The organism is Oliverpabstia intestinalis (assembly GCF_009696065.1).
Taxonomy (GTDB): domain Bacteria; phylum Bacillota; class Clostridia; order Lachnospirales; family Lachnospiraceae; genus Oliverpabstia; species Oliverpabstia intestinalis.
This window is the reverse complement of sequence record NZ_VUMS01000005.1, coordinates 1-57,671: the sequence shown is the minus strand read 5'-3', so window position 1 is coordinate 57,671 and position 57,671 is coordinate 1. Positions and strand designations below refer to the sequence as shown.

At 47.3% G+C, this 57,671-nt stretch carries 50 protein-coding genes, 1 tRNA gene and 1 pseudogene (1 of these 52 running past the window's edge); 5 read left to right on the top strand and 47 right to left on the bottom strand.

Annotation, left to right across the window (positions count from 1 at the left end):
* The 3 genes in view from FYJ57_RS03575 to FYJ57_RS03565 are tightly spaced (at most 28 nt apart) and all read right to left on the bottom strand, a layout consistent with a single transcriptional unit that may run on beyond the window.
* A protein-coding gene (locus tag FYJ57_RS03575) for a serine/threonine-protein kinase (RefSeq protein WP_205839902.1) crosses the window boundary here: on the bottom strand, positions 1–1,711 show its 5' portion. The gene continues 140 nt to the left of window position 1, outside the view; the window shows 1,711 of its 1,851 coding nt (coding positions 1–1,711); its start codon is at positions 1,709–1,711; its stop codon lies beyond the left edge, outside the window.
* 2 nt (positions 1,712–1,713) lie between these two features.
* Entirely contained in the window at positions 1,714–2,493 is a 780-nt protein-coding gene (locus tag FYJ57_RS03570; protein WP_154431557.1) for a PP2C family protein-serine/threonine phosphatase, read from the bottom strand.
* A gap of 28 nt (positions 2,494–2,521) precedes the next feature.
* Positions 2,522–2,731, bottom strand: coding sequence for an FHA domain-containing protein (locus tag FYJ57_RS03565; RefSeq protein WP_154431556.1), 210 nt, complete (start codon positions 2,729–2,731; stop codon positions 2,522–2,524).
* Positions 2,732–2,858: 127 nt separating this feature from the next.
* Here FYJ57_RS03565 and FYJ57_RS16630 point away from each other — a divergent pair.
* A pseudogene (locus FYJ57_RS16630) lies at positions 2,859–4,150 on the top strand (IS30 family transposase).
* Between the two features lie 544 nt (positions 4,151–4,694).
* Here FYJ57_RS16630 and FYJ57_RS03555 read toward each other — a convergent pair.
* The 4 genes from FYJ57_RS03555 to FYJ57_RS03540 all read right to left on the bottom strand — a co-directional run bounded on the left by FYJ57_RS03555 (position 4,695) and on the right by FYJ57_RS03540 (position 9,782).
* Positions 4,695–6,017 carry a sodium-dependent transporter gene (locus tag FYJ57_RS03555; protein ID WP_154431555.1) on the bottom strand — a complete coding sequence of 441 codons (1,323 nt, stop codon included), beginning with the start codon at positions 6,015–6,017 and terminating at the stop codon, positions 4,695–4,697.
* 61 nt (positions 6,018–6,078) lie between these two features.
* A complete protein-coding gene (locus tag FYJ57_RS03550) occupies positions 6,079–7,263 on the bottom strand; it encodes a serine hydrolase domain-containing protein (protein WP_154431554.1) in 1,185 nt (394 codons plus the stop codon).
* A 121-nt stretch (positions 7,264–7,384) separates the two neighbouring features.
* Positions 7,385–8,632, bottom strand: coding sequence for a cytosine permease (codB, locus tag FYJ57_RS03545; protein ID WP_154431553.1), 1,248 nt, complete (start codon positions 8,630–8,632; stop codon positions 7,385–7,387).
* A gap of 58 nt (positions 8,633–8,690) precedes the next feature.
* Positions 8,691–9,782, bottom strand: coding sequence for a hypothetical protein (locus FYJ57_RS03540; RefSeq protein ID WP_022172975.1), 1,092 nt, complete (start codon positions 9,780–9,782; stop codon positions 8,691–8,693).
* Between the two features lie 372 nt (positions 9,783–10,154).
* On the opposite strand from FYJ57_RS03540, the gene FYJ57_RS03535 reads away from it, so the two are divergent.
* Together FYJ57_RS03535 and FYJ57_RS03530 are read left to right on the top strand one after the other, a co-directional pair.
* On the top strand, positions 10,155–10,949 hold the full coding sequence (locus FYJ57_RS03535) for a threonine/serine exporter family protein (protein ID WP_321070703.1): 795 nt from the start codon (positions 10,155–10,157) through the stop codon (positions 10,947–10,949).
* Between the two features lie 137 nt (positions 10,950–11,086).
* Entirely contained in the window at positions 11,087–11,542 is a 456-nt protein-coding gene (locus FYJ57_RS03530) for a threonine/serine exporter family protein (RefSeq protein WP_154431552.1), read from the top strand.
* Positions 11,543–11,732: 190 nt separating this feature from the next.
* On the opposite strand, the gene yicI is transcribed toward FYJ57_RS03530, so the two are convergent.
* Complete coding sequence (gene yicI / locus FYJ57_RS03525; protein WP_154431551.1) at positions 11,733–13,982, bottom strand: alpha-xylosidase; 2,250 nt, start codon at positions 13,980–13,982, stop codon at positions 11,733–11,735.
* Positions 13,983–14,330: 348 nt separating this feature from the next.
* Between yicI and FYJ57_RS03520 the strand changes: the two genes are divergently transcribed.
* Positions 14,331–15,548, top strand: coding sequence for a Gfo/Idh/MocA family protein (locus FYJ57_RS03520; RefSeq protein ID WP_154431550.1), 1,218 nt, complete (start codon positions 14,331–14,333; stop codon positions 15,546–15,548).
* Between the two features lie 113 nt (positions 15,549–15,661).
* On the opposite strand, the gene FYJ57_RS03515 is transcribed toward FYJ57_RS03520, so the two are convergent.
* The 3 genes from FYJ57_RS03515 to FYJ57_RS03505 all read right to left on the bottom strand — a co-directional run bounded on the left by FYJ57_RS03515 (position 15,662) and on the right by FYJ57_RS03505 (position 17,657).
* Complete coding sequence (locus FYJ57_RS03515; RefSeq protein ID WP_154431549.1) at positions 15,662–16,357, bottom strand: N-acetylmannosamine-6-phosphate 2-epimerase; 696 nt, start codon at positions 16,355–16,357, stop codon at positions 15,662–15,664.
* Between the two features lie 93 nt (positions 16,358–16,450).
* Positions 16,451–17,374 (bottom strand): hypothetical protein, encoded by a 924-nt coding sequence (locus FYJ57_RS03510; protein ID WP_154431548.1) that lies wholly within the window; start codon positions 17,372–17,374, stop codon positions 16,451–16,453.
* 10 nt (positions 17,375–17,384) lie between these two features.
* On the bottom strand, positions 17,385–17,657 hold the full coding sequence (locus FYJ57_RS03505) for a hypothetical protein (RefSeq protein ID WP_022172983.1): 273 nt from the start codon (positions 17,655–17,657) through the stop codon (positions 17,385–17,387).
* 293 nt (positions 17,658–17,950) lie between these two features.
* Between FYJ57_RS03505 and FYJ57_RS03500 the strand changes: the two genes are divergently transcribed.
* The gene (locus FYJ57_RS03500) at positions 17,951–18,370 is read left to right on the top strand and encodes a hypothetical protein (RefSeq protein WP_154431547.1); all 420 of its coding nucleotides are present in this window, start codon (positions 17,951–17,953) and stop codon (positions 18,368–18,370) included.
* 159 nt (positions 18,371–18,529) lie between these two features.
* Here the strand turns inward: FYJ57_RS03500 and FYJ57_RS03495 are convergent, their stop codons facing one another.
* The 36 genes from FYJ57_RS03495 to FYJ57_RS03325 form a co-directional block, all read right to left on the bottom strand.
* Positions 18,530–19,885 (bottom strand): MATE family efflux transporter, encoded by a 1,356-nt coding sequence (locus FYJ57_RS03495; RefSeq protein WP_154431546.1) that lies wholly within the window; start codon positions 19,883–19,885, stop codon positions 18,530–18,532.
* Positions 19,886–19,941: 56 nt separating this feature from the next.
* Positions 19,942–21,270, bottom strand: coding sequence for an MATE family efflux transporter (locus FYJ57_RS03490; protein ID WP_154431617.1), 1,329 nt, complete (start codon positions 21,268–21,270; stop codon positions 19,942–19,944).
* 268 nt (positions 21,271–21,538) lie between these two features.
* Positions 21,539–22,213: an ABC-2 transporter permease gene (locus FYJ57_RS03485; RefSeq protein WP_154431545.1), complete on the bottom strand. Its 675-nt coding sequence runs from the start codon at positions 22,211–22,213 to the stop codon at positions 21,539–21,541.
* Positions 22,210–23,058, bottom strand: coding sequence for an ATP-binding cassette domain-containing protein (locus FYJ57_RS03480; protein WP_154431544.1), 849 nt, complete (start codon positions 23,056–23,058; stop codon positions 22,210–22,212). Before FYJ57_RS03480 ends, FYJ57_RS03485 begins: the two co-directional genes overlap by 4 nt.
* Positions 23,059–23,060: 2 nt before the next feature.
* A complete protein-coding gene (locus FYJ57_RS03475) occupies positions 23,061–23,435 on the bottom strand; it encodes a GntR family transcriptional regulator (RefSeq protein ID WP_022173008.1) in 375 nt (124 codons plus the stop codon).
* Between the two features lie 398 nt (positions 23,436–23,833).
* Positions 23,834–24,151: a hypothetical protein gene (locus FYJ57_RS16505; RefSeq protein WP_154431543.1), complete on the bottom strand. Its 318-nt coding sequence runs from the start codon at positions 24,149–24,151 to the stop codon at positions 23,834–23,836.
* A 331-nt stretch (positions 24,152–24,482) separates the two neighbouring features.
* Positions 24,483–24,932: a sigma-70 family RNA polymerase sigma factor gene (locus tag FYJ57_RS03465; RefSeq protein ID WP_328597428.1), complete on the bottom strand. Its 450-nt coding sequence runs from the start codon at positions 24,930–24,932 to the stop codon at positions 24,483–24,485.
* Between the two features lie 189 nt (positions 24,933–25,121).
* A complete protein-coding gene (locus FYJ57_RS03460; RefSeq protein WP_154431541.1) occupies positions 25,122–25,262 on the bottom strand; it encodes a hypothetical protein in 141 nt (46 codons plus the stop codon).
* A 364-nt stretch (positions 25,263–25,626) separates the two neighbouring features.
* Positions 25,627–25,920 (bottom strand): winged helix-turn-helix domain-containing protein, encoded by a 294-nt coding sequence (locus FYJ57_RS03455; protein ID WP_328597427.1) that lies wholly within the window; start codon positions 25,918–25,920, stop codon positions 25,627–25,629.
* Between the two features lie 78 nt (positions 25,921–25,998).
* Entirely contained in the window at positions 25,999–31,023 is a 5,025-nt protein-coding gene (locus tag FYJ57_RS03450) for an MBG domain-containing protein (RefSeq protein ID WP_154431540.1), read from the bottom strand.
* Positions 31,020–31,358: a hypothetical protein gene (locus tag FYJ57_RS03445; protein WP_154431539.1), complete on the bottom strand. Its 339-nt coding sequence runs from the start codon at positions 31,356–31,358 to the stop codon at positions 31,020–31,022. The genes FYJ57_RS03450 and FYJ57_RS03445 overlap by 4 nt, the downstream gene beginning before the upstream one ends.
* A 173-nt stretch (positions 31,359–31,531) precedes the next feature.
* Positions 31,532–32,173, bottom strand: coding sequence for a PrsW family glutamic-type intramembrane protease (locus FYJ57_RS03440; protein WP_072683918.1), 642 nt, complete (start codon positions 32,171–32,173; stop codon positions 31,532–31,534).
* On the bottom strand, positions 32,170–32,781 hold the full coding sequence (locus tag FYJ57_RS03435; RefSeq protein ID WP_154431538.1) for a hypothetical protein: 612 nt from the start codon (positions 32,779–32,781) through the stop codon (positions 32,170–32,172). Before FYJ57_RS03435 ends, FYJ57_RS03440 begins: the two co-directional genes overlap by 4 nt.
* Positions 32,771–33,121, bottom strand: a complete 351-nt coding sequence (locus FYJ57_RS03430; RefSeq protein ID WP_072683920.1) for a hypothetical protein — start codon at positions 33,119–33,121, stop codon at positions 32,771–32,773. Before FYJ57_RS03430 ends, FYJ57_RS03435 begins: the two co-directional genes overlap by 11 nt.
* On the bottom strand, positions 33,108–33,662 hold the full coding sequence (locus FYJ57_RS03425) for an RNA polymerase sigma factor (protein ID WP_154431537.1): 555 nt from the start codon (positions 33,660–33,662) through the stop codon (positions 33,108–33,110). Before FYJ57_RS03425 ends, FYJ57_RS03430 begins: the two co-directional genes overlap by 14 nt.
* Positions 33,663–33,884: 222 nt before the next feature.
* On the bottom strand, positions 33,885–34,838 hold the full coding sequence (locus tag FYJ57_RS03420) for a lysozyme family protein (RefSeq protein ID WP_331466623.1): 954 nt from the start codon (positions 34,836–34,838) through the stop codon (positions 33,885–33,887).
* A 38-nt stretch (positions 34,839–34,876) separates the two neighbouring features.
* Complete coding sequence (locus tag FYJ57_RS16625; RefSeq protein ID WP_331466622.1) at positions 34,877–35,026, bottom strand: hypothetical protein; 150 nt, start codon at positions 35,024–35,026, stop codon at positions 34,877–34,879.
* Between the two features lie 11 nt (positions 35,027–35,037).
* On the bottom strand, positions 35,038–35,307 hold the full coding sequence (locus FYJ57_RS03415; RefSeq protein WP_328597426.1) for an antitoxin VbhA family protein: 270 nt from the start codon (positions 35,305–35,307) through the stop codon (positions 35,038–35,040).
* 347 nt (positions 35,308–35,654) lie between these two features.
* On the bottom strand, positions 35,655–37,694 hold the full coding sequence (lysS, locus tag FYJ57_RS03410) for a lysine--tRNA ligase (RefSeq protein WP_328597425.1): 2,040 nt from the start codon (positions 37,692–37,694) through the stop codon (positions 35,655–35,657).
* A 98-nt stretch (positions 37,695–37,792) separates the two neighbouring features.
* Entirely contained in the window at positions 37,793–38,278 is a 486-nt protein-coding gene (gene greA / locus FYJ57_RS03405; RefSeq protein ID WP_022172015.1) for a transcription elongation factor GreA, read from the bottom strand.
* A 340-nt stretch (positions 38,279–38,618) separates the two neighbouring features.
* A complete protein-coding gene (gene dusB, locus FYJ57_RS03400; protein ID WP_154431536.1) occupies positions 38,619–39,578 on the bottom strand; it encodes a tRNA dihydrouridine synthase DusB in 960 nt (319 codons plus the stop codon).
* Positions 39,575–39,922: a DUF6145 family protein gene (locus tag FYJ57_RS03395; RefSeq protein WP_022172013.1), complete on the bottom strand. Its 348-nt coding sequence runs from the start codon at positions 39,920–39,922 to the stop codon at positions 39,575–39,577. The genes dusB and FYJ57_RS03395 overlap by 4 nt, the downstream gene beginning before the upstream one ends.
* Before the next feature lie 8 nt (positions 39,923–39,930).
* Entirely contained in the window at positions 39,931–40,920 is a 990-nt protein-coding gene (locus FYJ57_RS03390) for a biotin--[acetyl-CoA-carboxylase] ligase (protein WP_022172012.1), read from the bottom strand.
* A 3-nt stretch (positions 40,921–40,923) separates the two neighbouring features.
* Positions 40,924–41,913, bottom strand: a complete 990-nt coding sequence (gene argF / locus FYJ57_RS03385; protein ID WP_154431535.1) for an ornithine carbamoyltransferase — start codon at positions 41,911–41,913, stop codon at positions 40,924–40,926.
* A gap of 66 nt (positions 41,914–41,979) precedes the next feature.
* Complete coding sequence (locus FYJ57_RS03380; protein ID WP_235904371.1) at positions 41,980–43,161, bottom strand: patatin-like phospholipase family protein; 1,182 nt, start codon at positions 43,159–43,161, stop codon at positions 41,980–41,982.
* A 172-nt stretch (positions 43,162–43,333) separates the two neighbouring features.
* On the bottom strand, positions 43,334–44,275 hold the full coding sequence (locus FYJ57_RS03375; RefSeq protein WP_022172009.1) for an SPFH domain-containing protein: 942 nt from the start codon (positions 44,273–44,275) through the stop codon (positions 43,334–43,336).
* Between the two features lie 12 nt (positions 44,276–44,287).
* The gene (locus tag FYJ57_RS03370; RefSeq protein WP_022172008.1) at positions 44,288–44,719 is read right to left on the bottom strand and encodes an NfeD family protein; all 432 of its coding nucleotides are present in this window, start codon (positions 44,717–44,719) and stop codon (positions 44,288–44,290) included.
* 354 nt (positions 44,720–45,073) lie between these two features.
* Positions 45,074–46,060, bottom strand: coding sequence for a cell wall hydrolase (locus tag FYJ57_RS03365; protein WP_154431534.1), 987 nt, complete (start codon positions 46,058–46,060; stop codon positions 45,074–45,076).
* A gap of 1,445 nt (positions 46,061–47,505) precedes the next feature.
* Positions 47,506–48,993 (bottom strand): lipoprotein, encoded by a 1,488-nt coding sequence (locus FYJ57_RS03360; protein WP_022172840.1) that lies wholly within the window; start codon positions 48,991–48,993, stop codon positions 47,506–47,508.
* Between the two features lie 2 nt (positions 48,994–48,995).
* The gene (locus FYJ57_RS03355) at positions 48,996–49,784 is read right to left on the bottom strand and encodes a TrmH family RNA methyltransferase (protein ID WP_117525940.1); all 789 of its coding nucleotides are present in this window, start codon (positions 49,782–49,784) and stop codon (positions 48,996–48,998) included.
* Positions 49,785–49,944: 160 nt separating this feature from the next.
* Positions 49,945–50,931 (bottom strand): 6-phosphofructokinase, encoded by a 987-nt coding sequence (pfkA, locus tag FYJ57_RS03350; RefSeq protein WP_154431533.1) that lies wholly within the window; start codon positions 50,929–50,931, stop codon positions 49,945–49,947.
* 78 nt (positions 50,932–51,009) lie between these two features.
* Positions 51,010–54,492: a DNA polymerase III subunit alpha gene (locus FYJ57_RS03345; RefSeq protein WP_154431532.1), complete on the bottom strand. Its 3,483-nt coding sequence runs from the start codon at positions 54,490–54,492 to the stop codon at positions 51,010–51,012.
* A gap of 77 nt (positions 54,493–54,569) precedes the next feature.
* The gene (locus FYJ57_RS03340) at positions 54,570–55,172 is read right to left on the bottom strand and encodes a class I SAM-dependent DNA methyltransferase (RefSeq protein ID WP_022171691.1); all 603 of its coding nucleotides are present in this window, start codon (positions 55,170–55,172) and stop codon (positions 54,570–54,572) included.
* A gap of 159 nt (positions 55,173–55,331) precedes the next feature.
* On the bottom strand, positions 55,332–56,174 hold the full coding sequence (locus FYJ57_RS03335) for a CvfB family protein (protein ID WP_106492160.1): 843 nt from the start codon (positions 56,172–56,174) through the stop codon (positions 55,332–55,334).
* Positions 56,175–56,423: 249 nt separating this feature from the next.
* On the bottom strand, positions 56,424–57,125 hold the full coding sequence (locus tag FYJ57_RS03330) for an acyl-[acyl-carrier-protein] thioesterase (protein ID WP_154431531.1): 702 nt from the start codon (positions 57,123–57,125) through the stop codon (positions 56,424–56,426).
* A 146-nt stretch (positions 57,126–57,271) separates the two neighbouring features.
* Positions 57,272–57,343, bottom strand: a tRNA-Gln gene (locus FYJ57_RS03325).
* Positions 57,344–57,671 lie beyond the last annotated feature (328 nt).

The following is a 57,671-nucleotide window of genomic DNA, read 5'->3' as shown; positions in this document are numbered from 1 at the left end:
AGACTCTTGTCTCGATGGCTGCCAGGGCGCCCTGGAAGGTCGTCTTGTCCACACCGGCATCTGATACGAACTGTTTTGCATTTTCATACAGCTGATAAGATACATCGTTCAACAGTCGAAGCTGTGTCAGACGTTCCCGGCTTTCTGTACTGATGGTTTCCGGAAGTCCGCCTACCAGACCGTTTAATTCTACCCAGAAATCCGAGTAGGAATATTTGATCTCACCGGTTACGGTATCTTCCTGACCCACTTTTCCGTAATAACTACAGATACTCAAGAAGGTTTCCACCAGATTGGTGTCGATATCGTATTCCTGGATCTTGTCTGCAGACAATTTTTCTGTGGAATCCAGTCCGAATGCTTTCAGCTGGTCATCGGACAACACGGCCTGTGCTACGATGCCGAACCATTTTTTAGCAAGTTCTTTATCTCCTGCCGGTTTTCCGGCGCCGCCCGGGAAGTAGTAAGCCATTCCCAGCTCATAAGCCAGCTCGGTGTAACCGTCCAGATTATCTTCCAGTACTTCTTCGTAGGTCTGTCTTCCTGCCATCTGCTGCAGCAGGGCCTTAAAATCCTGACTGTCCTGACCGGAGAAACCGTCTTCATCGTTTCGCAGGGCATCCAGATAAACCAGATAGGCCTCTTCCTTGCCCGGATCGATGGCAACTGCTTTTTTCGCATAATTGACTTTGGCAGTTCCGTCACTCTTCTCCGCCTGGTCTACATAATAATCATAGCCGCTTTGCTCTGTTTTGTTCTCCATCAGCATACATCCAAGGGAAATACCGCCGCATAAGACAGCTACTGCTGCGCTGACACCAAAGCCAAGCAGCTTCTTTCTTAATTTCTTTCGATATGGAAGGCTCAGTTCTTCGATATGTTCCAGATCGTACAGCATCTCCAGACAGGATTCATATCGATTCTCCGGTTCGTACTGCGTGCAACGATCAATGATCATCTCCAGACCCAGCAACTTATTCATATCCTCTCTCGGGATCTCATCTACCAGACTCGGCCGGCACTGTGTGATCTTCGGAAAGTTAAATGGTGTAGGGGAAGGATTTCTTCCGGTGATCAGATGATGGAGGGTAGCTCCCAAACAGTAAATATCACTTCGAGGTGTGGACTGTCCATTTCCTCCGTACTGTTCCGGTGACGCATATCCGGGTGTTCCCAGACATGTGGTATCCTCTCTGTTCCCCTGCTTAAAGGTACGGGCGGTACCAAAGTCGATCAGGGAGATCTCTCCGTCCGGCTTCAGCATGACGTTGCCCGGTTTCATATCTCGATAAATAATGGGATTCGGTCTGGTATGAAGGTAGTAGAACACTTCACACAGCTGTTTGCCCCAGGCGATCACATCGTCCAGTGCGATGGGAAGCCCTTCTTTTTCCATACTTCCCTTCAGGATCTTATCCAGTGATTTTCCCTGGATATAATCCATAACGATCAGGAAGGAATCCCCGTCATCGATCACATCGATGATACTTGGCAGGTATTTGTGATTCAGTTCTTTCAGGATGTTGGTCTCAGCGATCAGCCCCTGTTTGACTGTGGTAAAATCCTGCTGTCCATCTTTTCGGACCTCTTTGATGGCCCATGTTTTATTTGCTTTTTCATTCAATGCCAGGTAGACGACACTCATACCGCCCTGGCCGATCTTATTTAATACTTTGTATTTTCCGTCTACATAAGAACCTATCTGCAGCATGCTTATCCCTCCCGACATGTCCGGATAACAGCTGCCGATATGTTATCCACTTCTTTTCTGGATTTGTTCAGTTCCACCAGTGAGACGATATTCTGAAGCATGATATCTTCGTTCTCCAGAAGTTCCGGACGAAACTTCTCATAGATCTCATCCGGCGAGATCACATGGCGGAATCCATCGGAGCAGAGAATAAAGGTGGTGTCCGGATTGGCATCTCCCACAAAATAATCCGGGTGGATCTCATCCGATGCTCCTACACACTGGAGCAGTACGTTTCTCTGTGGATGGGTCTGTGCCTGTTCCCAGGTCAGATGTCCCAGATCCATCTCGTACTGCACATAGGTCTGATCCTTCGTCAGCTGATAGATGGCATCGGAAACCATGTAAGCTCTCGAGTCGCCGATGTTCATGATGTAATATTTGTCATCCACAACCAGAAAAGCTACGACTGTTGTACCCATGCGTGTTCCTATTCCGGATGCATACTTTGCCAGTTTCTTGTTCTGCCGCATTACCAGGTCGTCCCACTGTACACGAAGTTCATCCATTGGAAATTCCGGTGTTTCCAGCAGTCCGGGAAGTTTATTGATAAACCACTGATCGAACTCCCGGATCACTGTCGCACTGGCCAACTCACCATCAGCCAGACCGCCCATTCCGTCACACACGACGCACAGACAAACCTTTCCATGGTTTGTCTGCGCGATTTTCACGAGTACTGAGTCCTGATTTGTTTTCTTCACAATACCCACATCGCTGTGAGCTGCTATTTTATAAATCATCCTCATACCTCTCATATATTATTCAGTTTTATGCACGAAACAGAAATTCTTCATCTGCCAGACGAATGGTTTTATTTCCTGTCAGAGCTCTTTCTTTTCCGGCCGGTACTGCAACACCGTTAACGTTTGTTCCGTTTGTTGCATTGTTATCAACGATTGCAAATGCTCCGTTTCGGTATACGATGGTTGCATGTGTACGACTGATATTGGTGAATTGGAAAATTAAATTCCAGTCCATTCACCCAAAAACTGGAACTTAGTATTGCAAAATATATCCTAGAAGTTAGTGTTGCAAACCTCTTGATATCTAGTTATAGTTGTGGCTCAGCAATAGAGTCCGGATGGCGTTATCCAAGGAGAATACCATGGCTAAGAATGCACATCTGGTTCTTGATGAAAGAGCCACAATAGAAGTTCGCTTAAGAGAACGAGCTTCATTTACTGAGATAGGTAGGGAACTTGGCAAGGACCCTTCTACTATCTCAAAAGAAGTCAGACTCCATAGTCAGACTGTACGTAAAGATTCCTTCAATCCCTGCAGCAAGCGAAGTACCTGTGATGAATACGGAACAGCATGTTCAAAGTGCAAACTACAGTATTCAAAAAGCTGCAAGAGATGTCCTCGTGTAAAGTGCTACGAGCATTGCAAGCAGTTTGAGGTATTGGTTTGTAACAAACTGAAGAAACCACCATACGTTTGTAACGGCTGTATCCAACGGCAATCCTGTAAGCTGGAGAAGCATATTTATTCTGCCAAATCAGCTCAGAAGAATTATGAGACTACTCGCTCAGAAAGTCGTCAAGGAATAGCAATTACACCGGAAGAATTAAAGCGTGTAGATGCTATTGTTTCACCGCTTGTTAAGTTAGGCCAGTCTATTCACATGATATGTGTCAATAATACAGATGATATCATGCTTGATGAAAAGACTATTTATACTACATTGATGCAGGGCTTTTATCTGTAGATAACGTTGATCTTCCGAGAAAGGTCCGTTATCGTACCCGCTCACATAAGAAGCCTGTAAGAGTAGACAAGCAGTGTCATGTAGGACGCACTTACGAGGATTTTGAAGCTTATCTTGCTGCGAATTCTGATATTCCGGTAGTGGAAATGGATTCAGTAGAAGGTCGCAAAGGCGGTAAAGTCTTGTTGACCATATACTTTAGAAATAGTAGTTTAATGCTTGCTTTTATCCGTGATAACAATACCGCCAAGTCAGTTACAGAAATATTTGACTGGTTGTATGAACAGTTAAGACATGAAGTATTCACTAGCCTCTTCCAGGTGATTTTGACCGACAGAGGAAGTGAATTTACTAACCCGCTGGCAATTGAATTTAATAAGGGCAATGGTCGCAGAACACATATCTTTTATTGTGATCCACAGCGTTCTGATCAAAAAGGTGGTTGTGAAGTTACACATGAGATGATTTGTCGTGTGCTTCCGAAGAAAACCTCTTTTGATAACCTAACTCAGGATGATATCAATCTTATGATGAGTCATATCAACTCATATAACAGAAAAAAGCTGAATAACCAGTCGGCACACCAGTTGTTCAGCTTCATTAATGGCGGGGATATTCTTGACAAGTTAGGAATAAAATCCATTCCCGCTAACGAGATTAACCTTACACCTCTATTACTGAAAAAATAAGAAAACGTAGCGCCATTCGGAAGAAATACTGAACCGAATGAGGGGTGGAATTTAATCTTGCGAAAAAAGAAATAAAATTCGACCTCCGCTTAACGTGACTCTTTTTTCAGAAGATTAAGATCTCAAAAAAAGAATATCAGCATATGAAGCATAAAACAACTTGTTTCTAATAGTAAATTCCAGTTTTGAAGAATTTTGCAAAACTAACTTCCATAAAAATCATGATATTTTGATTTGCCAGAATTTACTTTTGCAAGCGATTAGCTAAATCAGAACTTAAACTTGCAAACTGGAAGCTCGGATTCCAATTCAGCCTTTTAATATGACATTGGCTGAATTTTTGGATTTTGAAGAATTAAATGATTATATTTTTTCAGATGAGACGGATGAATTGTAAAATATCTTACTGTCTGCAACAAAAGTGTGATGTGTTTTTTTGATTTGTATTTTCCCGACAGTTGTATCATATCATGTTTTTGTCTGCGGAACAAGCGTAACTATGAGAAAAACAGCTGCAGTAACCAGGTTACTGCAGCTGCTTTTTTCATCCGATACCGCCCAGCGCGATTCCAAGAACCAGCACCAGGATACACACCGGCACATAAACATATTTACACATCGGGTAAAACCAGGAGGTAAGGTGACTGCTTCGTCCTTTGTTTACCTGTTTTTCCACATACTCTTTTCCACATACCCAAAACAGCATGATACCAGCCAGTCCGGCTCCCAGCGGGCAGATGTAGATAGAAAGTACATCCATCCAGCCGGATACGATACCCTGGATCAGAATGGAAACAATCACGCCGATCACTGCGATCACCGCACATGCCGGTTTTCTCTCCAGATGGAATTTTTCCTGCACCGTTGCGATCGGTGCTTCGTACAGGTTGATCAGGGAGGTCAGCCCCGCGAATAATACAGCAACAAAGAAAATGATCACAATGATCTTTCCTCCCGGCATATTTTTGATCAGATTTGGCAGGAAAATAAATAACAGTCCGGGACCGCCCTGATCGAGCTTGGCTCCGGTGGTTGCCATCGCCGGGATGATGACCAGGGATGCAAGCAGCGCAGCCAGTGTATCAAAGAATGCCACTCTTCCCGCAGCAGCCGGAATATTTTCTTCATCCGACAGATAGGATCCATAGATCAGTGTTCCGTTTCCCGCCACCGAGAGGGAGAAAAATGCCTGTCCCAGGGCAAAAATCCACGTTTTCGGATCGCCAAGCGCCTTGCCGTCCACACGGAAGATATAGTGATATCCGTCCACGGCCCCCGGCTGAAATGCCACATAGATACCAAGTCCCACAAACAGCAGGAAAAATACCGGCATCAGCACTTTATTGACTTTCTCGATCCCGCCTCCGACACCGAACATCAGGATCCCCATAGCTGCCAGCAGGATCACAACCTGCCAGCCTGTATTGCCGAACGCAGATGCCATCGAACCGAACACAGCACTGAATTCGTCCACATCAGCCGGTGCCAGTGTCGCCCCGGTGAATGCGCCGACCGTATATTTTAAGATCCATCCCATAACGACCGTATAGCCGATCGCCATCGCCAGCGAGCCGACCACCGGGATCAGCCCCAGTGCTTCTCCCGGTTTTCTTTTTCCTTTTCTCTCACAGGCAATTCCGAACGCATCAATCGGACCGGATCTTGTTGCACGTCCGAATGTCATCTCTCCGATCACCCCGGTAAATCCGATCAGAGCCACAAGGATAAAGTACGGAATCAGAAATGCTCCTCCTCCATATAACGATACTCTGGTAGGAAACATCCAGATATTTCCCATGCCCACCGCCGAACCGATGCACGCCAGGATAAATCCCCACCGGGTGTTAAATGATTCTCTTTTTTTCATCACATCTTCTCCATTTGTTTATAGTTTTGTAACTGTTCATTCTTCCACAGAATTATGTTTTTTACATATTATAAATCGTATTTCTCAGCAACCGTGTCATTCGGAAAGTTCCTGAATCTTTTTTCTGTGTCATCATAAGGATCGTCATCTGATCTTGCGGCGCATTGGCAAAATAGCAGCCGAGCCATCCGTCCCAGCCGTACTCTCCCTTGCTTCCCAGCGTTGTGGATCTGCCCGGGTTCACCAGCACACGCATAAAATTACCATAAGAAAATCCTTCCAGCCATGCCATACCTTCCCGTTCAAAGACTTCCTGCTGCTCTGCGCTCAGCACATGACCGGTCATAAAGCGTACCATCGCCGGACTCAGGATCTGTTTTCCCTTATAACTTCCGCCATTTAACAACATCTGTGCAAAATGAGAATAATCATCGATCGTAGACACCAGGCCTGCACCACCGGATTCGAATGCCGGGCGGCGATCCATCGCATTCCGGATACCCAGATGATTACCGGTATAGAGTACCGACGGCTTTCCTTCGTTACACTCATACGTTTTCACCAGCCGGCTCTGCTTCTCTTCCGGTACCCAAAAGCCTGTATCCACCATTTCCAGTGGAGTGAAGATCTCTTTTTCCAGAAAATCTCCGAACCGCATACCGGAAACCACTTCCACAAGGGCACCTGCCACATCAGCGGAAGTTCCATAGCACCAGGAGCGCGCCGGCTGAAAGGCAAGCGGGATCTGGCCGAGACGGTTGGCAATCTCCACCGTACCATAAGCTCCTCCTTCTCCCTCATCAAGTCCCTGAATCACCTCGGCAAATAAGGCTTCCGTCTGTTTTCCGGTCAGATGATTGCCGTCATAGACCAGACCGGAGGTCATATTCACCAGATCCTGGATCGTGACATCTCGCCATGGCTTTTCCACATGGCCGTCTGCTGCTGCCACCATTTGTCCACAAAATCCAGGAAGATATCTACATACCGGATCTGCCAGATCGATCAGTCCCCGCTCCACCAGAATCATCACTGCAGTTGCAGTGATCGGTTTGGACATAGAATAGAGACGGTAAATACTGTCTCTCGACACCGGCTTTTTTGCCTCGATATCCGCATAACCGCTTTCCAGATACACGGTTTCCTTCCCTTCTCTTCTGACCATCAGAATCGCGCCCGGGATCTCTCCCCTTGCCACTGCATCATCAAGGATCCATTGCAATCGATTGATTTTTTCCTGTTCCATATTATGTAACCCTCCATATTATCTTTTCGCAGACTCTACGCTCTATTGTATACCAAAAAAACCGTTATGCCTACGGTTTTTCGCACAACATAACGGTTTTTTGTATTTTTCTCTATATTTTTTATTTATTTTTGGTAATTTCCTGACCAATCAGATAGCATACAGCTGCTACCACCATACCATTAATGGAAGCAATTCCCAATTTTACAACATTTGCCACAACAGCTCCCAGGATCACACCGCCTACAGCGAACCAGTTGACCACTGCAGGTTTCGCGTCCGGATCTTCATACTCTTTCTTATTCATAAAGTATGAAAGTACCAGAATGATACCTACCGGCGGCAGCGTACAGTTCAGGATGTTCAGCCATTTTGTGAAGTTATAATACAGCCATACAGAAAGCACTGTTCCGATGATACCGGATACCAGAACCATCGGTTTTTTCTTCTGATGAAAGATATTTGCCAGACCAAGACCTGCAGTATACAGAGCATTGTCGTTGGTGGTCCAGATGTTCAGACCAAGTACCAGAACTGCCATGTAGAACAGATTCAGACGGATCATAACCTCGAAGATATCATTTCCGCCTACGAAAATATAGGCGATTGCTCCGAAGAAGAACATCAGGGAGTTTCCGATAAAGAATGCCACGACCGTTGCGATCGTTCCTGTCTTCGCGTCTTTGGCAAATCGGGTAAAGTTCGGGGTTGCAGTTCCACCGGATACGAAAGATCCCACAACCAGGCCGGCACCGCCAAAGACTGTGAGAGAACCGCTGGATACGGCGAACTGATCCACGATCGTTCCGTTGCCCTGACGGATCGCCATGACCATAGCCACTGTACCGAGTACTGCTACCAGCGGCACTGCAATATAGCTGATCACCGTCAGAGAATCTATACCAAAGTAAGCGGAAGCTGTCATACACACACCGGCTCCGATAACAAGCGCCCACATGGCAGTTTTACTGTCACCGAATAATTCTCCTGCTACCGGAATCGCAAACATGGCGATACCAACACCGAACCAGCCGATCTGTGTAAAACTGATCATTGCAGAGGAAAGATAGGAACCTTTCTCTCCGAAGGCTTTCTGCGCCAGCAGATCCATGCTCATACCTGTCTTCGCTCCGACATAACCAAGAAGTCCGGTGTACAGACCAAGGATTGCTCCCCCAAACAGCAGAGATTTTAAGAATCCCCAGAAATCCAGTCCTGCTGCCAGCTGCTGACCTGCCCACATACTCGCGGAGAAGAAGGTAAATCCCAGCATGATCATAAACATGGTCACAAATCCCTTCTTTCCTTCCTCCGGTACGACGCGATCCGCGTAATCGATGTCTACTTTCTGTTCTGTCTCTTTTTTCATTTGTTTTCTCCCGTCTCAGTTTGTTTCCATAACCTTATTTGTCTTTCGGCTGATTCCATTACAGAATATATTTACGCAGTGCACCGGTAAATTCATCGATCCGCTGCTGCGCCAGTTCTTCTAATGTAATGTTCTTCATGCTCTCCACATATCCCTGTTCCTGACGATACAGCCATTTTGTATCTGCCGGACGGATCTTTTCATAATGGTTTGCATGGATCCAGTCTTCGTAACTGATCGGAAGTTCATAACCGAGTTTTTCTTCCAGTAAAGTTCCAAAATCAATCTGACCGGCGCGCTCTTTGATCCCGTTCCAGAACTCCAGCACTTCTTCTACATGCTCATGGATCTCGTAACGTCTCGCCCCGCCATCATAGATAATACATTTTTCAAACAGAGGGCTGCACATGGAAAGTGTCTCCCGACGGAATTCCGGAGCCACGATACCACCCTTCCAGTAAAAGTCCACATTCGGAAGATTGATACCGGATACACCCTTATCTTCATACATACCGAAGATTCCTTCATAATATACCGTGATAAATCCTTCAAATTCCGGCCAGAACTCCCGAATATCCCGGGTCAGATCCTCCAGGATCTCGATACCCTTCGTTCCACCAATCGTAAAGATGATAATATTCCGAAGTTTTGCTCCGTGATTCCGGTAAAAATCGGTCACATAACGCAGACAGTGGATCAACGTCTCTCCACTCGCAATGATATCTCCGATCATCAACGTGCTGTCCGGTACCATCGTCAGCTTACTGTATTTGATCTCCAGTCCCGCAATCTCTTCCTCCTGAAATACACGCTCACTGGATAAGAAACTGATATCATGCACACGAATGTGCTCCCGGTAGCAGCTCTCCTCCAGCGGATAATTCAGCGCACCGCGAAGAATCGATAAGATATTCGCTGTTGTCACTTTCTTCTGTTCTTTCAGATAATATAACATCTGAGAAGTCGACGGAATCAGGCAGTTATAAACCTCATACCCGACAATCTCCGGTGTGTTCAGAAGCTTTCTCGTCTCCGCCTCCGAAACCACATAATACTCATTCAGATAATCTCCGCCATCCAGCCGATAGCAGGCAACACCCTGCTCGTCAAACTCCGGCATCAGTGTCACGTTTTCCCAATCTTTCTTCATATACTTATCCTCTTTTTCATAACCGCCATCCCACAGTCAACCCACGATCCGCCGGTTACCTATTTTCTATTTTCCATTTCCCACCCACCAACTTTTCCAACCAGATGGGCATACTTCTTGAATATATTACAGATATTCCTCCCCCCCGTCAAGACCTATTTCAAAACAAGCAAAAAATCCCACCGTTTCCGTCGATTCCTGCTGCTTTTCCTCATCCACATGGTGAAATGTCTCCTGATTTTCTACTGAAAATGTATCGGTTTTTCTTTGTTTTCTTTCGAAAATGTGTTAGAGTCATACCATACGCGAATACATCCCGAAATCTTTCTATTTCTGTATCCGCATCTTTTGTGTACAATGGGGGATTTTATTTTGGAAACTGTAGAAAAAGAACATAACCGTATGGCGTTAAATGTGGCGGCACTTGCCGGGGATATCCTGCTGGCGAGCGGAGCGGAGATTTTCCGTGTAGAGGAAACCATCAACCGGATCGCCCATGCCTACGGCATCGACTCGTGTGATCCGTTTGTCTTAAGCAGTGGTTTCTTTCTCACGGCTGACAGCAACTCGGATCAAAACTTTGCCTGGGTACGCCACATCCCGTTGAGTGCTACCCGGCTTGACCGTGTCACTGCGGTCAACCAGCTCTCCCGTGAGATTGAACACGGATTCTATACACCGGAGGAAGCCTATCAGAAGCTTCAGGATATCCAGCAGATGCCCGCCAAACGGAATCTCTGCCAGATCCTTGCTTCCGGCGTGGGCAGCGGATGCTTCTGTTATCTCTTCGGCGGCGATCCGGTAGACTGTATCGTGGCTTTTATCGCCGGACTGCTGCTGTATGTCTATCTGCTGTGCGTGGTGAAAGGACAGCTTTCCAAAATCGCAACGAATATATCCGGTGGCATGTTTGTGACTTTCATCGCCGTCCTGATCTATCAGTTGGGACTTGGACATCATCTGAGTGAGATTATCATCGGTTCCATCATCCCACTGGTTCCCGGTGTGGCGTTTACGAATGGCATCCGCGATATCGCCGACCAGGACTATATTGCCGGTGCGGTCCGCATGCTGGACGCACTGCTTGTCACGTTCAGTATCGCAATGGGCGTCGGTCTTGTAATGATCGGGTATCACCATTTTGTGGGCGGTGCGATTCTGCCGTGATTCATGGGGTTCTATGAATGCATGGGTTTCTTTCGTCCCGGCGGATTTTATAAAACGAGATAACATACGCTTTGCGAAGCTTACTTATTGCTTGCGTAAATCAAATATATTTATCTATCTCTCAGGAGGTTATCTTTATGTCCGTACATCTGATTTTCGAATTTCTTACCGCTTTTGTCGGTACGATCGCTTTCGCCCTGCTCTTTCAGGTGCCAAAGGAATATTATGTAAACTGTGGTCTGGCCGGTGGCTGTGGCTGGATCTGCTACAAGTTACTGCTGGCTGGCTGCGGGCTCTTCGGTTCCACTTTTTTTGCCACGGTTCTTGTCGTTTTTCTCTCCAGGCTCAGTGCGGTCCGGCGCCACTGTCCGGTGACGATCTTTCTCGTTGCAGGCATCTTCCCGCTGGTTCCGGGAGCAGGGATCTACTGGACTGCCTATTATGTCGTGACGGATCAGCTGGCCAAAGCTTCCGACCGTGGATTCCAGACTTTGAAGATCGCGGTGGCGATCGTGCTTGGCATCCTGTTTGTCTTTGAATTTCCACAAAAATGGTTTCGCTGGGCGGAGCGCGGTACGGCTGTCGGCAACTGATCCGCACACAGCACTTTTTCAACTGCAACCTCCCACGACCGACACAGAATCCAGATACATCCAGCAGTGTTCTACGCATCTTATGTAAGCAAATTGATTCACCAGATCAATTTTTAATATACAATGCATCAAAAAAGCATGCATACAGGATTTTTTCGCTTCTGTATTTCTTCTCTGTCCCCGCAGATTCTTACGCTTCCACAACTACCTTGCAACCCGAAAGGCTCTTCACCGTATAATTTCCGTTTCCGCCTTCCACATGCAGGTGAATCTCATCTCCCACACGTTTCGCAGTCACCGTCATCACCGTCTCTCCTTTCAGATCCGGTATCTCAGTTTTCGCTTCGGCTCCCTCATCAAACGCGGATACCAGAAGGCTAACACTATCCGCATAATCATAATCCGGTTTCTGGTCATTATTGCCCAAAGCAAGCACTGTATTTGGACGGATCATCAGTGGCAGACTGTGATAATCATGCGTCTCTTTCTGCCATTTTCCTCCGCTCACATCTGCCCCGGTGATCAGATTATACCAGGTTCCTTCCGGCAGATAATACTGCACTTCACCGTTCTCTTTAAAGATCGGAGCCACCAGCAGAGAATCGCCGAACATATACTGCCGATCCAGGGTATCACATGCACGATCCTCCGGGAAATCCAGGAACATCGGGCGCAGCACCGGACGGCCTTCTATGTGTGAACGCACAGCCTGCCCGTACAGGTATGGCATCAGACGACATTTCAGATTGACAAACTCCCGCAGAATATCACATGCCTCTTCATCAAACATCCACGGCACACGGTAAGAAGATGAACCGTGCAGCCGGCTGTGAGAACTTAACAGGCCAAACTGGCACCAGCGTTTGTAGATGTCCGCCGGTGCGGTGCTCTCGAATCCACTGATATCATGACTCCAGAAACCAAATCCACCCAGAGACAGAGAAAGTCCTCCACGAAGAGTCTCTGCCATGGAAACATAGCTTGCAGAACAGTCACCGCCCCAGTGTGCCGGGAACTGCTGACCACCGACGGTGGCAGAACGCGCGAACAGTACAGCTTCGCCGGTTCCTCTCTCACGCTCCAGTAATTCGAAAACTGCCTGATTATACAGATAAGTATAGTAATTATGCATTTTCACCGGATCGGAATGGTCAAAATACTCGATTTCTTTCACCGGGATTCTCTCACCAAAATCAGTTTTAAAGCAATCCACGCCCATATCCAGCAGCGTCTTTAACTTTCCCTGATACCATGCCACAGCATCCGGATTCGTAAAATCAACCAGTGCCATACCAGGCTGCCACAGATCCGTCTGCCATACGCTTCCGTCTGTTTTCTTAACCAGATAACCATGATCCTTTCCCTCTTTGAACAGACAGGATTTCTGTCCGATATACGGATTGATCCATACACAGATGTGAAGCCCGCGATCATGATACCGTTTCAGCATGCCTTTCGGATCCGGGAATGTCGCGGGATCCCATTCAAAGTTACACCACTCATAGGCATCCATCCAGTAGCAGTCAAAATGGAACACATGCAGCGGAATCTCCCGGTCTGCCATGCCCTGAATAAAACCGGAAGTGGTCGCCTCATCATAATTCGTAGTAAAAGAAGTCGTCAACCACAATCCGAACGACCATGCCGGCGGCAGTGCCGGTTTTCCGGTCAGTTCTGTGTATTTTTCTACAGTTCCCATCGGCGTTTTTCCACTGATCACATAATAATCCAGACGTTCCCCCTCCACGGAAAACTGGACCCGTTCTACCTTCTCACTGGCGATCTCATACGCCACATCGCCCTCGTTGTCCACCAGGATACCGTAGCCTTTATTTGTCACATAGAACGGGATATTTTTATAGGCAATCTCACTGGCAGTTCCGCCATCCTCGTTCCACATCTCTACCACCTGTCCGTTTTTTACGAACGGCGTGAAACGTTCCCCGAGTCCGTAGACATACTCATCCACATCGAGGAACATCTGCTCCAGCATATAGTTTTTCCCGGTTTTTGTGTTCTGCATGTAGGCAAGATTCCGGAAACTCGACTCTGTGAGGAAAGTGTCTCCCTCATAAAATGCCATCTTGTATCCATTCGGTGCTTTATCGATCACCGCTTTCAGAGAGCCCGTCTGATAGATCAGCTGCTCCTCATTCTCCTCGATCCGCACATGCGCATCGCCGGTATAAATCTTTGCAAAAGGTCCGTTATATACGGCTCCGTCATGATGCACCGCAGACACTTTGATCACACCGTCCATCGGACTGGACAGTGTCACCGTCAGAAGCGGGATATTCAGACAGCTTCCCCGATCCACGATATGGGAACACGGCAGATACATCGTCAGTTCCTGCCCGTATACCCGGTGACTTCCGTACTCTACTGCATAGGCAGCTTTCATCTCATCACGAAGCAGCCAGTAACCATTGGTAAATTTCATAATTTCCTGTCTCCTTTACATTATGTTTGTAGCCCTCAGAAATCTTCTCATTTTTTTCAAACAATTCTTCTTTTATTATAGAAATTTCCCACATGAAACACAAGATTCTCACTCACTTTTCTTTGATTTTTCGTAACTGTTCAGTTCCTTCACAGTGGACAGTGGCTACTGAATAGTTACGATTTTTCATAATATTTAGATTTTACTTTCCTTGTCAAATCCCGGTATCTGTGTATAATAAACCTCAGAATATAATCATTCGGCATATTCGCAGTTACGAGAGTAGAAAACCTCGCAGAACTCTATCTACTAAATGGTTATAAAAAGACACATAAAGGAGAGACTCTAATGGAAAATATTAAAATCGGATATATCGGCCTTGGATGCCGTGGAAAAGATCTGTTGGAAAATATCGTTCTGGCTCAGAAAGAACAGGTTGTCGCTGTCTGCGATGTTTATGAAGATCGCGCCCGGGAAGGAGCGAAAGTAGTGGAAGCTGCCGGACAGCCGACACCTTTTGTATCTACCGATTATAAAGATATTATCGCAAATGAAGAGGTAAATACGATCATCATCGCAACCGCCTGGGAATCTCATGTAGAGATCGCCCTTGCTGCCATGTATGCCGGAAAAGCCGTAGCCATGGAAGTCGGTGGCGCTTACTCTCTGGAAGACTGCTACAAACTGGTCGATGCTTATGAAAAAACTAAAACACCGTTCATGTTCCTGGAGAACTGCTGCTTCGGCCGCCGCGAACTGATGGTGTTAAATATGGTAGAACAGGGTGTTCTCGGCGAGGTAGTTCACTGCGCCGGTGGATATCAGCATGATCTGAGAGACGAAATCGCATTCGGAAAAGAGAACAGACATTACCGCCTTAGAAATTATCTGTCCAGAAACTGCGAAAACTATCCGACTCACGATCTGGGACCGATCGCCAGGATCCTGAATATCAACCACGGAAACCGGATGCTCACCCTTTCTTCCTTCGCCTCCAAGTCCGCAGGACTCCATGAGTTCATCATGCAGAATAAGAGCGATGACGAAAGACTGAAACAGGCACATTTTGCCCAGGGTGATATCATCACCACAATGATCCGCTGTGCCAACGGAGAAACTATCCAGCTGACCCTCGACACCACCCTGCCGAGATACTACAGCCGTAACTTCACTGTCCGCGGAACCAAAGGCATGTACGAAGAAGCCACTGATTCTGTCTTCATCGACCGCAAAGAAGACCGCGATCACGATTTTGACTGGAGAAAAGAGTGCAGCGGAAACGCTGATACCTACGCCGAAACCTACGATCATCCGATCTGGAAAAAATTCCTCGAAGAAGGCGTCCAGGGCAGCCACGGCGGCATGGACTGGCTGGAATTCGAACAGTTCTTCCAGTGCCTGCGCGAAGACAGCCCGATGCCGGTAGATGTCTACGATGCAGCTTCCTGGATGGCGATCACAGCCCTGTCCGAGATGTCTGTAGCCAGAGGCGGTGCTGTCGTTGATATTCCGGATTTTACCAACGGAAAATGGGCGATGGGTCTGGACACAGCCGGTGAACGGTAATCCATATAAACACAGCTTTTGCCGTGTAACTGCAAGCATAAAAAAGCAGTGCCAGTTGGTTTTATGTAAATCAACTGGCACTATTTTTTTATACCAACGTTCTATTTGCTCTCTTATTTTCGGATCGCCGAAACAAATCTTGATGTGATCTCCGCAGGTCTTGTGATTGCCCCTCCGACTACCAGGGCGAATGCTCCCGCTTCCAGAGCCTTTTTTGCCTGTTCCGGATAATGAATATGTCCCTCTGCGATGATCTTTGCCGGACATTTCTCAGAAAGTTCATGGATAAACGCATAATCAATATCATCACATCCCTTTGTCTCCGGTGTATAGCCACGCATCGTAGTCCCCACAAAATCGGCTCCTGCCTGTGCACATGTGATTCCTTCTTCTATCGTTGCGCAATCTGCCATCACCAGCTGCTGCGGGTACTTTTCTTTGACCGCGCGGATGAATTCCGGCGCACTGCTTCCGTCCGGGCGTCTGGAACCGGTTCCCTGCACTGCTACAATCTCCACACCACATGCGACTAAGGCATCCACCTCTTTCATCGTCACCGTAATATACATTGGTGTTCCTTCATAGTCTTTTTTAATAATTCCGATCACCGGAAGATCTACTACTTCTTTAATTTGTGTAATATCCCGCACAGTATTGGCACGGATTCCGACTGCTCCCGACTGCGCTGCTGCTTTCGCCATCAGTGGCATGATGCCTCCTTCTTTTGTATACAATGGCTCATGCTCCAAAGCCTGACAGGAGACAATAAGCCCTCCCCTGATCTGTTCAAATATTTTCTGCTTCTCCATCCTTTAATTCCACCTTTCCTCTCTTGCCCAAACACAAGATTGTCTGCAAAACTGCATTGTGAAAATTTCTTTTCTTTTTCAGACACGCTCTAGTTAATCATCATACTCTTCTTCCCAGTAATCATAGGCATCGTCATATCCGTCATCATAATCATCGTCTCCAAACTCTTCTGCCCACTCTTCCGCAAAATCATCGGGATCATCGTAATCATCCACATCGTAGGGATCTGTTTTTTTCAGGGAACCTGAGCCACCGGAATGTCCCGAGAAACTGTCGGAACCGGATCCTCCGGCATCTCCGTAGAAACTGCCCGAACCGGATCCTCCGGCATCTCCGGAAGCACTTCCGGAATTACCGCTTCCGGATCCATTTTTCTCTTCCTCCGGATAGATTTTTCCCCGGTTCGTATAGAGTTCATACCCGTCTTCTCCCTGCTCGATCCTGTAATACACTCCGTATTCCCGGGAGATTGTCAGTTCGCCCTCCGGGTCTCTTTCATTGATCTTTACAGCATATTTTCTGTCTCCGACAAATATTTTATAGAAGCCATCTCTTTCCACCGGTCGCTGGTCTTTTACTTTGCACTCCTCTTTCAGCAGTTCCACAAAAGGATCATAATTTCCATCTTTTGTAGCCTCTTCGAATATAGAATCTATGGAGTCACAGTAATAACTCAGTTCATAATAAAAATACTGATAGTCGGAATCATCATCCAAGAAATTATAAGTATCGGAGTACGTTCTCTGATTGTATTGTTCATAACATACTCTGAGATCCTCGATTCCGGCGGCCCGCATCTTTTTTTGCAGGCTGATCCGGTAATTTTCCATATATTCCTTTGCCTGCTCATATGCTTTCTCATCTGCTGCTTTTTCATCCAGTTCCTTCTGTTCTTTTGCTTCTTCCTGTTCTCTTCTGCTCGTATTATCCCACTGGATACATTTGTAAAATCCAAAGATAAACAGGAAAATGAGGCAGATGCATCCTATGTTTACTGCTGTTCTTCTTTTGTCCATATTCTGACTGTCACAACCCTTCTCTGTAGATCCGGTTGATTGTTGCCTGTGCATGTTCCAGTTCTTTTTTCTGAATGATCGCATTCCGGTCACTTAAGATAGCCAGCATCTCATCCACTACATCTTCCGGGCGTGGGTTCGATACCCGGTACAGATATCCCAGCATCCGTGTTGCGGTATAATCCGTGTTCATCTGCTTATATGCAATCTCCCGGCAGAAATCATCGGGATAGCCTTTTTCCTTCAACGCGTAATATAATACATCTGTTCTTGCTTTTTCCATATCTGTCCTTTCTGTGTAAACCGCCCTCACAAACATAGGGTTTCACATTTTTTCTCAGTATAACATATTCCACATCGATTCGATACTTAATTTATTTCACACAACCCTTCTATTGCTGCTCACTCCATCCTCGCAACACGCTTCGGCAGATACGACAACAGCTACCGCAAAGCTGATAAGCAGGATCATGTAAGCTGAGAGGGGGATTGTATATAAAAAACAAATCGAGGAAAACAGGACAATTTATAGGTGAGGTACTAATATGTCTTTTATTCCTGTTTGCAGTTGTAGGGTTGTTTTTATGGAGTGTTAACAGAATCGTATCCAGCATAGAATATAAGAAATCAACGGATGTTCGAACGGTCACAGCCCGTGTTATCGATTATGACATAAAGAGTTCGGACGACGAATATGACGATTACGACGAGTATGTGACGAAGCTTTCGTATGAAGCGGATGGAATAAAATATACAGGGAAACGTATCTACTACCGGGAAGTCAGCATAGGCGACGAAAAAAATGTCGAAGTTTATCTGACACCAAGAGGCAAATACAAAATGAAAGGCGACGATGACCCTTTAACGTTCCTTCTGGCCTGTATAGGAATTCCGGCAGGTCTTCTTCTTACATTTATCGGAGGCATGGTTCTTGTACAAATAATTGTCGGCCACTTTAAGAAGCCAACGGGGGCAGACGAGGAAAGAATCGAATAAATCGCAGCTCAGGGATAACATCCTTTCCTGAAACATGCCCCTGGTTCCACAAAATTTTTTAAAACGATACATAAGCAACGGGCTGAATAGCAGAAGATGCCATTCAGCCCGTTTTCATTGTACTGTTCCTTTTATATAATGATTCCAATGTTCCCCTGATCACTCGAAATCTCTGGTAATATTCGTAAGCCATTTTCCTCTGATATAATGAACGAATACCACCGGCATTTTCTCGAATTCATCCAGGGTCATTACAAAGTATACCCAGATCGGCGGCAGCTTGAATACATATGCTGCCAGGTAGGTAAGGGGAACTGCAACAAGCCACATAAATATCGTATCCGTGATCATTCCAAATCTGGTATCACCGCCACCTCTGAAGCAGCCGCATATCAGGCAGGTATTGATGCTTTCCCCCATAAGACGCCAGGTTGTCATAATGATAAAGACACCAAGATAATAGATGGCGGTCTCTGTCAGTTTGTCACGATAGAAATTCAGTATCACTGGTCGAATCGCCAGAATAACACCACATCCGATCAGGCTGACAACAATTGTGATCCTGAGCATGCGTTTTCCGTATTCTCTGGCTGTGTCAACACCGTTTTTGCCCAGCTCCTGACTGACAATGATCGTAGTTGCATTGGAGAAGCCACGACAGGCGATGGCACCAATATTTACCACCATAACAGCAACTGCATTTGCCGCAACCATATCATCGCCGATATGACCAAGGATCGCTGCAAATGCTGAAGTGGCCAGGCTCCAGACAACATCATTGATCACAGCCGGCGTTGCGATCTTCATAAAATCCTGGAACAGAACACCTGCTTTGGCAAAGAAGTATTTTATCCGGAATCTGACATCGGAACTATGTAACGAGTAAACGAGACAGATCACTACCTCTACGATTCTGGCAATCACCGTACCAAGAGCAACTCCGGTAACACCAAGCTTCGGAAGTCCAAACAAACCAAAGATAAAAGTGGCATTACAGATTACATTGACGCAAAGAGAAACTACATACGTAACAGAAGGCAGCATGATTTTCCCGATGCTTCGAAGGGCACTCATAAAAACCTGAGAGAATCCCATAAATACAAACGAAAAGGAAATCACCCTCAGATATTCACCACCAGAAGCAATCGTCTCCGGACTGTTGGTAAAAATCTTCATAATAGTAGTCGGCATGGCAACGGAGACGGCAAAGAATACAGCAGAAACAATCAGTGAGATTCGTTCCGCCAGACCAAGTATCTTTTCTACTGTCTTTTTATCACCTTTTCCCCAGTACTGGGCACATAAAACCGATGTTCCCGCTGCCATACCGTAATATAAACAGAAAAGAATAAATGTAAACTGATTGGCAAGGGAGGATGCCGACATAGCCGTCTGACTCACATATCCAAGCATTACTGTATCTGCCATATTTACCAGTGTTCCGATCAGATTCTGGATCATAATCGGAAAGGCTAATCTTGATGCGTTTTTTAAGAATTCTTTTTTATTTAGCATACGAACATTCTTCCTCAATTCTGAAAATTATAGTACCTGTGATAAAACTATCTGTTTTATCTTTTTTTCTCGAATCCATATACCCACTTTCCACGTAAAAACAGATACAGGAAAATCACCGAGCTGATGCTCCAGGTCAGCGGATATGCCCAGAAAATCACACGAATATCCGGAATGTAGTGCACAGCAACGGTAATATAGCTGACACGGAACAGACACCAGACACAGAGCATGACGATCATAGGAACTGCTGCATGACCGGAGCCGCGAAGGACTGCTGCGATACAGTGAGAAAACGCCAGCAAAAAATAGAACAGCGCAATCGTCCGCGCCTGCATCACACCATAATGTACCACCTCCGGATCTCCATTAAATGCCGCGATCAGCGTCGGAGCCGCCACATAGATCAGAACACCGATCAGTTCCGCGATCACTATGGAGCACAGGATGCCAAACCGCGCACCTTTTTTCGCACGGTCGTACTGCTTCGCACCAAGATTCTGGCTGACAAAGGTTGTCAGCGCCATCGTAAAGCATGTAACCGGAAGAAACGCAAATCCCTCAATCTTTGAATAAGAACCGCAGCCTGCCATCGCCATTTTTCCAAAAGCATTGATATTAGTCTGTACGAAAACATTGGCAATAGAGATCACGGAGTTCTGAAAACCGGACGGCACACCATTCTGAATGATCTGTTTCATCATGAGCCCGTCAAAACCGATCTTGCTGATCTGTAACCGATATTCTTCTTTTGTCCGCATCAGGTGAATCATACAGAAAATTGCACTGGCAAACTGGGAAATCGCCGTTGCCAGCGCCGCTGCCCCGACTCCCATGCCAAGGCCTGCGATAAAAAAAATATCCAGCACCACATTGATACACGAGGACACGATCAGATAGATCAGCGGATGCCGGCTGTCACCGACCGACTGTAAGATACCGACAAAAATATTGTACATGACAAATCCAAGGGAACCCGCAAAATAAGTACGGAAATATTCGATCGACTGCGGAAGCACCTCCGACGGTGTTCCCATCAGCACCAGAATCTTTGGCGCCAGAAACATCCCGATCGCCGTCAATGCAAGACCTGCCGCCAGCCCAAACGCTACTGTCGTGTGGATCGCTTTCTGTAAATATTCCTTATTTTTCGCCCCATAATACCTCGCGATAACAACGCCTGCACCCAGCGCGATTCCGTTGATGAATCCGACCATCAGAAAGATCAGATTTCCCGAGGAACTGACCGCCGCCAGGGCATTACTGTCAAGAAAATTGCCAACGATCAGAGAGTCTGCTGTATTATACAACTGTTGAAACAGATTTCCGATAAACAGCGGAATCGCAAAAAATATAATTTTCCTGGAGATGCTTCCTTCCGTCATTCGTGTTTTGCTCTCTGCATTCAAAAAATCCCCCCGCTTTCCTTTGTTTTTTATTTAATGTCCGCAGATTCTATGCTACCTGTTTTTCTCTCATTTTCTCATTATTTTCCATAGTCCCAGGTAGCCTGACAAAAGCCATTGTAACACGATTTTATATAACTTGCCATGTCATTTGGCAAAACTGCTCCGGATACTCATTTCCAAAGATTCCATCTGTTACAAAAGTATCTTTATGGTTAATGTTTTTTCGTTTTTGCCAATTCCTATCTTAAAACTCTTTCTTTCTCATCACTCTCATACTATACTTATACGAAGCATACCATACAAGCAGACTCAACACAATAAGTGCAATCGCAATTTCAAGATCTCCTGTTCCTCCTATCACATTCAGAATGCTTTCTTTTAATTCCAGGTTAGCCTTCAGAAAAGAACCAATTGTATAACAAATTGCAAAAATAATTAAAATTGCGATCGGCAGCACGATTCGTCCCTTCTCTCCTTCAAACCTTAGTCGGATCGCAATCATAATTCCCGCAACTGCCTGAACCACAAAGAATGTGATCAGCTCCATTGCCAGCATTTCCAGATTTAACACTTCTTCAGGATTTATAAGCGTGGCTATTCCTGCACAGATTGCCCCAATGCACCATCCACATACTGTCATAATAAAAGATAAAATATATTTTTCTCTGACATATATTTTTTTATTTACGGGTAAAGAAAACAAATATGTGTATCCATGACCATTTTCATCGTAGCTAATCGTATTACCTGAATATACTGCCATAACAGATGGAATATACACTGCAATGAAGTCAGCTCCCATTTTTCCCGTGAGTATAAAAAATATTGCTACAACTGCTAATACCAGAAAAAGATTGCCACCTTGCCGAAGAAACAACCGAAAATCCTTTTCCAAAAGCCCTCTGATTCCTTTCATCATCTCTCGCCTCCTGTTAACATAAGAATCACCTGATCGAGTGATCCGCTCTCCACTACGATTTTCGGATAATTTTCCATATAATACTGCTTCTCGTTCGTAAGACAGGCGATTCCAAAAAAATCTTTTCTCTCTTTTAAAAGATACCTTTTATCCATTGCCCGATACTGTTCCTCACTGACTTTCAACACTGCATATTTTTCCAGAATCGTATCCATCTCTTCGTGGAGCACAATCTTTCCTTTGTGGATCACATAAATATCATCACAGAGATGTTCCAGATCCGAAGAAATATGTGAGCTGATCAGGATACTTCTCTCCGGCTTCTCTTCCATATACTCTCTTAAAATATCCAGCATCCCTTCCCTCGCTCCGACATCAAGCCCTGCTGTCGGCTCGTCCAGCATCAGGAATTCTGCCTGATGTGTCAATGCAATGATCAGATTCAGCTTTGCCTTCATTCCTGTTGAGTACTCTTTTATGAATTTATTCAACGGAATCTGATATTCTTCACACATCTGATGGAATTTTTCTGCTTCAAACTTTGGATACAATCTGGCAAGGACTGCTTCAACATCTTTTCCTTTCAAATATCCGGTGAATCCGGCTTCTGCCAGGACGACTCCCAGCTCCTCTTTCTCTTTTTCACTTAACTCTTCCTGTGTTTTTCCCAGAATCTTTATCTCGCCGGCATCATAAGAAATGAGCCCGAGTACCGCCTTAAACAAAGTACTCTTACCGGCTCCGTTCTCTCCAACCAGACCGGTAATTCTTCCTTTTTCGACATTTAACGAACAGTCTAACTGAAATTCTCCGTAGCTTTTCTTTACTCCTTTGATTTCTAACATACTTATTCATCCTCCATGATGAGTTCAAACAATGAACGGATCTCTTCCCCTTTCATTCCGCAGCGCCTTCCCTTCTGAATCGCCGCTTCCAGATCCGCCTCAACTTCTTTCCTGCGCTCTTCTTCCATCAGCTGTATGTTCGAAGCCGCTACATACGTTCCTTTTCCATGAACTGTGACAGTCATTCCCTCTGCTTCCAGATTGTCATATGCTTTCTTCACAGTAAGTGCACTGATCTTCAGCTCCTTTGCCATCGTTCTCACAGATGGCAATATATCATTTTCTTTTAATTGTCCGGAGATAATCTGCGCCTTGATCTGCTCCATGATCTGTTCATAAATTGGTACCATCGATGTGTTATTGATTATAATCTTCATATATTCCCTCCTGTTGTAAACAGTATATAACAGTGTAGTACTGTTGTCAACTGTTGTATACTGTTTATTCTATTTGATTTACTTTTTTACAAAAGCTGACTATCGGGATATATTTGGGGACACGAAAAAGCAGCTACCCTACTTTCATAGACTAACTGCTTGTGTTTTAAAGCCTTGCTCCTAAAGGCTTATCATTGTCCGCAAGATTCAGTGCGAAAATGCCGGATACTTGGACTCCGATTTTCGATTTAAGTAATAAAGAAAAGGTTCAGCAAATAAATGATAATGCTGAACTTGAAATAGATTATATTATCAAGCAAATAAAAACTTTCACCATAGGGAATTTTATGAAAAACAACCTCAAGAAAAAACTTATAAAACTTCAAACAAGCTATACATTACTTCTTGAATTTATATTTCCCTTTTCCGTGACCGGATACCGGTTCAATAATATCTGCCTGCACCAAATTGGAAAGAAGTTTTGAAGCACCTGAACCTTTCAGCCCAAGAAGTTCCATAACTGCACTTCTTCCAAACACCTCATCGAAACCAAACTTTTCAAAAAGTCTATGGATATGAATCGTCGTTTTTACCGAAAAATCACCACCTTTTTCGGAAAGTACACTTTCAATATCCACTTTTTTGTCTTGAATGTCCACTTTTCCATTCTCAATATCCACTTTTGTAACCCAAATGTCCACTTTCTCTTCGTTCAAAAGTTCACTTATATGAAGGTTTCGATTATGAAGCTCATTTTTCTCGTCCAAAAGCAGATTTCTGAGAAACGCTTCCAAATACTCTGTTGTTTCGTGAATACCTTTTTGCAGGTTCGTATAGTTTGCACGGACAAGTGCGTTTCTGAAATACCACGCATTTTCCGCAAAAATATCATTTGGTATATCGTGGCGCAGCAGCTCATGTGGCTTATGCTCATCACAATAGCAATGGGAATGTGCCTGATGAATGGGTATTCAATTTTCAAGGAACATGGAGGCCAGAAAAAAAGCCCCTCACTTTCTTTGCCGTTAAGTGAGGGGCTTGCACACATTATGCCAAAACTTTTTTCAATTTTTTAAGGACACGCATTTTCCGGGTATGTACCGCATTATGATATACGCCCAATTCCTCCGCATATTCCCGTTCCGTCTTGCCGTCGAAGAAGATGGCTTTAATCAGGGCCTTTTCGCTCTGGCTGAGCTGCTCTAACGCCTGGTATAGCTCCTGAATGGAAAGCCTGCGTAAAACAGCTTCCTCCACGCTTTCATGCCGGTCAGCAAACTGTGCCGCCTGATCTTCCGCAAGCCTGTCCAGCGAATCCTCCCGGCTGGGGATCACTTTTACCACACGGCCTTCCTTGTCCAAAACGGTCCGTTCTGTTTTCAGGTCATTCTCAAAATATCGCATTTTCCGGTCGCCCTGCATATAGACGGCGTAGACTTCCTCTGATACCTCAATGAACTGCCCGCTGATCCATAACCTTTTTCTGTCAGCATCCACGCTGAGTACCTCCAATCATTCTGAATTTTTTTGAGAAATCCAGACCGATTGGAGGGCCGCGGCAATGCGGCAGAAGGCTTTTGTCACACTGATAGGGGCGCAGACAGCGCAAACAATTCCATTTTTCGACAAAAGAAAAGCGCACCCACGGTAAAGCAGGTGCGCGAAATTGGTGATTCTTGCCAGATATTAGAAACCGGGACGGGAATAAGCAAAACCCTGTCGAACAAAAAATACCGCAATCCCCTCAAGGACTGCGGTATGTACGAGGCTGTTTCGTTGGTTTTTGTTCGGCGGGTTTGCTCCTGCCGCCATTCCAATCCGTTCCATAAATCCCCCTTACCGGGGAAAGAACGCTAAAACACCTCTTATTTCCCCACATGAATTTGTCAATGGGGAGATTATATTGTACAAAACAGTAGAATAACCTTAGATTAACAGTAGAAACGGCATAATATATCGCAAGTTGCGACAGGAAATAGGGCCAGAAAGTCGCATAAAATCAGACTTGGCCGGAATTTGGACAATCTTATCGGAAAAGCAGCGGCCTGATTTCTCAAGCCGCTGCTCCTTAAACCATACTATTTAGATTCCATGTCAAAACAATATCCGATCTCCCGGACACATCGTATCGTAAAAGGTGTATCCGGCGCTGCTTCATATAGCTTTTCCCGCAGATTGCGGATATGGCACCCTATGTTTCATTGCCGAGTGGTTCCTCGCCCCATATCCTTTGATAAATCTGTTCATAGGTAAGGACACGGCCTTTATTTGCCACCAGCAGACATAGGAGGTCATATTCCTTTGCAGTCAGATTGATTTCCCGGCGGTTCCGGTATATCTTGCGACGATCCGGGTATATTTCCAGTCCCGGAAGGGATAACACATCTTCCTCATTAAAACGCAACTGTTCAAAGGCGGAATGATGTTTCAATACAGTCATCACTTCGTCAAAGACCGACGAATCCTGGTCATTGAACTCTATCACTAAAATGCGTCCGATGGTATCACCCCTTTCAAAGAAAAGGCGGTGGCAGGTTTTGCCCACCACCGCCAGATTGCTGTTTTATTCAGCCTTATCCTTTTTCCTCTTGCCAATGTAAATGGTCGTTATCACGCCGCCGCAGGATATAAACAGCAGCACGAACCATATCCACAGGATGGCAGGATCTCCTGTCTGCGGAGAGGTGCCGGTAGCAGTATTGTCTGGCTTAGTCGGATTTTCTGCCGCTTTCTTCGCATCCTTGTACACAATAGCATAGTCCGAAAACTTGTCAGTCTTAAAGGTCAGGGTATTCGTCTGTGCATCGTAGGTCGCCGGCAGGAACTCCACTTTACCGTCATGGTTCCGAATGATCCAGAAGGTACGGGTCACGGAGTTATCCCTGTTCAGCAGGTTCTCCGGCACCACAAGGGAAATTTCCATCTCCTCATAGGTTCCGGTAAGCCGGATCAGTTCCCCGGCCTGGCCGTTACAGATGGTCTGCTTGAACAGGCTGATGTCGATATACTGACCGATAACATAGCCTTCAGCAGCTTTCTCTATCTGCGCTTTGGATTCCTCCGTAATGGTCGTGGAAGCAACCGTTACTTTCAGCAACACGCGGATGGACGCGCCGTCCCCTACCTGGGAAAGCTCTTCGGCTGTCAGATCGCCGCTGGCTACCAGCATCTCAATGATGGCCGCCTTGCCGGTCCTGATCTCTGCCTCCGGAGCGCCGGTTTCCTGCACCACTTCCACGCTTATGGTTCCCTTGCCTATCACGACATCGCCGCTTTCATTCGTGTCTACCTTGCTGTCAGCGGCAGGCGCGATCACAAAGGTTTTGGTAACTGTTCCGGTAAAGTTGCCGGTGCCGGTGATGGTTATGGTGTAAGCGCCCGGTTCCGTTGCCTGATTGCCGGTCACGGTATAGGTAACTTCCAGTTCTTCGCCCTTTGCGTTCTTTACCGTCACGCGCTGGATATTCTGTTCCTGTGTCTTTCCGTTGGCGATCAGCGCCGCGCCCAGCTCTACCTCAGCGTCCGCAATATCCCTGGCTGCAATCGTCAGCGTACCGGGGACAAAGGTGATCTCATAGTTCGGGTTTGCGCCGTCTGCCTGGGAAGCGGTAATGTCATATTCACCCGCATTTTCGCCATCGGCACGGGTTAAGGTGATTCCGGTCAGGGTATCTTCGCCAACTAAGCCAACTGCCGTATAGGTCAGTTCAGGATCATCCTCATCGTAAATCTTGGTCTGATTGTCGGCTGTCACTGTGATTGCTTTTGGAGCCACAATCACCTCCACCTTTTTGCTCACAGCGTTATAATTGCCGGATTGCTCCATATTCAGCGTGATTGTCGCGCTGCCGGCGCTCACGATATGTACCACACCGTTCTTGTCCACAGTGGCTACTTTTTCGTTGGAGCTGGTAAAGGTCACACTGCTCTCGCCCTCGGAGGCATAGCCGATGATGAAATCGGCGTCCCCGTAGGTCACGCTGTAGGTCAGCTTCTCCACCGTCAGGGTGGCGTTCTTGCGCACCACGGTAATGGTAACAGTGACTTCTCCAGGCAGATATTTGGCAGTTTCGGCTATCCGGATCGTCAGGGTGGCTGTACCCACCTGATGGATGGTTACAGTTCCGTTTTCGTCCACAGTCGCCGTATTCACATTGTCGGAGCTATAAGTCACTTTGCCATCGCTGTCCGCGTGGACATTCAGCTGGAACGCCGGATCACCGTAGGTCTTTTCCGGTACAGCGTCAACGGACAGGCCCGCATTGGCCTTTTGCTCCCACTTTGCGTAAAACTCTTTTTTGCCCGTGTCGGTGGCGCTGATCTCCGTGACAGGGGAACCGGAAAAATTCTCGTCCTCATACCAGCCCTCAAAGGTGTGGCCAGCGCGGGTTATATCATCTGCCGTCGGCAGGGTTGCCCCTGTGCCGTAGGTGTATTCGGTCACATCCTTGCCGTTGGCAATGGTGCCGTCATTGAGGTGAAGCGTGACCGTGTAGGTATCTGTCCATTGTGCCGTCAGAGTGGTAACGCCTGCCGGAACGCTGTCGCCGGGGGCGTAAAGGTTGCCGTCACTGTCCTGCCATTGCGCACTATATCCAACCTGCGGCGCAGTCAGACCGTCGGACGCGGGAGCGGTAAAGGCCGCGCCGTTCTTGACAATGATCTGAATATCATCGGCGCTGCCGCCCAGCTTGCCGCCGTTCAAAGCAAGCGTGACTGCTTTCAGTCCGTCAGAGCCCAGTGTGTCAGTGTTCAGGACTTCAAGGACGGGGCGAAAACCGACAATCACGTACTGATAGGTAGCACTGCTGAAGTCCCAGTTGCGGGCCGAGGAATACCCCCGAAGCGCATGATACGACGAGCCGCTTCTTGCTGTGTCCTGCCCCCACGATAACATGCGGTACCAGTTTTTGATGTAGCTGCTGTTCTTGTCCAGCACCGCATCCCACTCATTGCTTTGGGGCGTACCGTGCGCTGAATCGCCTGAACCGGTATACCAACTTCCCACAGACGGCGCGCGCAGGGTATAGTCCACACTGCCGCCGGTATAGCTCTTGCCGAAAATCAGGCCGGCGTTATTCAGTTCATCCCAGCTTACGGTGTGCGTCACGGCATAATCCGCCACAAACAGGCTGTGGGAGTATGTGTTCTGTTCCGCATATTCCTCCGTAGTCGCCATTGCCGATGTGAGCTTGTAGGCGTCCACCGTCCCGGCGTAGGTAAAGGGAACATAGTGCAGGGTGGTGTCCGGCATGGAAACCGCTCCATAACTGGTTCCGGTGTTTACCGTGCCGGGAATGTTTTCACCGGAGAGGTCAAACCAATACGTCCCGCCGGGGGTGAGGTTGAATTGCTCGGCAGGCGTCCATTGTGCCGTCAGTGTGATGTCACTTGTGATCGTTTGGTTGAACTCGTATTTGGTATCACCGTTGTACCAGCCTACAAAGTCATATCCGGCTTTAAGCGGCGTAGAGACAGGTGCGACCACCTTATTACCGCTTGCCACAACCTCAAGTGCGTAGCGGCTGTCGCCGTTCATAAATGTCACGGTGTTTTCTTTAATACAACTCTCGTTGATACCGGCGTAGAATATACCGCCGTGGATTTCGCCGTAATTGCCGACATAACCTGTAAAGGCTGTCGGGGTATCGCTTGTGCAGAAAATTCCGCCGGCATAACTGGGCAGGGATGTCTGCCCTGTTACAGTACCTCCGTTGGCGTAAAGGTGGCTTACTCTGCCGTTTCCGCGGGTCAGAGTGATATTACCTTTTACCACACCGCCTGCCGGCAGAGAGCTGTCTGCATGAGTTGCGGTTGGATTGCTGTCAATAAGAGTGAGTATTGAATCCGGCAACGCAGAGCTATCAGCTAACTGAATGTTACCTGTGAGAACATAACCGTTGAGGTCAAGAGTAATATTTTTATCAGTCAGGTCAAGTGTGCTTGAAAGATTGATGTCGCCAACCAGCTTGATGGAGGTTTCACCTGCATCAAGGGCTTCTCTTAATTCATCCTCAGTGGATACGCTAGATACGCTATTTACCCACTTGGCTGTCAGCAGGGTAACGCCTGCCGGAACGCTGTCGCCGGGGGCGTAAAGGTTGCCGTTGCTGCCCTTCCAGATGAAGAAGCTACCTGTGTCGCCGTCGGGACGGGTCAGACCGTCGGACGCAGGAGCGGTAAAGGCCGCGCCGTTCTTGACAATAATTTGAATATTATCTGTGCTGCCGCCCAGCTTGCCGCCGTTCAAATCAAGCGTAACTGCTTTCAGTCCGTCAGAGCCCAGTGCGTCAGTGTTCAGGACTTCAAGGACGGGGCGGAAACCGACGCTCGCGTACTGGTACGCAGTACCGCGGAGAATCCAGAAGCGGGCCGAATTCCACCCACGAGTCACACGATACCCCCCGCCCCATGCTGAGTCTGAGTCCTGTCCCCACGATAACATGCTGTTCCAGTTTTTGATGTAGCCGCTGTTCTTGTCCAGCACCGCGTCCCACTCATTGCTTTGGGGCGTACCGCGCTCTGAATCGCCTGAACCGGTAGACCGACTTCCACCAGACGGCGCACGCAGGGTATAGTCCACGCTGCCGCCGGTATAGCGCCTCCCGAAAATCAGGCCGGCGGTTTTCAGTGTATACCAGCTTACGGTGTGCGTCACGGCATAATCCGCCACAAACAGGCTGTGGGGGTATTTGTTCTGCGTTGCGTAGTCCTCCGTAGTTTGCATTTCCGATGTGAGCTTATAGGCCTCCACCGTTCCGGCGTAGGTAAATGCAACATAGTGCAGGGTGGTGTCCGGCACTGAGCTGTTTACCGTGCCGGGAATAGTTTCACCGGAGAGGTCAAACCAGTATGTTCCGCCGGGGGTGAGGTTGAATTGCTCGGCAGGCGCAGCATTTGCCAGCAGCATAGGCGCGGCAAGCGAACCCAGCGCGGCAGCCGCCGCCATGTAGCGGGTAATGTCCAGCTCGTCGATTTCCTCGTCCGTCAGCTCCGCCTTTGCCTCGTCGATGGCTTCCAGTTGGGCCGTCACTTCCTCCGCGTTGTCCTCCGTGATTTCCTCCGCGTCGGGAAGCGCATCGATCATGGCCTGTACGCGCTCTACGGTCATAGCTTCCGCCGAATTATCCTCTGCGCCGCATATCTCGCAGACGTAGCCGCAGGGCGTTCCCGCCGTGGCAGGGGTATAGCCGCAGTCCTCGTCATGCTCATGCTGGCAGTTTAATTGCTTTGTGATACAGCCGCTTTCCTCGCTGCACACATGGGTACACTCGGTAGGCTCGTCCGCATTGGACGAGGTAGCATTGTTGCCTGATACGCTGTTCTGGGGGTAGCAGTCCTCCGTATGCTCATGGACACAGTCGGTTACTTCCGTATAGCAATCGTCCGTATGCTCATGGCTGCACGGCGTCCCTGCCGTCCCCTCGGTATAGCCGCACTCGTCATCATGCGCCGGGTGGTGTTCACACAGGCCGCTTGCGGTAACGCCGCCGCCTGTCTGCCCGCTTTCTTCGGCAAGGGCCATTGCGGGCAGCATTGTCAGCACCATGCAGCAGATCAGCAGGATGCTGAGTATTCGTTTTTTCATGTTTGCTCCTCACTTTCTCCCGCATCTTCCGTGCGGTTTGTTTTTTTCTTTTTGAGCCGGATGCAGATCACGGTCAGTGTCACGCCTACCACAAAGGCGGCGATGCCGACCACGATGTACGCGCCCGCATCCTCCCGCAGCAGCACCGAGCCGTAGCCCTCCGCCACAGCGGAGACGCCCGGCGCCTGTACGCCATGCAGGAGAACACTGATACCGGCAAGGAGAAACAGGCCAAACGCTGTAAGAGAAAAAAGCTCACGGTTTTCACGCCGCCGCCTGTACCGCCGCGTCCTGCGGCGGATCTCCCGCACCCGGATTTCCGTCCTACCGGTCATAATCAAAACCTCCTTTCGCGTTTCGTCATCGGGGCGTCTTTTGCACCCCTCTTCTATCCTAAATACAAAAAATCAGAAATCCTCTCACCCAAAATCAAAATTTTTTCAAAAAAATTTTCAAAAAAAATTGGAGCCGCCCCGATTTGGGACGGCTCCATGCGCCAGTCAGCGTATTATTTCAAATGAATATTCAGGTTTGGCAAGGACCGCTTTACCACGAACAGACAGGCGATCAGCAGCGACGGGAACAGGTAGCCCGTCATGTTCCACGGGCTGTCCGCCGTAATGAGCAGGTTATAGATGGCGTGAAAGCCGGTGCAGGCTCCGAGGATGCCCGCCGTGCCGGTCAGCGCCAGCCAGCGGCGTCGGAACACATAGGAAATACCAAAGCCCGTCAAAATCCCACAGAGGATGTGAATCGCACCGGCGGAGATCCCGCGAATGAGCAGAAAGGTAAAGTCCTCCGCACCGTTCTCCGTCAGGTAACACACGTTTTCAAAGGTGGCAAAGCCCACGGCAATAGCGATGGCCGCAGACGGCAGCTCTTTTGGCTCCGGCTCGAAGATCAGAAAGTAGAACAGCAGCGGCAGCAGCTTCATCACTTCCTCGCAGACCGGCGTGATCTCAATGGCGGCAACTGTGGTATCCACGCCGTAATACCCCATGAAAAAGCTGCTGACGTAGGCACCCAGCAGACAAACGCCCATGCCGACGGTGAGAAACAGCGTAAAGCTGCGGGCGCGGCCTTTCGTGAAGAACAGGGACAAAATCAGCGGAATGGCAAGACAGATAAAGATATTTTCGATATAGGTCATTTCTCCGCCACCTCCCGCAAATTAAGGATCAGCAGCGCCACAAGGGAGAGCGTCAGCATAATGTCCACGGCGAAGTAGAGATTGAACCTTGTAAAATCCTCCATGAACGCAGACACAAAAAAGAGGCCCACCTGCAGCGCGGTGCAGACGGCAAAGCAGACATCCGTCCGCCAGTGCGCCGTACCTCTTTGCAGCCGGAACAGGGACAGATACGCAACTGCACTCACCGGAACCGCGAACAGCCCCGACACCAGATAGGACGCCATGAACCGGAAGATCAGGATAGACGCCGCAATCAGACCCGCACATACAGCGGGGACGGGCAAAACGCAAAGTTTCATGCCCTCCGTCCGCATAATTTGGAGCGAAAGGAAGAAAAACCACGATGCGATCCATGATATTTCCGCCACATAGAACACATGCGGAGTGTCGCCGGTGATAGCGAGGTGCAGCACATAATACAGCGTTCCCATGAAAAAGCAGGCATAAGCAAGGGCGAGGATCAGGCAGCGGCGGTCTTTGTGCCGGAACAGGTGAACCACAGCCACCAGCACGGCGCAGGCCAGGACCGTCACCTGAAAAAGATTGTCAATGATTTCAAAGTTCATCGTCCCTGTCCTCCCGCTGCCTGCGTTCCTTCCTGCGGCGCAGACGGTACAAAAGCACCGTCACGCACACGCCCAGCAAAAAGGCCAGAAGTCCCATCAGGATATAGCCCAGCGCCGCATGGCTTCCCACAAGGCTTGCCGCGCCCGAAGCATGGCTTACGCCGCTTTCGGAGACACCCGCCATCAGGCCGGGCATCCACGCGCCGATGCCGACCACCAGCAGCAGACAGGCCGCTATGCAGGCCGCGTCCAGCCGACGCTGTTTCTTTTTCTGATTTTCCCGTTTTATTTCTGCCGTCCGTTTGTGAATCAGACGGGTTCGTTCCTCATTCGTCCGCATAGGTAAATCCCTCCTGCTCTAAAATCGTTTTGAGGCTTTGCTTCCCCCGATAAACCAGATTGGAAATCTGCTTCTCGGTCTGCGCCATAACCGCCGCCGCGTCCCGGTAGCTCATATTCTCAAAGTAGACAAGGTACAGGGCTTCCCGGTACTCTGCCTTCAGCTTTTCCATTGCGGCGTAAAGCTGCCGGTCACGCTCGCTGCGAAGAAGCTCCGTATCGGCCAGCGTGTCGCTTTTGGGTTCAAAGGTCAGCTCGTCGAAGCGCAGGAAGCGGAGCCGGTGTTTCTGCTTGTGCCGCAGGGCAAGGTTGCGGGCGGTTTTGTATAAATACGCCTTAAAGCTGCCCTCGTCCTCAATCGGGCGTTCCTTTGCAAAGAGCTGGGAAAAGGCTTCGATCATCAAGTCCTCGGCCTCGTGAATGTCTTTCAGATAGCCGTTTATGTAGAGCGTCAGCGCATCGCCGTATTTTTCAACCAGCGTGTCGGCGGCCTTGTCCTCGCCGTCCAGATAACGCCGGTATAATATTTCATCGGAAATCATGTCTGCCGCCTCCCTCCGCGTTTTTCTATGCGCGGGTCAGCCGGCTTTTTGGCGTCCTCCGGGATTGCCCAGGATCGTCCAAAGCGGGACGCGCCGGGGATGCGCCCATCGGCACAGTATTGATTGACCCGCCGCTCTGATACGCCCCAGCGGTAGGACGCTTCCCGTATGGAGATATAGCCTTTTATCCCGCCCATATCGCACCTCCGCACAAATAAAATCTCACAGAGTACATTGTATACGAATATCAGAAGAAAAGCAAGTAAGCAATGCCAGCTTGATATGCTCCATGTCAATGGGATTTTCCACCTCGGCGGCGCTGAGGCAGGCGGCCAGATTCTGGATGCCCACGTCAATGGAATATTCCGGGTCGGTGATCCCGTTGGGGCTGTTAGGATAGCGGGTGTTATAGCCGCACTCTGACGCCTGCATGGGGTCATTCCCCCGGCCTCCGGATTCCTGCATCATGACCGCTTTGATCAGCTCCACATATTCGGGGATACCGTGCTGCGCGGCATATTGCCGGATCAAAGGTTCGTAGGCTTCCACCTCGGCGCTGACAGGGGTATAGGAATTACTGCTGCTCCCGCCGCCGAACAGGGAAACCGCACAGCCCAGCAACACAATGATCAGGATAATCACCACGGCAATCCAGCCCCCAGCCAACAGAGCGGTAATCAGCGCCTTTGTACCGGCGATGATCGCCTTAACTGCGGAGACAGTGGCTTTGGCCGTGGCTTTCGCGGCTTCTGCGCTTTTTCTGGCTGCGGCCTTTGCCGCCTGCGCCGCCCGGTAAGAGGCTTTTGCAGCGGTCTGGGCGGATTTTTGTGCCGCCTGTGCCGTGACCTGGGTGGTTTTCACGGTGGTGCGGGCTGTCTGTTCCGCCGTCTTGATGGAACGTTGGGTCGTTTTGACCGTACCCTTTGCGGATTTTACCGTGGCTTTTCCGGTGGATTTTGCCGTCTGCCTGATACCTTTGCGGCCCCGGTCTGCGGTTTTGATTGCCGAGGGTTTTCTGTTTGTTGACCTGATCGACAGTCTGGCAGTATCACCGGAACCGGTTGAAGTAGAAACCGGCTCCGGTGAATGGGCGGCATTGGCGGCCTTTTGCTTTGCCGTTTTCTCCGCCTGTTTTTGCGCTGCTCTTTTCGGCTGGTCAGCCTTTGTCTGTTCCATCTGCTCCCGGACAGCGGCAACATTGTCCTTTGTGGTTTTCACCGCTTATCAAGCTGGTGGGCAGCCTCATAAGCGGCGGTTTCCACACCGCCTGAAACACGATCCGCCGCGTATTCTTCCGGTGCGCTCTCCGCAGCGTACACGCCATGCTCGGCTTTGTCCTTCGTGCGGACATACGCCTGCTTCATACGCTCCCCGGCTACCGCCGCTTTGTCCAGTGTCTTAATCGTGCCTTTGACAACATCCCGTGTTTTAATCTCTCATAATAGCTGTCGATAAGGCTCTGTGCTTCTTTCATCGTGATTTTGCCTTCAATATTCTGAATAGCAGTATCAATCAAATATTTAGATGGTTTGAGTCCGTCCACCGCCTGAAGTCCGATTGCCGTACTCCAAGCATAACCCTTATGAGCTTTATCCGGTTCAGACTCCCGCAAATATTCCTTAAATGGATCTTTTTCGATATCCACTACCTCGCTTCATACCATAATACCAAAGTTGCAAAACGGACAAGTTATTGCGTCCTTATAGACTTCTTTCTCGCAACGAGGGCATGTAACATATTCTTCATTTTTTATATCTTGCATATGTTTATTCTCCTTTACCAATTCCTGATTTGCATTTCCATTCATTTTTAAAAATGGGCAACTCCGATTGGAATTGCCCACTCATTGCACTAATTATGCGATTTTTTCTTGCTTGCACCGATTTCTGCATCAAATGATGTAAGTTTGATGTAAATCGCTGTTTTTTTAGTTTTTTTATCAAATGAAGTACGTCCCGTCTATTCGGTAAAACGGTACATCTTTACATCATCTTAATAGAGCTTTGCACCTGCCGGAATGTGGTCATCAACCATCAGAAGATGAAGCTTTTCTTCGCCTTCTTCTTCATGAATAGCACTGAGGAGCATACCGCAAGAGTCAATGCCCATCATAGCTCTCGGTGGAAGATTTGTGATAGCAATAAGAGTCTTTCCAACCAGTTCTTCCGGCTCATAAAAGCTATGAATACCGCTTAAAATGGTTCTGTCTGTGCCTGTTCCGTCATCAAGAGTAAACTGTAACAGTTTCTTTGACTTCGGTACTGCAACACACTCTTTAACCTTTACTGCACGGAAATCTGACTTGCTGAATGTATCAAAATCAACCATTTCTTCAAACAATGGCTCGACTTTTACCTTAGAAAAATCAATCTTTTCAACCGGTTTTTCAGCCTCTGCCGGAGCTGCTTCAGAAGTCTTGGAAGCTTTCTTGTCAGCGTCCAGTGACTTCATGGTCGGGAACAGAAGCACATCTCTGATGGCCTGGCTGTCTGTCAGCAACATAACCAGACGGTCGATACCGTATCCGATACCACCTGTCGGAGGCATACCGATCTCCAGAGCGTTCAGGAAGTCTTCATCTGTATGGTTGGCTTCATCATCACCTGCTGCAAATGCTTCTTCCTGTGCTGCAAAACGTTCGCGCTGATCGATCGGATCGTTCAACTCGGAGTATGCATTACACATTTCCCATGTGTTGATAAACAGCTCGAAACGTTCTACCTTGGTAGGATCGGAAGGTTTCTTCTTGGTCAGCGGTGAGATCTCGATCGGATGATCCATGATAAAGGTCGGCTGGATCAGTTCTTTCTCGCAGAACTCTTCGAAGAACAGGTTGATGATATCGCCTTTTTTGTGGCGCTCTTCGTATGCGATATGATGTTCTTCTGCCAGTTTTTTTGCAGCTTCATCATCTGCAACCTGGTCGAAATCGATACCTGCATATTTTTTGATGGCATCGTTCATGGTCAGACGTTCAAACGGTTTTCCGAGATCGATCTCGATACCGTTGTAAGAAATCTTTGTAGAACCGCAGACTTTTTCTGCCAGATAACGGAACATGGACTCGGTCAGTTCCATCATACCTTCATAATCAGTATAAGCCTGATACAACTCCATCAGGGTGAATTCCGGGTTATGACGGGTGTCCACACCTTCATTACGGAATACTCGTCCAATCTCGAAGACTCTCTCCAGACCACCAACAATCAGTCTCTTCAGGTACAGTTCCAGAGAAATACGCAGTTTTACATCTTCGTTCAGTGCATTGTAATGTGTCTCGAACGGTCTTGCCGCAGCACCACCTGCATTTGCAACCAGCATCGGAGTCTCTACTTCCATGAAGTCACGGCCGGAAAGGAAGTTACGGATCTCTTTGAGGATCTGAGAACGTTTGATAAAGACTTTCTTGCTTTCCTGGTTCATGATCAGATCTACATATCTCTGACGATAACGGGTATCCGTATCGGTCAGACCATGGAATTTTTCCGGAAGGATCTGTAAACTCTTGGATAACAGCGTCATTTTCTCTGCATGGATAGAAATCTCACCGGTTCTTGTTCTGAAAGCAAATCCTTCCAGACCGAAAATATCGCCAATATCAGATTTTTTAAAGTCTGCGTAGGAGTCGGTGCCGATGGCATCTCTTGCCACGTATACCTGAATATTTCCCTGCAGATCCTGGATATTACAGAAAGAAGCTTTTCCCATCACTCTCTTGAACATCATACGGCCTGCTACGGCTACATGAATCGGGTTTGCATCCATGATGCTTCTTCTTTCTTCATAGTCTTTCTTCAGAACTTCTTTTTTCTGTTCTTCATCCAGACCTTCTACTTCCGGTTCCTTATGGTCTTTGAGAAGTTCCGCTTCATGCGCTTCATAAATCTCTTTTACCTCAAGGGAATGATGTGTCTGGTTAAATTTGGTAATCTGGAACGGGTCTTTGCCGTTTGCCTGCAGTTCTGCCAGTTTCTCACGGCGCACCTTTAATAACTGATTCGTATCCTGCTCCTGCTTCTTCTGCTCTGCCACCTTTTTCACTCCTTCTTTTTCGCTGCGATGCGTCTGTCTCCCATTCTGAAAACAGCGCTTCTGGTCTTTTGCTGATAGTTACTTATATTGCCTGTTACTTAGATATTTCTCTCGATTTTCAATACTTTATACTGCATAACTTCGCCGTCAGCCAGTTCTACATCTACCACATCACCCTGTTTTGCTCCGATCAGAGCTTTTCCAACAGGAGATTCATTGGAGATTTTTCCCTGCAGGCTGTTTGCTTCCGTGGAACCAACCAGCTGAAAATCCATCTCTTCATCATATTCCATATCCAGAACTTTTACTTTACAGCCAACGTTGATCTTGCCTTCGTCAACTTCATCTTCCACAACAACTTCTGCATTTTTCAGGATCTTCTCAATCTCTTCAATACGAAGTTCGATATCTCTCTGTTCATCTTTTGCTGCATCGTACTCTGCATTCTCGGAAAGGTCTCCCTGTTCTCTGGCTTCCTTGATCTTTTCTGCTACTTCTTTTCTTTTTACAACCTTCAGGTCATGTAATTCATCTTCCAGTTTTTTCAGTCCGGCATATGTGAGTAAGTTTTTCTTTGCTTCCATGTTTCTACGTTTCCTTTCTTTCCGTGATCATCTGACACGGTATGATCACTCTTTATTTCTATTTTATTTTCTGCGTTAGATTATGTCCCTTATTTATAGATATTACACGTTTTTACATTGCATACCAGAAACTTCCATTCACCTTCACTTCACTATGGATTCTGTGCTTTCCGGTACTTGAAGAACTTGTTTTTCTCCCTTGTGCAATCACAGTATTATAAAGGAAACGCGTGAAAATGTCAACCATTCCGGAAGTTTTCGTCTGCTGATTCTCCCCTTGTGTTACTGATCACTCCGTTCTCACTGACACGTTTCGCACTACACAAACTTATGATCCTGATCAGTTCCACCCTTCCAGCAACTGTTCCAGTTCTTCCATGCTCTGTACTTCATTCACTGCTGCCCGAAGCTGTGCCGAATGTGGATACCCTGCCGTATACCACGCCACATGTTTTCGCATCTCACGCATCGCGGTAAGCTCGCTCTTATACTTCATCTGCAGACCGGCATGGCGCCGAATCATCTCCTTCACTTCAGAAAGCTCCGGTTTCTTCGGTACTGTGCCGTGTTCCAGATATTCTGCCGTCTGTGCAAAGATCCATGGATTCCCCTGCGCGGCACGACCGATCATCACACCATCACATCCGGTTTCTTCCAGAAGTGCTTTTGCTTTCTGTGGTGAATCCACATCTCCATTTCCGATCACCGGAATGGACACAGCTTCTTTTACTTTTCGGATGATTTCCCAGTCTGCCTTTCCGGAATAAAACTGCTGTCGTGTCCGGCCGTGAACCGCAATCGCGGCTGCACCACTGTCCTCGATGATCTTTGCGATCTCCACCGCATTCACATGATCATCGTCAAATCCTTTTCGTATCTTTACCGTCAACGGCTTCTTAATCGCTTTTGCCATCGCCGTTACTATCTCACGGACCAGTTTCGGATTTTTCATCAGTGCGGATCCCTCACCATTATTAACCACTTTCGGCACTGGGCATCCCATGTTGACATCCAAAATATCAAACGGCTTTTCTTCGATCTGTTTTGCCATCTCACTCATGATCTCCGGGTCTGAGCCGAAAAGCTGCAAGGATACCGGCCGCTCTTCCGGCAGGATCCGCATCAGCTCCTGTGTATTCTTATTCTTATAATAAATGGCCTTGGCACTGACCATCTCCATACACAAAAGTCCTGCACCCTGTTCTTTGCACAGGAGACGAAATGGCAGGTCTGTCACACCTGCCATCGGAGCCAGAACCACTGGGTTCGGTAATGTTACATTTCCAATCTGAAGTTTCATCCTTCCTCCCCGTCTTCCATCTCTTCCCCAAGAAAGAATACCCGGTAATACATCTCCAGAGATGCCAGCAGCTCCTGTTTTTCTTTCCGGATCTGTTTGATGCGCAGTACGCTGCCAATCTCATCATACATCGCATCCGCATCCAGCGCTTCTGTCTTGAATTCCAGGTTTCCGTCCTCATCGAATTCCAGTGTCAGGATACCGCCAATCTCCTCGGTATACATCACACAGAGAATCTGCAGTTCTTCTTTTACCTGCTGTGGCAGGGCGTCAAAATCCGGATTAAAATAATATTTCTGTTCGTAGGCACTGGCACCACATAAAACGATTCGATCTGCGTACATCTTTCCTCCTATACATATCCGTAAAGACCACGGACAGATACCTCTCCCGCATAAACCTCGGTGATGGTTCCGTCTTCTTTTTCTACCAGAAGCTCACCCATGGCGTTGATTCCTCTCGCCACACCGGTGTATTCATGTCCCGGTTCCAGTACACGCACCTGCTGATCCTGATTGACCAGCGCTTCCTGATAGGCAGCCATCAGTCCGCTCAGATCCTGTGTCTTTACAAATATCTCATAATTTTCTTCTATTTTTTCCATACATTCTGCGATCAGTGCAGAACGGTTGACTTTATGCCCGATCTCTTTTTGCAGAGACGTAGCTTTATCTTCCAGCTCCTCCGGAAATTCCCGCAGATTGGCATTGATTCCGATTCCTGTCACCAGATATTCAATATAGTTCATCTGCGCGCTCATTTCCGTCAAAATTCCTACTAATTTTTTCCCGTTCAGTACCACATCGTTCGGCCATTTGATCTGTGCCTGCAGACCCAGATTACTCCGGATCGCCTGGGTCACGGAAAGTCCGATCACCAGGGTCAGCATCGAAGCCCGATCCGGCCGGATCTCCGGGCGAAACAGGATTGACATATAAATAGCACTTCCGTGAGGAGAATCCCAGGCTCGTCCACGCCGCCCTTTTCCTCTACTCTGATAATCCGCCACCGCGAGGGTTCCATGGGGCGCATCTTCCTCTGCCAGCCGCTTGATCTGGGTATTGGTAGAATCAATCTCATCATAATAATACAGCGTCTGGCCCGCCCAACGGGTATGCAGACGGCTCTTGATCTCACTCTCGCCCAGCACATCCGGCACATCTTTCAGACAATATCCCTTATTCTGTACCGCCTCGATCTCATAGCCTTCTTCTTTCAGCTGTTTCATGTATTTCCACACCGCAGTTCTGGAAACTCCCAGCTGTTCACACAACTCCTGACCTGACAGATAGCCATCCGTCTCCAGCAGTTTTTTTAAGATTCTGGTCTTTGTTGACTCCATGGATTATGCCCCCAGAGTTGCCGCCATCACCGCTTTGATGGTATGCATACGGTTTTCCGCCTCCTGGAAAACTTTGGACTGTTCCGACTGGAAGACTTCATCGGTAACTTCCATATCCTTCAGGCCAAAACGTTCTCCCATCTCTTTGCCGATACCGGTATTCAGATCGTGGAAAGATGGCAGACAGTGCAGGAAGATTGCTTCTTTCTTACCGTTTGCCATAACCTCCTTCGTTACTTTATATGGAGAAAGATCTTTGATTCTCTCCGCCCATACTTCGTCCGGCTCACCCATGGATACCCATACATCGGTACAGATGACATCTGCATCTTTTGTTCCCTCCATCACATCTTCTGTCAGAGTGATGGTGGCACCGGATGCTTTTGCATACTCCTGACACTGAGCTACCAGTTCTTTATTCGGGAAATACTTTTTCGGTGCACATGCCACAAAATCCATGCCCATCTTCGCGCAGGCAATCATGTAAGAATTTCCCATATTATATCTTGCATCACCCATATAGACCAGTTTGATGCCTTTAAGTCTTCCGAAGTTTTCCTGAATGGTCAGCATATCCGCCAGCATCTGGGTCGGATGATATTCGTTGGTCAGACCGTTCCATACCGGAACTCCTGCATATTTCGCCAGTTCTTCCACGATTTCCTGCCCAAAGCCACGATATTCAATTCCTTCGTACATGCTGCCCAGGACCTTTGCTGTATCCGCGATGCTTTCTTTTTTACCGATCTGGGATCCCTTCGGATCCAGATAGGTGGTTCCCATGCCCAGGTCATGTGCCGCCACTTCAAAAGAACAGCGGGTTCTGGTACTGGTCTTTTCGAAAATCAGTGCTACATTTTTCCCGCGCAGCGTGTCTGTCAGAACTCCTTCTTTCTTTTTCTTCTTCAGATCTGCAGACAGTTCCAGCAGATATGCTATTTCTTCCGGTGTATAATCTTTTAATGTCAGAAAATGACGTCCTTTTAAATTCATGATAATTCCTCCTCTTTCTGTAAATTCATTTCCCGGTATCCACCCTATTTTCTTCTAAAACATTCGTCATACTTCACACGTTTCGAAAAATGCGGTAAATGCCGGAAGTTTTTCCCGTTCTTCCTGTGGCATACGGTCCAGCTTTTCCTGTATCTTTTCCACAAGTCCTTCTACGGTATAAATCTGGTACTTCGATACCCGGCACAGTTTCGCCGTGGCTTCCAGTGCCGCCAGATACAGTTCCTTATAATTCCACTCTCTGGAAAGCTTTAATTCCAGAGCCGTTCCCGGCAGGATCAGTTCCGTCAGGCTTCTGTAACGGGTTTCTGCACTCCCTTTGAAGTGATGCCACCGGCACAGTTTCTCCAGACTGCTCTCCGGAATCTGCACCAACTGCTTTAAATAATAACATTCTTCCTGATTTTCTTCAATATAGTAAATCTTTCCTTTCAGCCCGTAGACCATTCTTTTCGCATCGTAATATCCGATTTTCATGTTCCGGACACTCTTTTTATGGTTAAAGTCGATAATATTTCCCAGATCCACTCTCGGTTCAATGGTCAGGATATTGGTTTCTTCCGGAATCTTTACCCTTTTTTCCCTTCCGATTCCGAAGATCCGGAGCACGATAATATTCTCATACCCTCGATCCACAAGAGAGTCCAGCGGCACATTATTGATCGCCCCTCCGTCAATATACGTTTTTCCATGAAGTTTTTCATTCTTAAATAACGGGAAAATATAAGCACTCGCCAGCAGAAAATCTTTCATCAGTCCCGGTTCTACCTGTTTCAGATCAATATCCAGTTCTTTCATGGCATCCACGCTGAATGTTTTGATAAAAATATCAATGGATGAATTTCTGATTTTTTCTTCGTCCACCACTTTATCCAGCATGTCTTTTAACGGTGTCACATCTACGCCACCCTCACTCATATGACGGAACGCATCTTTTACAGCCCCCCAGAAAGGTGCCTCCCCTTCCATGAGTTGCTCCATCCTTGTGTCATCCACATCCATCACCTGAGAATAGGTCAGATTACTCCACATCTGTTGCGCCATCTCCAGTTCATCCATACAGATCAGCGCGCCATTCAATGCTCCGACACTTGTTCCTGCCACAGCATTGATCTTTACCCCTGCTTCTTTCAGTGCCTTCCAGGCTCCGATCTGATATGCGCCCTTGGCACCTCCTCCTTCCAGAACCAGCCCGTATTCTTTGCTGATATCAATTACCGGTGTCAACATATTCACACCTCCTGTTCTCCTCTTACCATCTACTGCTATCTTTGTTTTATATACAGCATCCTCTCATAATATTTCATTTCCTGTGCTTTTCTGTTTATTCCTCCATAATAGAAATCAGGGGCAACGCCCTCAGGTCTCCCCGAAGAACATTACCCCTCATTTTATAAATCATTTATTTTTTCTCAATATTTTTATCTGTCATAATCTCTTTCAGTGAAGTTGCCAGTCCGGCCAGCCCCTGCAGATCAGACGGTACAATAATCTTGGTTGCTTTACCTTCTGCCATATCTTTCAGTGCTTCCAGACTCTTCAGTGTCAGAACGGATTCGTCTGCACCGGCCTCTTTAAGGAAACGGATACCATCTGCATTCGCCTGCTGCACTTTCAGGATCGCTTCCGCCTCACCTTCTGCCTCACGGATCATCTTTTCTTTCTCTGCTTCTGCCCGAAGAATGGCTGCCTGTTTTTCCGCCTCTGCTTCAAGAATCGCAGATTCCTTCTTACCTTCTGCTACCAGAACGGTAGATTTTTTCTCACCTTCTGCGATCAGGATCGCTTCTCTTCGTTCACGCTCTGCTTTCATCTGTTTCTCCATGGCTTCCTGAATAGCTGCCGGAGGCATGATATTTTTCAGTTCCACACGGTTGACTTTGATTCCCCACGGATCTGTGGCAATGTCCAGTGCCGCACGCATCTTGGTATTGATCACTTCACGGGAAGTCAGCGTCTCATCCAGTTCCATATCACCGATGATATTTCTCAATGTGGTCGCTGTCAGATTTTCAATCGCCATGATTGGATTTTCTACATTATAAGTATAGGATTTGGAATCCGTGATCTGGTAAAATACGACCGTATCGATTCTCATCGTTACATTATCTTTTGTGATTACCGGCTGCGGTGGGAAATCTACTACCTGCTCTTTTAAATTTACCCTCTTTGCCACACGGTCAATCACCGGAACCTTAAAATGTAATCCCGGCTCCCAGGTTCCCTGATACAGTCCCAGACGCTCAATGACATAAGCTCTTGCCTGTGGAACTACTTTGATACAGGATGTTACAATGACAACCACTAACACTAAAATCAAAATCAGAAATATAAGTCCACCCATTTTTCTTACCTGTTATCCTTTCTTTTTCACAATCAGTTTTACACCTTCGATACGTTCGATCTCCACGACCGTATCTTTTTCAATCATTTTTTCATTATCATCGGTCCGTGCTGTCCATTCGATACCACCGACGATAACCTGCCCCTGGTTCTTCAGATTTTCTATCGTCTGTGTTACCACCGCCTCCTTGCCAATCAGGCTTTCCGCATTGGTACGGGTTCGATTGGTATTCAGGTATCGCATGGCAATCGGTCTTGTAAAAATCAGCAGGATCAGTGAGACAATCAGAAACAAAACAAACTGTACTACTCTTCCGGCACCGGCTACCGCTGCTATCCCGGCAATCAGTGCACCCCCGGCAAACCAGATCGTTGTAAGTCCCAGCGTGGCAATTTCAATCACCAGCAATACAACAACTGCTGCCAGCCATAGAATCGCATCCATATTCCTCCCCCTTTCCTCTGGTATGTTACGCATGTTCCTTCTTTATCCTCTGTTCAGAAACATGTTCCATATCCTTGCATATTCCCTGCAGCCGAAAAATATAACTTTGATTATCCGCTGCGTGCTTTTCTCTATGGTTCTTCCATCATACAATATTTTGTCTGAAAACGCAATGAAATACCCCGTGCCTTCTGAAATTGTAAGATTTTTTTAAATTAGTTCTTACATTTCAGGTGCACGGGGTGCTTTCCCTTCTTATCTTAAATTAATCAGTAACTGTTCAGTACCTTCACAGTTATGAACCAAAGTGCCTTCAAAACCACCTTCGGTGATGGCATTTTCTTCTGCTGACTTTTAATAAAAATGCTGATTTCCAATCTGCTGTCCACGACCGCTTCCACTGTTAAAATACAGTGCGCTTCCGATCGGATTGGATCCTGCAAGTGCTTCCTGCGCTGCCTGATAACAATCACTTCTTGCTCCCTGGCTCAATACAGAAGAAAGGATTCCGCTGGCTACCGGAGAAAACTGCCCACTCTGGTAGACAACTTCTGTAATGCTGTTCGGAAACTGACTGCTTCTTACCCTGTTCATGATAACCGCTCCTACGGCAACTTTTCCTGTGTGGCTTTCTCCCCCTGCCTCACACTGAATAATTGCTGCCAAAAGCGCCAGTTCACTGTCAGATGCAGACATGGATGCTCCTGTCTGGCTGACCTGCTGCACAGCCTGTTCTTTTTCTTTCTTCTGTGTCTCATATTCCGCAACACTGAGTGCTGTAGTTTCTTCTATCTGAATATACTCCGCAAACATATAAGCCGAATCTTCCCCACATGACACCTGATACCAGTCTCCCTCCTGGCCCAGAATCTCTACCCGGCTTCCCTGTTTCATACTTCCTATCTGACCGGCATCCATAGACGGCTCTTTGCGTACCCGGAGAGAACTTGCTGTCACAGTTCCCTGACTGCCGTAGGATTCCTTATAAAGATGTTTTGCTTCTTCGCCAAATACAAGAAGGTCTGATTTCACATATCCTTCTACAGATCCTGACGTGATCTTCGTCCAGTCTCCCTGCTGTTCTATCACCTGTGCCGCTGCCCCCTTCGGCAGTACCCCTACACGTTCACTCTCCTTCGAACCTTCCTGACGGATATTGGCATAGTCGGTTACATTCGCAGCTGCTTTCTGCGCCCATTCATCCGTATCGAGAACCGAACTCCCGGAATTATCATCTGTAACTTCTGTGGATGTCTCATCGGCAAGTACCAGTGTTCCTGATCCCGCTGTAACGACCAGCACACCTCCCAGGATCCCTGCTGCTTTCCATAATTTATTCACTTGAATTACCTCCTGTTGATTTCGTTCTTTTTACGATTTGTTACAAATTTGTTACGATTTGTTACGGTGTGATTGTAACAAATTTAACTTTTCTTGTCAACAGGAACATTTCGGTGAATTTCGTGGAATTTTCTGAAAATTTTTAGGGATTGTGGGCTTTGGAGTCGATATTTGAGATGGAATGTAGAATTGTGCATTATGATGAAATGTGATTAAAGTGTACATATGTTTGCAATATATGGAAGTTGTTCAAGACGGACGCAGAAGGAGGCGGGCACCAGGAGTGGCAACGTGGGCAGGACAACTTTAAGCTAGCCGCTAACTTCGGCTATAATTCACGAGGGTCAGCTGACCCTCGCGAAAGCCTACGTAAACGTCGGATCTTAAAGCTTGCCCTAACCGCCCACACAGTGTTGCCCACCCCTGGTGCCCGCCTCCTTCTGCTGAGTACTTACATCTCCACTACACCTGCCTTACTTTTATACCCTATTGTCACCTTATCATTGCCGATATGGTCCCCACACAACCCTTTCCGTGACCAACACTCAGAAAGTTCACGCTTACGCAATAAGGACAGACAGCCTTTTGCTGGCGTCCTTAGCCGAGATGAGATCCAGTCCTTAGAAGAACTTGACAGTGAGCGGCTCTCCGCGAACTGGCACCTTAGTTCTTCTTAGGACTTAGCTCAGATCGGCGTTGCCAGCGGTTGGCTGGTCTTATTGCGTAAGCGTGAACTTTCGTCCGCCCCACCAGTAATCATTCATCCTGCCATCTGTTTGTTATATCTCTTCCCCACACAACCACCTCCCCCGCCGCCAACACTCAGAAAGTCCGCACTTACCCGATAAGGACAGACAGCCTTTTGCTGCCGTCCTTAGCCGAGATGAGATCCAGTCCTTAGAAGAACTTGACAGTGAGCGGCTCTCCGCGAACTGGCACCTTAGTTCTTCTTAGGACTTAGCTCAGATCGGCGTTGCCAGCGGTTGTCTGGCCTTATTGCGTAAGCGTGAACTTTCGTCCGCCCCGCCGGTAATCATTCATCCTGCCATCTGTTTGTTATATCTCTTCCCCACTTCCAATACCTTCCCCACACAACCACCTCCCCCGCCGCCAACACTCAGAAAGTCCGCACTTACCCGATAAGAACAGACAGCCTTTTGCTGGCGTCCTTAGCCGAGATGAGATCCAGTCCTTAGAAGAACTTGACAGTGAGCGGCTCTCCGCGAACTGGCACCTTAGTTCTTCTTAGGACTTAGCTCAGATCGGCGTTGCCAGCGGTTGTCTGTCCTTATCGGGTAAGTGCGGACTTTCGTCCGTCCCGCCAATAGTTATACCCAACAAAATCAAAATTGAACCACTGAACCAATGATTGATATCCAACGCAATAAAAAACGCCCCGCCAGAAAGCTTCCCCTCCCGACAGGGCATTAAACACATTCTATAGTTTACAGTGCCGGCACATCCGTTCTCCGCGGATCCAGTATCTGGCTCGCATCGAACAGATCACTCGTCCGGTTCACATCTCCGTGAACATCATTCCACAGCCGGTATCCATCCAGATTCCGTCTGCCCTGACGCACATAATTATCCCGGATCTGTAAGAAATATTGACTCGAATCCACATTACAATAAAAATGGAAGCCCTGACTGCTCAAATAATTAAACTTCTCATTATCTGTTGTATAATCATGCCAGTCCGCCAGATCCTGTCCATGTGCAAAAATAATGGTATCCGTTCCGCCAACCAACGGAGCTACATACTCCAGCCACTTCTGCGTATCCGTCTGGATCCGCTCCATGCTTGCATCCCCGATCCGGATATGGCCCCAGGTATGACTTGCGAATTCCCAGCCATCATCCTTGATCGCGTCTGCCACCTTCTTTGCCTCAGCACACTCGTCATCCCAGTTAAAGTCCGGATGTGCATCCAGCCACGCCTGCTGATCAGCGGTCAGATTCTCATGCGTCTTATAAGCGATATCCGTACGATAACCCAGGATTCCATCATAACCGGTCAGTGCGATCATACCCTTTGCACCGTGATAAGATGCATCCGGATGCTCTGCAATAAACTGATCCAGAAGCGGAACACAGTCATAAGCGCCCGTTACGGTTGTTCCATCTGCCTGCACATACTCACAGGTAGGTTTTCCATTTTCATCCAGCACGATCTTCGAAGCAATACCTCTTCCATCGTAACTGTGATAATAACTCAGATCATCCAGCGACATCACGAATGCTTTTTTACCAGCCGGAAGCTTCAGTTCCGTATTTGGCGTAAAATGCACTGTACCATCCGCATCCGTTGTCTCGACCACCAGGTCTCTCAGGCGAACCAGCACATATCCGTTATCATACATTGCCTGCGTGATCTTATTAAACTCATCCACCGTAGTCATCCACTGCTTGAAACCGGCTGCAATACTGTCATCTCCCGCAAAACCACGATCCGGATCCACGATCAGAGAATGATAGAAAATATGAGTTACCTCATCCATGTTAACCGGAACACAGCTGTCCTTCGTTGCCTGATACTCAGCGATCTTTGCCGTGATCTCCGGGTCATCAGCTGCACCCTCCACGCCATTTAACGTCTCGATCGCACCATCATAATCATACGTAGCTGCCAGATACTCGGCCTGCTCCATCGCCGTCGTTTTTGCATCTGTTGCAGGTGCTGCCGTATCCTGTGCGTCAGAAGAAGCATCGTCTCCTGTTTCCGTATCATCCGTAGCATCTGCGCCATCCTGACTCTGCTCCGTATCCGGTTTCTGTGTACTTCCCTGCGCCTGATCCTTTTTCAGAGTCTTCGCCAGAAAGAAAATACATACTGCCAGAACAACCAGTAAAAGGATCAGAACCACCGATTTCATCACCATGGATTTTTTCTTCTTCTTTTTCTTCAAAGCTTTCTTATCCATCTTCTCACTCATTTTTATTTATACTCCTTTCTTCTTTGTCTGGATGCCTCATACATCAGAATAGCTGCTGCCACCCCGGCATTCAGAGACTCCAGCTGCCCCTTCATCGGAATCCTGATCAGACAGTCTGCCTGACCGGCTGTTGCATCTGTCAGACCATTTCCCTCATTTCCAATCAAAAATGCGGTTCCTCCGACATACGATTGCTCATCATACCAGCCTTTTCCTTTCAGATGTGCCGCATAAGAACGAATCCCCTGCTTTTTGAACCATGCAAATACATCCTGAAGATCCGGTGCGATCACAAAAGGTACCCGGTAAACAGAACCCATAGTAGAACGGATTGTTTTGGGATTATAAATATCCACACAATTGGTGCTCATAAAGATACCGTCCACCCCGGCTCCCTCCGCTGTCCGGAAAATCGTCCCCATATTTCCCGGATCCTGAAGATCCTCAAGGACAAGAAACAACGGATGTTCCTTCTCACCCATCAGTTCCTCCATAGTATAATGATACTGTCGCACAACCGTGAGTACCCCCTGTGGTGTCAGTGTATCACTCATCTGTGCAAACACCGAATCTTTCACCACTTCGTAAGGAATCCCCTGTAAAAGAGCCTCATGCTCCGGATCCTCCAGAAAGTTTTCAGACACATATGTCTTCACCAGCCGATCCCTTGGAACCTCCCTGAACATCCGCAGACCTTCCACAATAAAAACATCCTGTTTTCTGCGCTCCCGGGCTTTCTTATTCAGCTGGATCATCTGTTTTACCTGCGCATTACTGCTGCTTGTTATCATAGTATACCCATTCCTTTGTTTTCTATATAAGTTCCATGCAAGCACGGACTCTGACTCGTTGCCCGCGAGTCAAAACCGGTCCACCGGACCAATTATTGACATGCAATGCAAAAAGGCGGCATACCGACTCAGAAGGTATGCCGCCGTTATTCTCGCCTTATTATTTGGAATAGTTTGCAGACAGAGATTTTGCAACTTCGTACTGATATTCGGAAATACCTTTTTCCATAGCCAGTGCTTCATTGATATCAAAGTCCACATATTCGCCGTTTTTGTATCCAACGACACGTTTTGTTTTTCCTTCAGCCAGCAGATCTACTGCATAAGATCCCATCATAGAAGCATGTACACGGTCGATACATGTCGGATTACCACCACGCTGCATATGACCCAGAATCGTTGCACGGGTTTCAATACCGGTAGCTGCCTCAATACGTTTTGCCATGCTGCTGGAATGTCCGATACCCTCTGCATTGATGATAATGTGATGCTTTTTACCACGTTTTCTTCCTTCGATGATATTGTTGATCAGCTTCTGCTCGTCGTAATCATATTTTTCCGGAAGAAGAATATCTTCTGCACCGTTGGCAATACCACACCACAAAGCCAGATAACCTGCATTTCTTCCCATAACTTCGATGACACTGCAACGCTCATGAGAAGTAGAAGTATCACGTACTTTATCGATTGCTTCCATAGCAGTATTCACAGCGGTATCAAAACCGATGGTATACTCTGTACATGCGATATCCAGGTCGATGGTTCCCGGAATACCAACTGCGTTGATTCCCAGGTTTGCCAGCTTCTGAGCACCTGCAAAAGAACCGTCACCACCGATAACTACCAGACCGTCAATACCGTGTTTTTTGCAGATATCAGCTGCTTTTTTCTGTCCTTCTTCTGTTCTCATCTCTGCGCAACGTGCAGTATACAGGATAGTACCACCACGACCGATGATATCAGATACATCTTTTGCAGTCATATCAATAATTTCTTCATTCAGCAATCCGTCATATCCTTTCAGGATACCTTTCATCTTCAGTCCTTTGCTCAGTCCACGACGAACAACCGCACGGATTGCAGCATTCATTCCCGGAGCATCTCCTCCACTTGTCAATACGCCAATGGTCTTGAGTTCTTTTTCCATAATGTTCCCTCCACTAATATATCTAATCTAATACCGGATAACGCATCATCCGGCTCTATCGCCTTATCGTTTTATATTTTAATGCATATGAAGCTGTTTTTCAATACTCTTTTCCACAACTTTGACATTTTCCGCGCCGTATTTTTCCCGTAAAATACCAAGCAGATTATCCTCAATTTCCACGCTTCGCGAGGCCGGGAGATGTTTCATCTGTTTTTCTGCCCGCAGATACACCACCACATGATCGCTGCCGTCAGACTGGCGCAGGGTATCATAGAGTTCTGCTACCTCCTGCTCGTACTGTTTCCGGTCGGCAAACTGGATCCACAGTTCCCGCGGCACCTGATCGAAGGAGACGATTTTTTCGCAGATCAGCTTACTCGCCTTGTCATCCTCCGCCGACACATTTCCCATGATAAACACTTTGGAATCCGTCTCGATCAGTGCGGCATTTCTTTCATAATCTCTTGGAAATACAACTACTTCCACCGTTCCCACCAGATCTTCCAGTGTGATAAATGCCATAACTTTATTGTTTTTCGTATATTTGATCGTTTTTTCCGTGATCATGCCGCCGACGATCACTTTCGCTCCATCTCTCACCTTGGGCAGACCGCTCTCTTCCATCGGATAAAAGTCCGAGGTAGCTGCCGTGATATTCTTTTTCCAGACATCTGCATACTCTTCCAACGGATGGCCGCTGATATACACACCAAGCACCTCTTTTTCAAATGCCAGCTTGCTTTCTTTCGCGTACTCTCCCACATCCGGCAGGCGGATCTCAAAGCTCTTTTTATCCTCTTCTCCCATGATATCAAACAGACTCATCTGACCGGTCATCGAAGATTTTTTCTCCTGATTGACCGTATCCATCACCTGCACATAGATCATCATAAACTGCTTTCTCGTTCCGCCAAAGCTGTCAAAGGCTCCCGCTTTGATAAAGTTTTCAATGGTCCGCTTATTCACTTCTTTTCCGCTTAACCTCTGACAAAAGTCTTTGAGTGAGGAAAATAAACCGCCCCGCGCTCTCTCTTCCACGATCGCTTCCATCACCGGCTTTCCGATTCCTTTCACAGCCGCCATTCCATACCGGATGCTGCCGTCTTCTACAGAAAAGCTGCCGGTACTGCGGTTGATGTCCGGCGGCAGGATCCTGATTCCCATCTGCCGGCAGTTTAAGATATACTCGGATACCTTAGACGGATTATCGATACACGAGGTCATCAGCGCCGCCATAAACTCCACCGGATAATAATATTTTAACCAGGCAGTCTGATACGATACCACCGCATAAGCTGCAGCGTGTGACTTGTTAAATGCATACTTGGCAAAATCCGTCATTTCATCATAGATTTTATTTGCCACCTGCTCGCTGATTCCGTTTGCGATACAGCCTGGAACACCTTCCTCCTCATTGCCGTACACAAAGTTTTCCCTCTCTTTTGCCATGACCGCTGCTTTCTTCTTTGCCATGGCACGCCGTACCAGATCGCTTCGTCCCAGCGTATACCCGGCCAGATCACGCACAATCTGCATAACCTGCTCCTGATAAACGATACAACCATAGGTCGGTTCCAGAATCGGCTCTAACTGCGGACAGTCATAAGTAATCTGATCCGGTGCATTTTTTCCTTTGATATACTGAGGGATAAAATCCATCGGACCCGGACGGTACAGGGAGATTCCGGCAATGATATCTTCCAGGCTCTTCGGTTTCAGCTCCTTCATAAAGTTTTTCATACCGGTACTTTCCAGCTGGAACACACCCTCACACTTTCCGCTTCCGATCATTCCGAGTACCGCCTGGTCGTTATAATCAATCTTCGACAGATCCAGTTCGATTCCTTCGCTTTTCTGCGCCAGTTTTACCGCATTCTGGATCACGGTCAGCGTGCGCAATCCAAGAAAATCCATTTTCAGAAGTCCCAGTTCTTCCAGCGTCGTCATCGTAAACTGCGTTGTGATCGAACCGTCTGAGGCACGGGAAAGCGGCACATATTCATCCACTGCTTTCTGACTGATCACCACGCCGGCAGCATGCATCGACGTATGCCGCGGCAGACCCTCCAGGCGTTTGGACATATCGATCAGATAATGGATCTGCTCATCACCCTCGTACTGATTGCGAAGTTCCGGATTCATTTTCAGTGCTTTGTCAATCGTGATATTTAACTCATTCGGGATCATCTTTGCGATAGTATCCACCTGCGCATACGGAAAGTCCAGCACTCTTCCCACATCGCGGATCACGCCGCGAGCCGCCATCGTACCAAAAGTAACAATCTGCACCACACGGTCCTTTCCGTATTTTCTCACCACATAATCAATAACTTCCTGTCTCCGTTCGAAACAGAAGTCAATATCGATATCAGGCATGGATACTCGTTCCGGGTTCAGGAAACGTTCAAACAGCAGCTGATACCGGATCGGATCCAGCTGTGTGATCCCCAGAGAATAAGAAACGATACTTCCTGCCGCAGAACCACGTCCAGGTCCTACCATGATATCATTATCTCTCGCATATTTGATAAAATCCCATACGATCAGGAAGTAATCCACATATCCCATGGTTTTAATTGTATTTAATTCATAGGTCAGACGTTCTTTCAGTTCTTCCGTCACCGGGTGATATTTCTCCTCCAGCCCCTCCCAGCAAAGTTTATTCAGATATTCCCAGGAAGTATAGCCGTCCGGGACATCATATTTCGGCAGCTTGGTCACGCCAAATTCGATCTCCACATGACACCGGTCACCGATCTTTTTTGTATTTTCCAGAGCCTGCGGCGCATATGGAAACAGTGCCGCCATCTCTTTTTCTGATTTGACGTAGTACTGACCACCTTCATAGCGCATACGGTCCTCGTCCTGCACTTTTTTTCCGGTCTGGATACAAAGAAGGATATCGTGGGAGCCTGCATCTTCCGCATAGGTATAATGTACATCATTCGTACATACCAGTTCGATCCCTGTCTCACTGCTCATACGCACCAGCTGCTGGTTGACTATCTCCTGCTCCCGGATTCCATGATTCTGTAATTCCAGGAAGAAATTATTCTTTCCGAAAATCTCCCGATAACGCAGTGCCGCTCTTTTTCCTTCCTCATACAGACCTCGGGTCAGGAATCTGGGAATCTCACCGGCGAGGCAGGCACTTAACGCGATAATCCCCTCATGATATTTTTCCAGAACTTCCAGATCCACTCGCGGCTTATAGTAATACCCTTCCACAAAACCTGCAGAAACAATCTTCATCAGATTACTGTATCCCTGATTATTCTCCGCCAGCAGCACCAGATGATAATACCGATCTTCTCCGTGCTGCATCTCTTTATCAAAACGGGAACCGGGCGCCACGTAGACCTCACATCCGAGGATCGGGTTGATTCCGGCTTCCTTTGCCGCCCGATAAAAATCAATACAGCCATACATCACACCGTGATCTGTGATTGCCGCACTGTCCATCCCCAGTTCTTTCACCCGGGCTACATATTCTTTGATCTTATTGGAACCGTCCAGCAAGCTGTATTCCGTATGCACATGCAAATGTGTAAATCCCATCGGTTTTCCTCCTATATCCTGTACCAAATAAAACGTAAAAGTCTGGCCGGTACTACGCCGTCCAGACTTTTCTGCATTTACTCTTTTCCTGTTTTTCGTGCCAGTACATTCAGCCAGAGCTTATCCGACTTTTCTGACCGCACATCCTGTGTGGTCCATATATCAACCACTTCCAGTTCCGGATATTCTTCCATCAGACTCTGCAGTTCCCTTCTGTTGTAGTCATGGAAATAACGTCCATGATAGATTCCATCCCGGTCACCTCTATGTACGGAAAAATAAAGTACACCGTTTTCCTTCAGCGCCTGTACAAGTTTCTTCATAACCTTGCGCATCTCATCTTCCGTCAGATGAATCAGTGAGGCACACGCCCAGATCCCATCAAAGACATCATCGAATTCCATCTCGTCATAAGTCATCTGCAATACTTCTTTGTCTGTGTTTACCTCTGCAAGTTTACACATCTCTTCTGAGCCATCCATCGGTGTTACATAAAATCCATATTCTTCCAATAACAGGGTGTCCCTTCCGGAACCGCATCCCAGATCCAATACTTCTGCATTCTCCGACTCCTCGGACAGGAGTTCCACAAACGGCTTCATAACCTCTTCCATGCTCGCATCTACTGTTTCTTCATAATAGGGCACCGCATACCGGTTATAATAGTCTATCGAGTCCAACGATAATCCTCCTTTTATTACTCAGACAGTTGTTTTCTTTTCCAACTGCATACTATCTTTTTACTGTCAACAGTCATACCTTACATCTTCCCGCTTCTTCCACAGGATCCTGACTGCAAAGTGTTACCAAAATATACTGTATAGTATAGCAACTGCCGCCTAAAAAATCAAGTAAATACGTTTATCCTGGATCTTGATTTTCTTCTCTTTCAACAAATGACCGACCGCACGTTTAAATGCCGCTTTGCTCAGTCCGAATTCCCGCTTGATCACCTCCGGTGACACTTTGTCATCAAACGGCAGCACACCTGCATACTCACCAATTACCTTTAACACCAGTTCGGAATCTTCATCCATCTGCTGGTATGCTTTTTTTCTCGGAGAAAGATTCAGTTTGCCGTCTTCTCTTACATTTGTCACACGGCAGCTTACCTTCTCACCCGGACGGTACTGTCCCTGCGCCTCTGTCTTCGGGATCAGACCGGAATACTGATCATCAACTGCCACAAAAACTCCGAAATTGTCGCTGATCTCATAGATTCTTCCCTCTACCTGGTCTTCTACCACATACGGAGACTGCGTTTTCAGGTACGGATATACTTTCATGGTCGCGCAGAGCCGGTCACTCTTGTCAATATACAAGGCAACCAGCACTTCCTGATCCTTTTTCACCTTTACGGTCTGCTCTTTATATGGAAGCAACAGATCTTTTTCCAGACCCCAGTCCAGAAATGCTCCGATTTTCCCAACTTCCGCAACTTTTACCACTGCTGTCTGATGAAGCTCCAGAGCCGGTACTCTTGTCGTCGCGATCAGGCGGTCTGCGGAATCCCGATAGATAAATACTTCCAGTTCATCGCCTACTTTTGTCTCCGCCGGTACCTGTTTTGCCGGCAGAAGAACCCTCTCCTGTTCCTTCGCATCTGCCTTTTCTCCAAGATAGACACCGAATTCCACTTTTTTTACTACCTGTAATTTCTGTCTTCTTCCTAATTCAATCATGCTCGTTCCTCCGTAACTGTGTTCACGCAGACTCCTGCGTGTGTATTTGTGTAATCTCAGACTGTCTTGCATTCGTCAGCCATTCATCTGATATCTGTTGTTTCCTGCATATTTCACGAAATGGCAGTCTTTTCATTCTGTCATTGCTTATTTCTGCTTCATTATAATATATTTTGCAGACTTCTCCCAGTAATTTCTTCATTTCCTGGTAATTTCTTTATATATCTCTCTACTTTTCACTTCTTATGTTCAGGAAAATTCCACCACCGCATATGGCTCTTTCTCTTCATTACATAAAGCAACCACATAGCTGTCCTCTGTTTCCGAAACCATTGGGAAAATCTGATCTCCAAGCACTGCCTGTCTCTTATATTCCGCCCGCAGTCTCTGCACTTGAAAATCAGCCGGGATGTATTCCTGCGACAATCGGATATACTGTGCATTGTTTACATGATGATTGGAGTCCAGATGATACTGGCGGACGGTAAAGCCTCCCATCTCCTGCCGCTCCTCCGGAATCCGGATTCTTCTTCCCAGCGGTTTCATATCCAGTTTCTCCTCCACCGGATATGCTGCCCGTTCTTCCTCTGATGCCTTTACCGGATGTCCGGTTTTCACATCGATATATGCCCAGCTTGAGTCCGCACAAGCCAGGACTTCCCCATCCAGTGTTTCCATCAGGAAATTACGTTCTCCGACAAATCCCCGGAATCCATGCGGCCAGGTGGAGATCCGTATGCTTTCCCCAAGGTCAGCTGCTCTCCTGAATTCGATCTGCCAGCCGGTCAGCACCCAGGCTCTTCCCAATTCTTCCTGCACGGCCGTACCTCTTCCTACCGACTCCGAATGAAATACACTACAGTCCTGAAAATAATTCAGCACACTGTAAAGTGTCATCCTGGTATCCTCGCCAACTTCACTGTAACGGACTTTACTTTCAAATGCATACATCGTGACCCTTCCTCCTGTAATCTTTCGTTTCTCTTCCTGCCGATCCGGGATTCTTCCCGGCGCATCCTCGCGGAGCGTTTTTTTGCCGGAGAGCACTTTTCTGTAAAGCAAGAAAAAAGCCTTGGATCACTATCCAAGGCTTAGAGCTGGGCTACAAGGATTCGAACCTTGAAATGACGGAGTCAGAGTCCGTTGCCTTACCATTTGGCGATAGCCCATTGTCTTTTGTGCTTTGCTTTTTATCTGTATCGCTCAGCGACAAGATGTATTATATAGCACCTCTCAGAAAAATGCAAGTGTTTTTTTTAATTTTTTTAAAAATTTTTTTAACCTGTTTTCAGGGCGCTTTTTTCGTATCTTCATCTCCACATTTTTCGGACGTATTCCCATTCCATTTCCCTCCCATAGGTTTACTTTATTTAGTCGTTTGCGAAACGCCACAAGCCGCATAAATACGGCATTTTTTAACTGCAAAAAACAAATAACCCCTCACCGGATATGGTATAATAGAGTTGACGAGAAACTATAAACCATACATCCAAGAAA

What these genes read in the sequence shown, in the direction of transcription:
- greA (WP_022172015.1), bottom strand. Translation starts at nt 38,278, where the DNA reads ATGGAAGCAAAGAAAAACTTACTCACATATGCCGGACTGAAAAAACTG.
- codB (WP_154431553.1), bottom strand. Translation starts at nt 8,632, where the DNA reads ATGAAAAAAGAGACAGAACAGAAAGTAGACATCGATTACGCGGATCGC.
- FYJ57_RS03375 (WP_022172009.1), bottom strand. Translation starts at nt 44,275, where the DNA reads ATGGGTGGACTTATATTTCTGATTTTGATTTTAGTGTTAGTGGTTGTC.
- FYJ57_RS03475 (WP_022173008.1), bottom strand. Translation starts at nt 23,435, where the DNA reads ATGAAGATTATAATCAATAACACATCGATGGTACCAATTTATGAACAG.
- argF (WP_154431535.1), bottom strand. Translation starts at nt 41,913, where the DNA reads ATGAATTTAAAAGGACGTCATTTTCTGACATTAAAAGATTATACACCG.
- FYJ57_RS03345 (WP_154431532.1), bottom strand. Translation starts at nt 54,492, where the DNA reads ATGGGATTTACACATTTGCATGTGCATACGGAATACAGCTTGCTGGAC.
- FYJ57_RS03515 (WP_154431549.1), bottom strand. Translation starts at nt 16,357, where the DNA reads ATGGAGAAGCAGAAAATATTTGAACAGATCAGGGGAGGGCTTATTGTC.
- FYJ57_RS03360 (WP_022172840.1), bottom strand. Translation starts at nt 48,993, where the DNA reads ATGAGTGAGAAGATGGATAAGAAAGCTTTGAAGAAAAAGAAGAAGAAA.
- FYJ57_RS03510 (WP_154431548.1), bottom strand. Translation starts at nt 17,374, where the DNA reads ATGGACAAAAGAAGAACAGCAGTAAACATAGGATGCATCTGCCTCATT.
- FYJ57_RS03370 (WP_022172008.1), bottom strand. Translation starts at nt 44,719, where the DNA reads ATGGATGCGATTCTATGGCTGGCAGCAGTTGTTGTATTGCTGGTGATT.
- FYJ57_RS03540 (WP_022172975.1), bottom strand. Translation starts at nt 9,782, where the DNA reads ATGAAGAAAGATTGGGAAAACGTGACACTGATGCCGGAGTTTGACGAG.
- FYJ57_RS03430 (WP_072683920.1), bottom strand. Translation starts at nt 33,121, where the DNA reads ATGCGGACGAATGAGGAACGAACCCGTCTGATTCACAAACGGACGGCA.
- FYJ57_RS03440 (WP_072683918.1), bottom strand. Translation starts at nt 32,173, where the DNA reads ATGACCTATATCGAAAATATCTTTATCTGTCTTGCCATTCCGCTGATT.
- FYJ57_RS03460 (WP_154431541.1), bottom strand. Translation starts at nt 25,262, where the DNA reads ATGGAACGGATTGGAATGGCGGCAGGAGCAAACCCGCCGAACAAAAAC.
- FYJ57_RS03565 (WP_154431556.1), bottom strand. Translation starts at nt 2,731, where the DNA reads ATGGACTGGAATTTAATTTTCCAATTCACCAATATCAGTCGTACACAT.
- pfkA (WP_154431533.1), bottom strand. Translation starts at nt 50,931, where the DNA reads ATGGAAAAAGAACTCAAGACCATTGGCGTATTGACAAGTGGAGGAGAT.
- FYJ57_RS03555 (WP_154431555.1), bottom strand. Translation starts at nt 6,017, where the DNA reads ATGAAAAAAAGAGAATCATTTAACACCCGGTGGGGATTTATCCTGGCG.
- FYJ57_RS16625 (WP_331466622.1), bottom strand. Translation starts at nt 35,026, where the DNA reads ATGAAGCAGGCGTATGTCCGCACGAAGGACAAAGCCGAGCATGGCGTG.
- FYJ57_RS03330 (WP_154431531.1), bottom strand. Translation starts at nt 57,125, where the DNA reads ATGTATGCATTTGAAAGTAAAGTCCGTTACAGTGAAGTTGGCGAGGAT.
- dusB (WP_154431536.1), bottom strand. Translation starts at nt 39,578, where the DNA reads ATGAAACTTCAGATTGGAAATGTAACATTACCGAACCCAGTGGTTCTG.
- FYJ57_RS03420 (WP_331466623.1), bottom strand. Translation starts at nt 34,838, where the DNA reads ATGGAACAGACAAAGGCTGACCAGCCGAAAAGAGCAGCGCAAAAACAG.
- yicI (WP_154431551.1), bottom strand. Translation starts at nt 13,982, where the DNA reads ATGAAATTTACCAATGGTTACTGGCTGCTTCGTGATGAGATGAAAGCT.
- FYJ57_RS03450 (WP_154431540.1), bottom strand. Translation starts at nt 31,023, where the DNA reads ATGAAAAAACGAATACTCAGCATCCTGCTGATCTGCTGCATGGTGCTG.
- FYJ57_RS03495 (WP_154431546.1), bottom strand. Translation starts at nt 19,885, where the DNA reads ATGCTAAATAAAAAAGAATTCTTAAAAAACGCATCAAGATTAGCCTTT.
- FYJ57_RS03380 (WP_235904371.1), bottom strand. Translation starts at nt 43,161, where the DNA reads ATGTTGACACCGGTAATTGATATCAGCAAAGAATACGGGCTGGTTCTG.
- FYJ57_RS03355 (WP_117525940.1), bottom strand. Translation starts at nt 49,784, where the DNA reads ATGATAACAAGCAGCAGTAATGCGCAGGTAAAACAGATGATCCAGCTG.
- FYJ57_RS03550 (WP_154431554.1), bottom strand. Translation starts at nt 7,263, where the DNA reads ATGGAACAGGAAAAAATCAATCGATTGCAATGGATCCTTGATGATGCA.
- FYJ57_RS03520 (WP_154431550.1), top strand. Translation starts at nt 14,331, where the DNA reads ATGGAAAATATTAAAATCGGATATATCGGCCTTGGATGCCGTGGAAAA.
- FYJ57_RS03505 (WP_022172983.1), bottom strand. Translation starts at nt 17,657, where the DNA reads ATGGAAAAAGCAAGAACAGATGTATTATATTACGCGTTGAAGGAAAAA.
- FYJ57_RS03335 (WP_106492160.1), bottom strand. Translation starts at nt 56,174, where the DNA reads ATGATTGAATTAGGAAGAAGACAGAAATTACAGGTAGTAAAAAAAGTG.
- FYJ57_RS03530 (WP_154431552.1), top strand. Translation starts at nt 11,087, where the DNA reads ATGTCCGTACATCTGATTTTCGAATTTCTTACCGCTTTTGTCGGTACG.
- FYJ57_RS03490 (WP_154431617.1), bottom strand. Translation starts at nt 21,270, where the DNA reads ATGACGGAAGGAAGCATCTCCAGGAAAATTATATTTTTTGCGATTCCG.
- FYJ57_RS03425 (WP_154431537.1), bottom strand. Translation starts at nt 33,662, where the DNA reads ATGATTTCCGATGAAATATTATACCGGCGTTATCTGGACGGCGAGGAC.
- FYJ57_RS03395 (WP_022172013.1), bottom strand. Translation starts at nt 39,922, where the DNA reads ATGTACGCAGATCGAATCGTTTTATGTGGTGCCAGTGCCTACGAACAG.
- FYJ57_RS03480 (WP_154431544.1), bottom strand. Translation starts at nt 23,058, where the DNA reads ATGTTAGAAATCAAAGGAGTAAAGAAAAGCTACGGAGAATTTCAGTTA.
- FYJ57_RS03485 (WP_154431545.1), bottom strand. Translation starts at nt 22,213, where the DNA reads ATGATGAAAGGAATCAGAGGGCTTTTGGAAAAGGATTTTCGGTTGTTT.
- FYJ57_RS03570 (WP_154431557.1), bottom strand. Translation starts at nt 2,493, where the DNA reads ATGATTTATAAAATAGCAGCTCACAGCGATGTGGGTATTGTGAAGAAA.
- FYJ57_RS03390 (WP_022172012.1), bottom strand. Translation starts at nt 40,920, where the DNA reads ATGGAGTCAACAAAGACCAGAATCTTAAAAAAACTGCTGGAGACGGAT.
- FYJ57_RS03435 (WP_154431538.1), bottom strand. Translation starts at nt 32,781, where the DNA reads ATGAACTTTGAAATCATTGACAATCTTTTTCAGGTGACGGTCCTGGCC.
- FYJ57_RS03445 (WP_154431539.1), bottom strand. Translation starts at nt 31,358, where the DNA reads ATGACCGGTAGGACGGAAATCCGGGTGCGGGAGATCCGCCGCAGGACG.